The following is a 57,671-nucleotide window of genomic DNA, read 5'->3' on the forward strand; positions in this document are numbered from 1 at the left end:
GGTATCTTCGAATACATCGAGATCTTTTATAACCGCAAACGACGACACTCTGCTCTCGGCAATATCAGTCCAGCAGAGTTTGAGCGCAAATGCGCATAACAGTGTCTACTTTTTGTGGGTAGGACCACAACCTTCGTTTAGTAAGAGACTTCATCGAGAAAAGCTCAAACAACAGTGGTTCGCTTGTACAAACTATCATTTCTACCCATAACCCAACGATCATCAACAAGCTTAAGATCTCTAATGTATTGGCGTTTACTGGAGAGAAAGCAATTAGCCTCTCCGACACTCCAACTAAGTTGGTTGACTACCTAAGAAAGAGACCTAATTTCGACATTCTTAAGCTACTGTTCGCAAACAAGGTCATTCTCGTAGAGGGTCCAACTGAAGAAATGCTGATTAGCACTTATTTGTCTAAACAAGCAGCGCTTAACGACATTGATATTATTCCAATTGGTCAACGTGGTTACACTACATTCTTAGATATATGGCTCGTGCTAAACAAAGATAATCAGAATAAGAAAATCGGTGTTATTCGTGATTATGACGATTCAGATGCAGCTAAAGAAAAACACGACACTTATGACGAAGCCAGCGAAAATGTAACTGTAAGAACAACAAATAACTACACACTTGAGATTGATTTAGTAGAAGCAGAAAACAACCTAGCTTTGCTAAATGGCTTGTTCAACATGGCTGGTGACCTCGATGAAGTGTCCGGTCATATGATCAGTGGTAAAACAGCAAGAATGCTAGATGTATGTGATGCGATGGTGGATGAAGAAAACCCACTGGATATCCAGCTACCGGCCCACATCGCTGAGGTCATTGAGGCTCTGTCATGATAGAAGTACAGATTGCTGGAGCAGGTGCAGGTAAAACTTATGGCTTAGCAAAGACTTTGATAGAACACATCAAAGCTTGTACTAACCATAAAAAGACTTTTGCTTTGACTTACACAAACTCAGCAACAGCGAAGATAGAGCAAGAGATAATCAAACAACATGGCTTTATTCCCTCTAATCTCTGCATACAGACAGTCCATAGCTTTTTGTTGAACGAAATCATCTATCCGTTTTCATCATTCACTCTCGGTGATGTCTATAACGACACATCAATAATGATGCTACCTCCTCCTAAGTACAAAAATAGCCTTTTTGCACGACTTAGAAAGATAAATGTCATTCATACAGATAATGTGTACAACATCGCCAAACAAATTATTGATGAAACCATCAGCAAGCACAACAGCAAGGCTAAGAAAAAAAAGGTCCGCAGACTCTTGGCTATTCTAGGAAGTTGCTTTGACAAAATATTCATCGACGAAGTCCAAGACTTAGATGGAGATGCTCTCCGCTTTTTCGAGGTACTAGGCAGCAACAATATTGACGTATACATGATTGGAGACCCGAAGCAAGCAATCAAGTTCCCTCAAGCGCTTGATACGTTCATTAAAAATGTAACTCCAAAAGAATACGCAAATATCTTACCGATCAACAATCAAACCAGACGAGTACCCAAAGAGATACTGGTGATCTCAAATGGCTTCTGTTATGAAGGTCAGCAACAAGAGTCACTATCCGAGGTTGTCGGTGAACTCATGTACATAGAATCGACGGACGGACGATACGACGAGCTACTAACGGGTTACATAGATACAAAGCAACTTGTTTGTATCGACAAAAAGAATGGTCGCTATACAACTTCGTCTAAACACAAACACTCATTTCCACGAGATATTGAGGAAATGATTCGTGAGTCTAACCACAAAAAAGACAAGACTTTGTTTGTTAAAGCAGCTTTTGCTGACTTTATGGATGATGCAATCAAAGAAAGTAATGAGCGAGCCATAAGAAAACTCATTGCTCGGCATTCATTGAAAGTTAATAAAAAGCACTTCGCCCAACTACATGAACTATGCAATTCTTGCACAAAAAAAAACGTTCAATTCAGAGTCCAAAGTATCGACTCTATCAAGGGATTAGATGCCGACATCTGTGTAATCATACTGAGCTCTAGCACACTGAAATACTTAACCAAAAATGGTATTATTAAAGCGAATCAGTTTAATAAAGAATGGAAACGAGTCTATGTAGCTCTTACTCGTGCCAAGAAGAGGTTGGTCTTAGCATTAGATCACGATTTACTCGCTAAAGAAGACATGGCGGAAGTTAGGGATTCGATAGGTGCATTGGGGTTTGTTAACCACAACTAGTATATATCTGTTCACGAATACCAATTTTAGTAGAAATGGGGCAAAAGTATGTTTTGAGTTTTAGGAACAAGAGTCAGTACCGCTTACTCTGACTCGATATTGACGTAGCGTTACTTGGTCGAGGATTTGCTCGGCTTTAAGCCCGGACTGTTTCCTGGCGTTTTTTTATTGTCACGTCGACGCTGATCTGGCTTGCCAGTCGACTTGGCTATTGGTTTTGGTCCTGGTTTCAAACCCATGATTTAATCCTTTCTTTAATGAGGCCATTCCTCGTTGTATAATCTTTGGGCAGTGTTAATGGTTTTCAAGATGTGTATGAAAAACAATCTAAACATCCCCAAGGTTTCTTGCTGGTAACTCATGTTTTGATGCGCTATCTAAAATGTACAGCGACAAGTTGGAGACACAAGGTGGATAGAATTACATCGGGACCGCAAATGCTTACTGCTGAAGAAAAACAAGAGCTCCGTTGTGATATGCAAGGTTCCTCAGCCTGGGCCAAAGCCGGACTAAGACGTCGACGAGCAGCAAAAAATCAAAAAAATCCTGCGTATGGTATAAATGATGGTATCGAGAAAATCCACCTTTCTAACTAGTTGTTATGTAGATATATTTTCTTCTCATTTATATTCGAGTGGGAATAACGCGGTAAGTCACCATGGACGGTAGCTGGTATAGCTTGCTGCCGTCATTATTGGCGATCGTATTTGCCATCCTCACCAGGCGAGTCATTCTCGCCTTGTTGGGTGGCGTGCTACTGGCCAATGGACTTTTCTATGCACCCGACCTGCTGAGCGCGTTTCTTGGCAGTGTGGTGTCCTTAAGTAGTGCTCTGGTCGACCCGGGCAACATGCAAATCTGGGCTTTCACCCTGATTATCGGCGCCTTGTTTGGTGTGCTGGAAGGGGGCGGGACGTTTGGTCACTTTGTCGCTGCACTGGAGCGCCGTCGGTTGGGTAACTCGCCACGTAAAGCGCGCCTGTTTACCTGGTTTCTGGGTGTGGCGGTCTTTATTGAGTCGAATGTTTCGATTATGACCTCGGGTACCACTTCACGTCCGCTCTACGACCGTTTGGGCATGTCCCGCGAAAAGCTTGCTTACCTGATTGATTCGACCTGTGCGCCGATTTGTATTCTGATCCCACTGAACGCCTGGGGTGCTTTCAATCTGGGCTTAATCAGCGCGCAGGACATTGCCAACCCGCTGCTGACTTTTGCCCAATCGCTGCTATTTAACTTCTATGCCATTCTGGCTATTTTACTTGCGCTTTGGGTGGCCTGGAGCGGCTGGAGCATTGGCCCTATGCGTAAAGCAGACCGACGCGCGCTCAAGCAGGCTGAGCAGAACGCTGAGGCTACGACGCAGCCTCAGCTAGCTAGCGCGGATTACAACTCCGCTGCAGCACGCAGCGTGATGCTAAGCCTGCTGAGTATGATCGTGCTGGTTCCGCTGATGCTACTGATCACGGGCAACGGCAGTATCGTGCAGGGCGCTGGCACCACCAGTGTTCTGGTTGCGGTCAGTTGTGCTCTGGGGCTGGCGGTATTGGGCGCGCGGGTAAGTCTGAAAACGTCATGGCGCAGGCTCGGCTGGCATGCGTTGCAAGGGGCGCGTAAAATCTTACCGTTGGCTATTATCTTGTGGCTGGCGATGGTACTGGGCGACATGACACGGATGCTCGGCACCGCCAGTTTTATAACCAGCCTGATTGATGACAGTTTCCCGGTTTGGGTGCTGTTGCCGACCACCTTTATTCTGGCCGCGCTGACCGCGTTTGCCATCGGCTCGAGCTGGGGCACTTTTGCTATCATGCTGCCGCTGGCGATTCCGCTGGCGCTGTCACTGGGTTTACCCCCGGCGCCCTTTATTGCGGCGGCTATCTCAGGCGGAATTTTTGGTGACCATGCCTCGCCGATTAGTGATACTACAATTCTGGCATCACTGGCTGCGGGGACAGAACATATTGACCACGTACGTACCCAGTTACCCTACGCCTTGCTGGCGGCTTTTGGCACCATTCTGCTCTATCTCACCTATGGCCTCTGGGTGATGTAAAAAAAACGATATTGGCGTCAATTGACGTCAATATCGTCTGTTCGCAGTCCCTTGGGCATCGCTCAACCTCGCTACACCCCTTATCGTTCCTGTGATTTCAGTTTTTTGAAAAACTGGCGCGGCTCTTGCTATAGATATAGGCAGATAACTGTACTCTATGTGCATAGTCGACTTCAGCTAAGCAATTAGCAGATTAAAAAACCTTGGAACGGCTTACAGGGACGTAAGTACTGGACACCGCGTTAGGGAAGACGCAAGAGGACGCAGGGCTGGATGCCCACATGGAAGACACCTACAGGATGTAGCTACGCCAAAGGATTGGTGCCAATGGATGGCAGCTAAGGGACGCGCAGGAAAGATAAGGGACCAGCCCGCAGGATGCGGGCTTTTTTCTTTCTGTCAGATAAATCCGTATACTAGACCTACCTTTTCCAATCGATACCCATATCTCAATGCAAGACGACTATTACATGCAGCTGGCGCTGGAACTCGCTGATCAGGCCGAAGCTCAGGGCGAAGTCCCAGTTGGAGCGGTGATGGTGCATGACGGCAAGATAATCGGCCGTGGGTATAATCAGGTGATCACCCTGGCTGATCCGTCGGCCCACGCTGAAATGCAGGCGTTAAAAGAAGCCGCGCATTACCTGCAGAACTATCGGGTGCTAGACACAACGCTCTATGTAACGCTGGAACCTTGCCCAATGTGTGCTGGTGCTCTGGTACATGGGCGGGTAAAACGGCTGGTGTATGCTGCTGCGGATCTGAAGACAGGCGCCTGTGGGAGTGTGTTTAACTTAACTCAGGATCCGCGCCTCAACCATCAGCTGGAAGTCACTGCCGGGCTGATGGCCGAGCCCTGTGCGGAAAAGTTGTCGAACTTTTTCCGCCAGCGCAGAGCCGCTAAAAAAGCGTTAAAAAAAGCGGCACGCGCGTATCAGTCATCCTCTGATAGTGCCGGTTCGGATCCGTCCTCGTCCTGAGCTTTTCCTTTTTGCGTATCCTGATAAAACCATTTGGTACGGCGGTCCGTTAAATTCAGACGGTGCTTGCGCCAAAGCTGACGACGGCGTTCGTTGGGAATAATCCCCTTGCCACGAGGGGTATTGCGCATGCCTCGTTTCATTTACCTCACTCCTCTGACTCGTCAGCCTGATCCTCGTGCTGGACGAGGCGATTGTCTCCAGGGTAGGGGATACGGTTTTGCGAATCCAACCATTGCAGCGTGTCATAGTAGCGTCGGATATTGCCAACGTAGGTGACAGGTTCGTCGCCACGAGCGAATCCATAGCGGGTATCTTTGTAGTACTGCTTTTGCCGCAACAAGGGCAGACGCGCGCGAACGTCAACCCAATAGTCAGCGTCGCCTCCCTGGCGGGCGGTAATTTCACGGGCATCATTTAAATGGCCGAGGCCAACGTTATAGGCCGCCAGAGCAAACCAGGTCCGGTCCGGTTCGGTGATCCGATCCGGCAGGCGTTGGTGCAAGCGCTCAAGGTAGCGAGCGCCGCCGCGAATGGCCTGTTCAGCATCCAGTCGACTGCGCACGCCCATCGAGCGCGCGGTCGGCAGAGTTAGCATCATCATGCCACGCACCCCAGTGGGTGAACGCGCCCAGGGGTCCCACAGACTTTCCTGATAACTAATTGCAGCCAGCAGACGCCAATCCAGGTTGCCTGCATACTGTTGAAATAATTCAATATACTGTGGCAAGGTTTCGTCCACAGCCTGAATAAACAGTTGCGTATCGACGTAATTAAAATGCTGAACATGGCCCCAGTAGCGATCGACCAGTTTAGTGATTTCGCCGCGTTCGTGTTGTCGCCCGATGTATTCAATGGCGGCCGCATACAGCGAGTCGTCTTCGGCGAGCGGAAATGCCCAGGCCAGCGGCACATCAAAACGCACGGTAAAGGCTACACTCAGGTCAGGATACAGGCGACGCTTGATATCCAGGGTATTGGTATCGGCAATGGTGAAATCAATTTCTTCGGAAATGACCTTAGCTAGTAGTTCGTCGGCATCGTAGAGCCGGGTCGCACGCCACTGCAAGTCCGGATACTCGGCCTGGACATCCTGCAAATACTCTTCGTGGCTGCTGCCTGAGACTACCACCAGCTCACCCTCGAGGTCACTCCAGTCGCGTGGACGTTGACGGGTGCCCTGTTTAAAAATCAGCCGTTGGTCGACACGGTGGTAGTAAGGGGTGAAACGCATGTGCTTGCGGCGTTGGTCCGTCACATCGAGTCCGGCTGCCAGAAAATCGACGCGGCCGTGCTCTAAATGCTCGAATAAATGCTCAATCTGCACTTCGTCGAGTACTCTGAGTTCAACCCCTAATTCGTCCGCAAGGGATAGAGCCATTTCGTACTCAAAGCCCGTGGGACTCTCACCGTCCAGATGGTAGCTGGATGAGTTCATGATCGTGCCCACGGTCAGATAACCACGCTGCTGTACCTCTTGCAGGTAATTCTGTTTAACCGGATCTGAATTACAGGCCGTTAATAATGAGACCGAAACGACTAGCAGACTAAGAGCCGCTAAGCGCAGGGATTTTTTTATATTTGGTTTTTCCATGCAATCCTCTATGCGTTACTACCCTCTTTATACCATGCTAAAAGTTCCACTGCATCGTCATTTATGTCGCAAAATATGGCCACTTTCTTTATAATCGCAGCCACCAGACACCTGCTCAATTAACCTGCGGAGTCCAGACCAGTGCAAATTTTGCGTGGCGCGCCTGCCTTATCCGATTTTCGTCAACAAAAGCTGATCAACCGTATGCAACAAGCGGGCCTTGATGTCCGTTCTGTTAGCGCGGAGTTCATTCATTTATATACCGCTGAACCTGCGCTTAACGAGCAACAGCAACATGTATTGCAGCAACTGCTAACCTACGGCCCGGCCCGGGAAGAAAAAGCAGGCGGTGAGCAGCAAGTTTTTGTCACTCCACGGCAGGGAACCATTTCCCCGTGGTCGTCGAAAGCTACCGATATAGCTCATAATTGTGGGCTGGTAGCGGTTAAGCGAGTCGAACGGGGCATCTTATATCATCTGCAAGGTGACTTTACGGCTGAACAATGGGAACTCGCGAAAGGCTTTTTACACGACCGGATGACCGAAAGCACATTCGCTACTCTGGATGAGGCCGAAGTATTGTTTGCCCATGCGCAACCAGCGCCGCTGAGCACCGTCGATATTCTTGCAGATGGCCGTAACGCACTGGCAACGGCAAATATTAATTTGGGTCTGGCATTGGCAGAGGATGAAATCGACTACCTGGTTGATAATTTCCGTGCCCTTGGCCGTAATCCCAATGACATCGAACTTTATATGTTCGCGCAGGCAAACTCAGAGCACTGCCGGCATAAAATCTTCAATGCCGACTGGACGATTGATGGCGCAGAGCAGGCCAAATCGCTGTTTGGGATGATTAAAAACACCTTTAAAAGCACCCCGGACTACGTCCTGTCTGCCTACAAAGACAACGCCGCGGTGATGGAAGGCTCTGCAGCCGGACGTTTTTTCCCGGCACCATTTGGCAGCGCCGATCCGGGTGAGTACGGTTATAGCAACGAAAATATCCACATTCTGATGAAAGTGGAAACCCATAACCACCCGACTGCCATTTCACCGTATCCAGGTGCGGCCACCGGCTCGGGCGGTGAAATTCGGGACGAAGGTGCCACGGGTATTGGCGCCAAACCGAAAGCTGGGCTGGTTGGTTTCACCGTATCCAATTTACGCATTCCAGGTTTCGATCAGCCCTGGGAAGAAGATTTCGGTAAACCCGACCGTATTGTTACCGCGCTTGATATTATGTTGGAAGGCCCATTAGGGGGCGCCGCCTTTAATAATGAATTTGGCCGCCCGAACATTCTCGGCTATTTCCGTACCTACGAAGAAATGGTTGCAAGCCATAACGGCACCGAACTGCGTGGCTACCATAAACCCATTATGATCGCCGGTGGTCTTGGCAATATTCGTGAAGACCACGTTGAAAAAGACGAGATCCCGGTTGGGGCGCCGCTGGTCGTATTGGGCGGTCCAGCGATGAATATCGGTCTTGGTGGCGGTGCTGCGTCGTCAATGACCTCAGGTACCTCATCAGCTGAACTTGATTTCGCCTCCGTGCAGCGTGAAAACCCGGAAATCGAACGCCGCTGTCAGGAAGTGATTGATCGCTGCTGGCAGATGGGTGCCGATAACCCCATTGTCTTTATTCATGACGTTGGTGCAGGTGGCCTGTCCAATGCGATGCCGGAGCTGGTCAATGACGGGGAACGTGGCGGTCAGTTTAAGCTGCGTGCAATCCCGAACGATGAGCCTGGCATGAGCCCGTTGGCAATCTGGTGTAACGAGTCCCAGGAACGTTACGTGTTGGCCATCGACCCAGCCAAATTGGCTATATTCAGCGCCTTGTGTGAGCGCGAGCGTGCGCCGTTCGCGGTGGTAGGTGAAGCAACAGAAGAGCGTCACCTGAAACTGTACGATGAGGTTTTTGATAATTACCCGGTCGACATGCCGCTAAACGTACTACTGGGTAAAGCACCGAAAATGCATCGCGACGTGACCAGCCGCAAAGCCGAGGGTGACAACTTTGCGACTCAGGGTATTGCTGTCGACGACGCCGTAGGTCGTATTTTACGCTTGCCAACGGTGGCTGAAAAAACCTTTTTGATAACCATCGGCGACCGCTCTGTCACCGGCTTAGTGGCTCGTGACCAAATGGTAGGACCATGGCAGATCCCAGTCGCAAACTGTGGTGTAACCGCCGCGTCGTATGACAGCTATGCCGGTGAAGCCATGTCGATGGGCGAACGCACCCCGGTGGCATTGCTGGATTACGCTGCCTCGGCCCGTTTAGCGGTTGCCGAAGCGATTACCAATATTGCAGCGAATGCCATTGGTGATCTAAAACGCATTAAGTTGTCAGCAAACTGGATGGCCGCCGCTGGTCACCCCGGCGAAGATGCCGGTTTGTACGAAGCAGTGAAGGCAGTGGGTGAAGAACTTTGCCCGGCGCTTGGCTTAACCATCCCGGTTGGCAAAGATTCAATGTCGATGAAAACCCAGTGGCAACAGGACGGCAAAGACACCGCTGTGACCTCACCGCTGTCGTTGGTTATCACCGCCTTTGCCCGGGTCACTGATGTACGCAATGCGATTACCCCGCAGTTGCAGCCCAGCGCGAACGAAGATGACAACAAGCTGTTCCTGCTCGATTTAGGCCGTGGTCAGAACCGTTTAGGTGGTTCCGCCCTGGCGCAGGTCTACCGTTCAATCGGACAGCAGCCAGCAGACCTCGACAGCGCAGAGGATTTAAAAGGCTTCTTCCATGTTATTCAGACCCTGATCGCCGATGGCCAGCTCAGTGCTTACCACGACCGCTCAGACGGCGGACTCTTTACCACCTTGGCAGAAATGGCGTTTGCCGGTAACTGCGCCGTGGACGTTGAATTGCCAGCGAACACCGACGCTGTGGCTGCACTCTTCGCTGAAGAGCTGGGCGCAGTGGTTCAGGTCACCGCGGCCGGCGCTGCGCGGTTGCAGTCCCTGTGCCAAGAACACGGCCTCGACAACGTAGTGGTGGAACTTGGTGTTGTTAGCGCAGGCGATGAAATGCGTATTCGCCAGCAGGGCGAGACCGTCTTCAGCGCAAGCCGCTCCAGTTTGCGAGCAATCTGGGCCGAAACCACCGACCAGATGCAACGTCTGCGCGATAACCCGGAATGCGTCAGCGAAGAATGGGCGATAAAAACCGATACCAGCAACCCTGGTTTGCACGCCGACCTGACCTTCGATCTGAATGAAGACATCGCCAGCCCGTATATTAATAAAGGTGCAGCGCCGCAGGTTGCGATATTGCGCGAGCAAGGCGTTAACTCCCATTACGAAATGGCAGCGGCATTTGACCGCGCAGGCTTCAAAGCGATTGACGTACACATGAGCGACATTCTCAGTGGGCGGGTCAGCTTAGAGCAATTCCAGGCACTGGCAGCATGTGGCGGCTTCTCGTACGGCGACGTACTGGGCGCCGGTGAAGGCTGGGCAAAATCAATTCTGTTCAACCAGCAAGCAAGGGAGCAATTCGCCACCTTCTTCGAGCGCAACGACACCTTGTCACTGGGCGTCTGCAACGGCTGCCAGATGTTATCCAACCTGCACAGCCTGATCCCAGGCGCCGAAGGTTGGCCGCGCTTTGTAACCAACCGTTCCGAGCGTTTCGAAGCCCGCGTCAGCATGGTAGAAGTACAAAAATCACCATCCCTGTTGTTTGCCGGTATGGAAGGTTCACGCATGCCAATCGCCGTCTCACACGGCGAAGGCCGAGTCGAGTTTAAAGATACCAATGGCGCCGCCAGCCTAAGCCAGGCCGGCCAGGTGGCACTGCGTTACGTCGACAACTACGGCAAAGTCACCGAGCAATACCCCGCCAACCCGAACGGTTCAACCGGCGGTATGACAGGTATCACCAGCAACGACGGCCGCGTCACCTTAATGATGCCGCACCCTGAACGGGTCTTCCGCACCGTCGCCAACTCCTGGCACCCCAGCGAGTGGGGCGAAGACAGCCCATGGATGCGCATCTTCCGCAACGCCCGCAAAGCCATCGGCTAAGCAAAAAGGCCCGCATCGCTCGGGGAGGGTGACGCTGGCTGCTTTCCGGGCGGGGGCGTAGGATTGGCCGCTTTGCGGGCGGGCAGGGGTTCTGTTTTGGGGGACGCCGCAAGTACATCCCTGTAGGCTCGGTTCGCGCATCCATGCGCTCAACGCCCCCAAAAGCAGAATCCCCCACCCGCCCGCGCGACCACTCCTACGCCCCGCGCAGCAGATCATCTTATACCCAGCGTTAATCTTTAGCGGGCTTTCTACGGCCAGTAAATTACTCATCGCTTAGCCAGAATAGACCAGTAAAATAGCGTTCAGACATTGAATGGTGGGTGATGCTGGCTGCCCGGGTGGATGAGGAGTTCTGCTTTTGGGAGTGTCGGCCGCAGGGATGCGGCCGTCAAGCCCCCAGGGACGGGTTTACGGCGTCTCCCAAAACAGAACCCTCATCCGCCCGGAAAGCAGCCAGTGTCACCCACCAGGCACCACGAGGGCAGAAAAAAGCCCGCGGCGCGGGCTTTTTGTTTAGTGGGCTTTTATCCATTCGATGAATTGGTTGGCGATGTCGGTGTGGTCCTGACTGCCGCGGAAGCGGTCGGCCCATGGGCCTGCGGCGATAACGGGGACGTCTTCGCCAGTGTGGCCACTGGTGGTCCAGCCGGCGCGGGTGTGGTAGTTGAGAATGTCGCGCAGGACGTCGTTGATTTTGTTGCGGCGGTCATCGGCCTGGTATTCGGCGACGTCGACGATGGCTTGCTGTTGATCGGTGCTTAGTGGGTATGGCAGATGGGTTTCGATGTAGCCTTCCCAGTCGATCCAGGGCATGTCGTTGAGGTCAGTGGCCATGCTACGCAGGGCGCGGCCCTGGCGGCGTACTTCTGCGGCACGGAACTGATAAGCACCGTCGGCACCAAGGGTCAGGCCGCCGGTTGAATGGTCAGCGGTGACCACCAGGGCGGTGTCGCCTTGCTCTTCGACATATGGAATCAGGAATTCGAGCAGCTCGTCGAGTTCAGCCATTTCGTGCATGGCGCAACCGATGTCGTTGCCATGACCACACCAGTCGATCATTGAGGCTTCGATCATCAGTACATAAGGCTTGTCGGCATTGTTAAGCAGACGCAGGCTCTGTTCGGTCATGTTTTTCAGACGTGTCTGATCGTCGATGACGTTTGGCAGATTGCGCCCTGCAAAGAGGCCAATCAGGGGCAGGCGTTGTTGGGTCGCCAGTTCTTCGAAGCTGGTGACGACGCGCATGCCATTGTTGCGAAAGTGTTCGAGGTGATCAACGGCGTCATGCTCGTCGCTGGCAGGGCGAACAAAAAAGTCTTCACCGCCGCCGAGAAGTAAGTCAAAGCGCCAGTTGCCATTGTCATCAAGGCTGGCGAACTGGTCGGCAATGTCGTTTTCCAGACGGCGGCTTTCGCTATGGGTAAAGAAGGCGGCGGGCGTGGCGTGGGTTACCTGCACGGTGGCAATGGCCGCGGTTAACATATCGCGTTCGTTGGCGTAGGCCATCATGCTTTTAACGGGTTCCCGGTTAGGATCTACACCGATGGCGCCGTTGTAGGTTTTGACGCCTGAAGCAAGGGTGGTCGCACCGGCTGCGGAATCGGTCACCAGAGTCTCGTCAGCGGGATAGGTTGAGGCTGCGCCAACCAGATACTGATCGAAAATAGTCTGTTCAATGTCGGCACGGTCGGTCATGCCGCGGCCGTCTTTAAAGTAGCGATAGGCGCTAAGGTATGGGAAGCCCATGCCGTCACCGATAACCAGGATCATGTTGCGCGGGGTTTCGGCGCCAGATTCTGCTGTTTGCGCAAAACTGGTTACCGGGGTGGCGGTGGTGAGCGCCGCGAGGATAAAGAGGCTGCTGAGCAGCGGCTTGGTGATTACTTTATTAAACATCATTGATCCCATGTATCACAACTATAAAAACCGAGAGCGAGTGCTTGCTAGCGGCGCCGGTTACGTTCTTTGTTGGCTATCTTAGCCGCGTTATTTTTCCGTATCATGACATAAGTTGCACCTAATCCGCCATGTTCGGGGCGGGCGCTGTGTGCGGCCAGGACGGGCTCGAGTTGCGGCAACCACTGTCCGCAAAGACTTCTGAGCAAACCAGGCTTGGGTTGGCTGTGTCTGCTCATACCATGAATAATGAGTGCATTACGTACACCACGCTGGTAGCAGTCGTGAATAAAATTGGCCAGAGCATGGCGCGCCTGGGTCACGTTATGTTGCTGCAAACTAAGGCTGGCACTGGGCGTATAGTCGCCTCGTTTAAGGCTTCGGAAGACTCCATCCTGCACCCCATCGTGACGCCAGCTAATAGCTTCACCCGGTTCGAGCCAGTGTTGGATAATTTCGCTCAAGGCGTCAGCGGGTTGATCCTGTGCTTCGGCTGCGGCGGCCTTCTGGCGTTCAAGCTGGGCTAGCGTTGGGGTAAACGCCTGACGGATGTCACCTATCGTGTCATGTTTTAAAGGAACGACGTCATCGCCAAGTAAGCTGTCAAAGCTATCGTCCTGAGAACGGTTGTTGTCGTACATAGGCACCTCCATCCATAACGTATGGACCAGCGATTATATCAAAAGTGGCAGCAAGGAGGAAAAAAAAGCCGCCCTAAGAAGGGCGGCTAAACAGGTTTTGACCTATGTAAACTGTTTCAGCTTAGAACGAATACTGCGCTGAAAACTGCACCCGGTCCATGTTGCCGTCAGCACCGCTAAGCAATTCACGGTTGGCGCTGCTATATTCGCCGCCGACGACCAACCGTTCGTTGACCTGATACATCATGTTGATTGCGTAACGCTGAGTACTGTCGTTGGCTACCGGACCTGCCAGCTCCATCTGGTTATCAATGTCAGCACGTGAGTAAATCAGGTTGGTGCGCCATTTCTCGCTCCACACATGACGGTATGCAAACGAGAAACCAGTGACGTCAATCGCATCAAGATTGAGGTCTTCATTAATAATTGCACCGTTGGCGACATTAATACCGACGTAACGGCCTAACCCTGAGCCGTGCACCACACTGGTACGGATGTCGTGTGGACCAATGTCCCATTTCAGGGCTAAGCTGGCGCCGAACGCGTTCTCGGTGTCATCAACACCTTGTTGACGCAACTCGAGGCGACGATAGATACCGGCGATACTAAAATACACGTTATCCAGCTTGGTCGCCCAGCGCGCTGTCAGGTCGGGCATGGCGGTGTCGCCGGAGGTGATGCGGCCGGTACCACCCTGATAGGGTGTTACTGTGGTTTCCGGTGCTTCAACTGAGACTGATAAACCATTGTCAAAGGTGTAGCGGATTTGTGGCTGACGGTTAAACACGATGCCGTCGGCAACCCCAACGAAGTCTGGCGCTTCAGGAATGATTGCAGTCTCCTGGAAGTTACTCCAGAACTGACCAACCCGCCAGTTGCGATAGTCAATGAAAGCATGACGGACGCGAGGGCTGTAGGAGTTGGTGATACGTTTGTCACCCCCTGCGGTGCCAAGGAAATCGAACTCGACGTAGCCACTGATGGTCTCACCATTGGCAAGTGTTTGCTTGGCTTCGAAGAAGAAGCGCGATTCACGTGCATGGAAATCTGTAACCGTGTTGGAGTCCCCACCACCTACAGGGGTCAGGCCGGGAATATAGAAATCACGGCCGATACTACCACTGGGTAAAGTACCATCGTCAAAGTGGCTGGTCATAACGTCCAGCTTAATATACCCACCAACACGATAGTCTGTGTCTGCGGCGGCACTTGTCGAAACACCTAAGGTAGCTAGACTCAGAAGGGCGCCGGCTACAGCGCTCGAAACGAGGTTCTTGTTGCTCATTTTATTCATTCTGCTAACCCTTTTTTTTAAGTAGAGAGAGTGAGAGAGTGTGAAGGTAAATCATCGGGCAAGGCGCCATTATAGGTCAATCTAGACTATGGTCTAATAGGTTTTTGAGGGTCTTAGCGAGTACAACTAGTACCACATTTGAATGACGGAGGAGTAGTCATGGCACAAGCTCATTATCCAATGCCAGCTGCACTAAAAGATGAAGCTCGCCTGGATGCTGCCAGGTACCAGGAGATGTATAACCAGTCGGTTCAGGACCCAGAATCCTTTTGGGCTGAACACGGCAAGCGGATTACCTGGTTCACCCCATACACTGAGGTGAAGAATACGCACTTTGGCAAGAATGACGTACAAATTGAGTGGTTCCGCGATGGCACCCTGAATGCCTGCTACAACTGCGTTGACCGTCATCTGGCCGAGCGCGCTGATAAGACAGCCATCATCTGGGAAGGTGACGACGTCGACGAGCAGAAACATATCAGCTACCGGGAACTGCACGAGCAGGTCGCGAAGTTTGCCAATGGGTTGAAGAAGCTGGGCGTTAAAAAAGGCGATCGTGTGGCTATTTACATGCCGATGGTGCCGGAGGCGGCCTATGCAATGCTCGCCTGTGCTCGTCTCGGGGCTATTCATTCAGTTATCTTTGCTGGTTTTTCGCCCAACGCGATTGCCGATCGGGTTAATGACTGTGGCGCTAAGGTGGTTATTACTGCCAACGAAGGGCGTCGCGGTGGTAAAGGCGTGGCGCTGAAAACCAATGTTGATAAAGCAGTTGCCGACAATGCATGCCCCTCGGTTAGTAGTGTGGTGGTATTCCAACATACTGAAACAGAGGTGCCCTGGAACAGTGAACTCGACGTGTGGTGGCATGAGCTGATTGGTAATTGCGACAGCGACTGCCCGGCTGAAGTTATGCAGGCGGAAGATCCGTTGTTCATTCTTTATACTTCAGGCTCAACCGGCACACCAAAAGGTGTGCAGCATACGACCGGTGGTTACATGGTGTATGCCTCTATGACCCATGAGTATGTGTTTGACCTGCGTGAGGACGATGTTTACTGGTGTGCCGCCGATGTGGGCTGGATTACCGGGCACAGCTATATTGTGTACGGTCCGCTGGCCAATGGTGCGACGACACTGATGTTTGAAGGGGTGCCTACCTATCCTGATGAGACGCGGATTGCGAAGATCGTCGATAAACACCAGGTTAATATTCTCTACACTGCTCCCACCGCGATCCGCGCGTTGATGGCGAAAGGTGACGCAGCTGCGCGGGGCAGTAGTCGTGAAAGTTTGCGCATTCTTGGCTCGGTCGGGGAGCCTATTAATCCGGAAGCCTGGGATTGGTATTACAACTGCATCGGTAATGGCAAGTGCCCGATTATGGACACTTTCTGGCAGACGGAAACGGGCGGTATTATGATTACGCCATTGCCAGCGGTGAAGGATATGAAGCCGGGTGCGGCGATGATGCCATTCTTCGGCGTGCAGCCTGCACTGGTGGACAACGAGGGCAATAAGCTTGAAGGCGTGGCGGAAGGCAATCTGGTGATTGCCGATTCCTGGCCAGGCCAGGCGCGTACCCTGTGGGGCGACCATGAGCGCTTTGTACAGACCTATTTCAGCACCTATGAAGGGTACTATTTCACCGGGGACGGCGCCAAAGTCGATGAAGACGGTGATTATATGATTACCGGTCGGGTCGATGATGTGTTAAACGTATCCGGGCACCGTCTGGGAACCGCTGAAATTGAAAGTGCGCTGGTTGCTCACGAAGCGGTGGCGGAAGCGGCTGTGGTCGGTTTTCCGCATGACATCAAGGGTCAGGGTATTTATGTCTATGTCACTGTGGTGGAAGGAACCGAGCCGACTGATGAGCTGCGCAAAGAATTGATTCAATGGGTGCGCACGGATTTAAGCCCGATAGCGACCCCGGATCATATCCAGTTCTCACCAGGGTTGCCGAAAACACGTTCGGGTAAAATCATGCGCAGGATCCTGCGTAAGATAGCCGCTAACGAGCATGATAGTCTGGGTGATACATCTACGCTTGCTGATCCGAGTGTGGTAGAGTCATTAATCGAAAACAGACTAAATAAGTAAGGCCGTCAGTAGTTTGGACGGCGCAGGTTAGAGGCGTTATGACCAAACTATTAATAGCGGACGACCATCCTTTGTTTCGCGAGGCGCTGCAAGGCGCTCTCGCGACTCATTTAGATAACCTTTCTATTGTTGAAGCTGACAGTCTCGAAAGTACTCTCGAGGTGCTGAACGACGATGACGACATTGATCTGCTGCTACTCGATTTACATATGCCGGGCAGCGGTGACTTGTATGGTTTAATTCGGATCCGCGAAGACTTCCCCTTGCTTCCTGTGGCCATTATCAGCGGCACCGAAGACCCGGCGGTGATAGGCCGTTGTATTGGCTTTGGCGCGCTTGGCTTTATTCCTAAATCGATGTCTTCTCAGCAAATCGCTGAAGCCATTGGCACTATTCTGGAAGGTGATGAGTGGGTGCCGGAGAGCTTACGCTCGCAGATGCAGGCGTTGTCCCAGGAAGACATTGAGCTGGCCGACAAGGTGGCTGCGTTAACGCCACAGCAATACCGTGTGCTGTACCATGTGCATGAAGGCCTGCTGAATAAACAGATTGCCTATCAACTTGGCATTACCGAAGCCACTGTCAAAGCGCATATGACCGCAATATTCCGCAAGCTGGACGTTTACAGCCGCACTCAGGCGGTGCTCCTGGCCGAACGTCTGCAACTGGCGCCACCAGATGATAATACCCTTGTCTGATGTTTAGAGCGTTTAAAAAAACAGCAAAGAATTAACAAAGATTACAGTTTTAAGTGTTTATAATTGCGCCAATTTTAACCAGTTGGAAAAGTTTTTTTATGCGCTCCCTTTCTATTAAACACCGTTTAATCCTCAATACCGCCGTTTTAGTGGTTGGTTTGTTGATTATTCTTGGCCTGAACCAATACCAGGCATCACAACAAACGGAACTGGGCGAAGCGCAGCGACTCAATGAACGACTCGTGGCCGATATGCTGATGTTGCGTCGCAATGAAAAAGACTTTTTGATGCGCGCTGAAACGCGTTACCTGGCTACCTTTGATAGCAACGTCAGCACATTGCAGACACACTTGCAGCAGCTTGCAGATATTCTTGAAGCGCAGCAGATTGACCGTTCTCATTTAGAATCGTTTCGCCGCAATATCCGGCAGTACCAGCAGGGGTTTTCAAAGGTCGTTGCGGCCACAGAAACACTCGGTTTAACCAATGAAGACGGCAGGACTGCGGAGTTACTACAAAGCGCGAATCGACTCGATACCGCGGCATCCGCGGAAGCACGCGTTGCTATCATGCAATTGCATGCACTGCGTACCAGTTTCATAGTAAATCCGGATCCGGCTATACGTGCTGAATTTGAACAGCAGGCTGATGCCTTGAATTCACAATTATCATCGTCTGCACAGCCGTTACTGACTAACTACCAACAGGCATTTGCGCGCTACGCCAGGCAACGTGAGCTGCTTGGTGTGGATGAGCGCAGCGGGTTGATGGGCGAGATGCGAGCCGCGGTTCATCAAACTGAGGTCAATCTTGAGGAGTTGAGCGAGGTGGTCGAACAGGCGTTGGCCAGCAGCACGCAAAACTTGTCGCGGATGATCCTGTTGGTGTTTGCCCTGGTTCTTGGACTGGTTGTTTTATTTAACTTATTGATAAGCCGAAGTATTATTCGGCCTATTCTGAGCATGCAAAGCATCATTCAGCAGATTGCGGTGAACAAAGATCTGTCGATACGCCTTGATACAGCGGGCAACGATGAAGTGTCGTCGGTGGCAGTCAGCTTCAACCAGATGATGAAAGATTTTGAGAGAGTCATCGGCAATATGGCGACGGCATCTAATCAACTGGCAGCGGCGTCTCAGGAACTCAGTACCGTCAGTGATGAAGTCAGTGGTATTGCGCACAATCAGGAAGAGCAAACGGCAATGATCGCTACGGCAATCACCGAAATGGCGGCGGCTATTCAGGAAGTTGCCGGCAATGCGCTGGCGGCTTCAGAAGCGGCGGACAAAGGCGCGACCGAAGCAAATGCGGGGCAGCAAAGTATTACCCGCAATATCGACTCGATGGAGCAACTGCAGGGCGCGGTCACTGGCACCAGCGAACGGCTTCAGATACTCAATGAACGGACTCACGAAATCAGTAAAGTGGTCAATGTTATTCAGGATATTGCTGAGCAGACCAATTTGCTGGCACTGAACGCAGCCATTGAAGCGGCACGTGCCGGTGAGCAGGGCCGTGGTTTCGCGGTAGTTGCAGATGAAGTCCGTACCCTGGCGGCCAATACCAAGGCCTCCACGCAAACCATTCATGAAACGACCGAGCGCTTGTTACGTGGCGCCCGGGAGGCGATGGAAGCGATGCAAGTGTCGGCTGATCAGGCGAGTGAGAGTGGCAATCTGGCGGCGCAGGCCGGTGATTCGTTTGCCCGCGTGTACGACTCGATCCAACAGGTTACCGAAATGGGTATCCAGATTTCCACCGCGACTGAAGAACAGTCGTCAGTGGCTCATGATATTACTGAAAATGTGAATAAAGTTGCAGACAGTGTCCGTCAGGTTGTCACCGGTGCGCATCAGTGCGCCTCGTCTAGCCAGGAGCTGGCGCGCCTTGCTGCGGATTTGCAAGATGAGGTAGCGCAATTTAAAGTAAGCTAACAATAATAACACTAGGATGCAGATGAGCTGGATACTGATTGCCTCAGGGCTTGCTTATATAGGGCTGCTGTTTGTCATTGCAGTCTGGGGTGATCGACGCAAGACCAGAGGCTACCGCTGGAGTCTGCATCCGAGTGTATACGCGCTGTCACTGGCCATTTATTGCACCTCGTGGACCTATTACGGTGCCATCGATAACGCAGCTACCAATGGCTGGAGTTTTCTGCCGATTCTGCTTGGCCCTATGCTGCTTTATATATTTGCGCTGCCCATCGTGCGCAAGTTGGTGGCGGTCAGTAAGCAGCAGAATATCACCTCTATTGCGGACTTCATTGCCTCGCGGTATGGCAAGCGGCATAAAATGGCACTGGTGGTTACTATCATTGCCGCGTTGTCGATTATTCCCTATATCGCATTGCAGCTTAAAGCGGTGGGGATCAGTTTCACCACCATCCTGGGCACCGACGATCCGACCGCCGCCTATTCATTAAAAGAACTCGCCGTGGCTATCCTGATGGCCGCCTTCGCGATCATGTTTGGAACCCGCCATATTGATGTGACTCAGTACCGCAGCGGCATGATGCTGGCGATTGCATTTGAGTCCGCGGTCAAGCTGCTGGCACTGGTAGTGTCCGCCATCGTCGCCTGGTATCTGTTGCGGAGCGGGACTTCGTTGAGTCTGACTGCTCAGTTGCAAACCCTGAACCTGGGTGAAGGCTGGAGTTTTAGTCAGGCGCTGACGCCAATGTTCATGGCGCAGTTGTTCATGGCCGCTGGTGCTATTTTGTGTTTACCGCGTCAGTTTCATGTCACTGTGATTGATAATGTGCATTTGTCACACCTGAATACCGCGCGCTGGTTATTCCCACTCTATTTAATGCTGACCTCGCTGGCCATCGCAGTTATTGCGATTGCCGGGGTGACCCTGTTGCCGGATGCGAGCGGCAATTATTCCTTGCGCCTGCCGCTGTCGCAGGGCTTCGATGCGTTGACGGTGTTTGTCTATGTCGGTGGTATCTCAGCAGCCACGGCGATGGTGGTTATCGCCACGCTGACCCTGAGCACTATGGTCAGCAACGACGTGATTATGCCGCTGGTTCTGAAGCGTGACGTAACCAGAATGCCCCAGGCGCGGCGTTTTTACCGCAAGCTGTTGCTGGTCCGGCGGATTGCGATTACCAGTATCCTGCTGATGGGCTGGTTATGTTACCACCTGCTGTTGGCCCAGCTCGATCTGGTAAGTATGGGCTTACTGGCATTTTCGGTGGTGTTGCAGCTTCTTCCTGCCGTACTTGGTGGTTTGTACTGGCGACGCGGGCATGCTCAGGGGGTTTATGCCGGTCTGTTGGTTGGCTTTGTGGTGTGGCTGATGACCATTTTTCTACCCATCGTCAGCAGTGCAAATCTGAGTGAGACGCGGGTTGACGAAATTATTAGTTTTGGTGCCATGTATAGCTTCAGTGCCAATCTGATTGCGTATGTTGTCTTCAGCCTGATTGCGGTGCCGAGCCTGATTGACCGGATTCAGGCAATGGCGTACGTGCGTCCGCGAGAGTCAGCTCCACAAAGTGAGGGAACTCGTCACCACAGAGCACGTGGACGCGACATGAAGATGCTGATGCAGACGTTCCTCGGCCGTGAGCGTACGGAACAGCTGGTTACCGATTATACCCAGCGCCATGAACTGCAACTGAATGCGGTCGCTGATGAACAGTTTATCGACTTTACCGAACGCGCGATTTCCGGCGTATTAGGCGCGGCAACCGCACGTTCACTGGTGCGCGCTGCGTTAAATGACCGGCGTCTGAATATTGAGGAGGTGGTTCACTTCTTCGATGACACCACGCAGGCGTTGCAGAACCAGCAGTCAATTATGTTCAGTTCGCTGGAAAACCTGGCGCAGGGGATATCTGTGGTCGATGCGGAACTGCGTCTGGTGGTCTGGAACAAGCGCTACCTGGATCTGTTTGAGTACCCCGACGGGATGGTGCAACCGGGGCGTCCTATTGCGGATATGATCCGTTACAACGCCGAACGGGGCGAATGTGGACCGGGTGATATCGATGGACTGGTAGAGAAACGGCTGCGGCATATGCAGCAGGGCTCACCCCATCGCTTTATCCGTCGTCGCAGTGACGGGCGTATTATCGAGATGGTCGGTAACCCGTTGCCAAGCGGTGGCTTTGTTACCAGTTTCACCGATGTGACTGAACATATCGAAACCCAGCAGGCATTGGAAGATGCCAACATTGACCTGGAAGCGCGGATCGAAAGCCGGGCCCGCCAGGTGCGTGAGGTCAACCGTGAGTTGACCGAAGAAATCGAACGCCGGCGTGAAACGGAAGAAGCATTGAAAGGCGCGAAGGCAGAAGCTGAGGCGGCTAACGCCAGTAAAACCCGTTTCCTGGCGCTGGCCAGTCACGATATTTTGCAGCCGTTGAATGCGGCCCGGCTGTATCTGGAAGCGATCGATCACGGGCAGCTGAATAGCAGAAATAACCAGTTGCTGAATAAAGTCGATAACGCGCTGGATTCAACAGAGAACCTGCTGTCGACCCTGCTGGCGATCGCCAAGATGGAGCAGGGCGCCCTGCAACCGAAATTAAAACATGTCGATTTGGATACGGTTTTACAGCCATTAGTGGCCGAATACGCGGTGCTTGCGGAGCAGCGTAAACTCGACTTCCGTGCTTACACGCGTTCACAGGTGGTGGTGCATACCGACCCCACCTATCTGCGCCGTATCGTGCAAAACTTCTTATCCAATGCGATCAAATACACCGAGCGTGGGCGGGTTGTGCTGGGTGTTCGGTTACGTGGCCGGCTGGTGGAAATCAATGTATGGGACACCGGGCCAGGTATTCCGGAGCAGCAGCATGTACGAATTTTTGAAGCCTTTATTCGCTACCACAAAGGCTCAACCAGTGGTGTGGGCCTTGGTCTGTCGGTGGCGCAGCGGATGGCTAAACAGCTGGACTGTCCGATCCGGGTGAGTTCGGTGTTAGGTCAGGGAAGTTGTTTTTCGGTGCGCATACCAATGGGTGAAGCGGTGCATGTGGTGCGGCAGAAAGCACAGACGGTCAGCCGGGTGCAGACTTCTGCAATGCACTTTGTTTGTGTGGATGACGACCCGGAGAACCTCAATGCGTTGAGAGCCTTATTGGAGAAATGGGGCTCGACTTGCAGTCTGTTCACCCGTGCTGAGGATGCCATTGAGTATGCTAAGAGTCATCCGAAACCGGATGGTGTTTTATTGGACTATCAGCTGGGTCATGAAGGTGATGGCCTGACCCTGGCTGCCGAATTATTGCAGATATGGGGTAAACCCTTACAGGGCGCACTGGTGACGGCGGTGCGTGAACCTGAGGTGAAAAAAGAAGCGCGCAAACTGGGACTGCAGTTTGTCGCTAAACCAGTTAAGCCTGCGCAACTAAAAGCACTGATGCAGCATGTGCAGCGGGCTAACCGGCGCTGATGTTCTGATTCAATGGGGGCGAGCGCGGGGCTTGAACGTTGAATTGGTGGTTTGGTTGGGTTCAATGGGGGCGAGCGCGGGGCTTGAATATTGAATTGGTGGAGCTAATTCAATATTCAAGCCCCGCGCTCTTGCGGTGAAGATATAGTCGTAGAAAAGGGGGCAGTACGACCTTGGTCGTACTGCCCCCTTTTCTACGACTATAGTCCAATTCCCGTTTCTCCATTCACTGATAAAGTCGCTAATGACCCAATAAGTATAACTTTCACAACAACAACTAACTGGAGGGCGTTCATATGGCATTTGAATCTGCAGATCATGCCAAAGCCTACTGGAAAGAAAACCTGTCGCTGATGCTCAAACTACTGTTTGTGTGGGCGCTGGTTTCTTTCGGATTCGGCATATTCCTCGTTGACGTACTGAACCATGTGCAGTTTTTCGGTTTTAAACTGGGCTTCTGGTTCGCACAACAGGGTGCGATTTATACCTTTATCGTACTGATTTTTATCTATATTCGGCAGATGAACAAGCTGGATAAAAAATACCAGGTCGACGAGGAGTAATCGATGGATATTCAAACATTAACCTTTATCGTCGTTGGCCTGACGTTTGCCCTTTATATCGGAATTGCGATTTGGGCTCGCGCGGGTTCAACCAACGACTTTTACGTAGCAGGCGGTGGTGTTCCACCAGTAGCGAACGGTATGGCAACCGCTGCCGACTGGATGTCCGCAGCTTCCTTCATTTCGATGGCCGGCCTGATTTCATTCATGGGGTACGACGGAAGTGTCTACCTGATGGGCTGGACCGGGGGTTACGTACTGCTGGCGCTTTGTTTAGCTCCGTACTTACGTAAATTTGGTAAGTTCACAGTGCCAGACTTTATCGGCGACCGTTATTATTCACAAACGGCACGTACGGTAGCGGTATTCTGTGCCATCGTAGTGTCCTTTACTTACATCGCAGGTCAGATGCGTGGTGTTGGGGTAGTCTTTAGTCGCTTCCTTGAAGTTGATATCACCGCCGGTGTTCTTATCGGTATGGCGATGGTGTATTTCTACACCCTGCTCGGTGGTATGAAAGGCATTACTTACACCCAGGTTGCGCAGTACTGCATTCTGGCGTTTGCCTATACCGTACCTGCGGTCTTTATTACCTTCCAGATGACCGGGCATATCCTGCCGCAAACAGGTTTCGGTGCAACGCTGGCTGACGGCTCTGGCACTTACCTGCTTGAACGTCTTGATGGCTTGTCTCGTGAGTTAGGTTTTGCCGCATACACCGAAGGGTCACGGGCAACACTGGATGTGTTTGCAATTACCCTGGCTCTGATGGTGGGTACAGCTGGTTTACCACACGTTATCATTCGCTTTTTCACCGTACCTAAAGTAAGTGATGCCCGTCGTTCTGGCGGTTGGGCGCTGGTATTCATTGCTGTGGTTTACACCACTGCTCCGGCGATCGCATCGATTACTAAGGTGAATGTGCTGGATACTATCAACGGACCTGATCAGCAAGGTGTGATGTATGAAAATGCGCCTAGCTGGATTAATAACTGGGAACAGACAGGACTAATTCAGATCAGTGAGGAAGCTCGCGCAGGTGAAGAGCCAATGTTCTTCTCCAACGATGACCGTGCTAACACCAATGTCGATGCTGATATCATCGTTCTGGCCAGCCCGGAAATTGCGAACTTGCCTAACTGGGTGGTCGCATTGGTAGCAGCTGGTGGTGTAGCAGCCGCATTGTCTACCTCGGCAGGCTTACTGTTGGTTATTTCCAGCTCAGTCTCACACGACTTACTGAAACGAACCTTTAAACCAGATATTACTGATAAGCAGGAGCTATTGGCGGCACGGATTGCGGCAGGCTTTGCGGTTCTTATCGGTGCTTACTTTGGTATCAACCCTCCCGGATTCGTGGCGCAGGTGGTCGCCTTCGCGTTCGGTCTGGCAGCAGCATCCTTCTTCCCTGCGATTATTATGGGTATCTTCCATAAACGCATGAATAGTACAGGTGCTATTGCCGGTATGGTGACAGGTATCGTGTTTACCCTGGCATACATTATCTACTTTAAGTTCATGAACCCAACGGCGGGACCAGATGAATGGTTCATGCAAATTTCGCCGGAAGGAATTGGTACTGTAGGTATGCTTCTGAACTTCATCGTTGCTAATATTGTGCTGAAGTTCACGAAAGAATCGCCAGCGGAAATCCAGGAATTGGTCGAGTCTATCCGCTATCCAAAAGGATCGGGTGCGGCGACAGGCCACTAACTTCAGACAGCGTGATTAGTCATGCACTCTGATAACAATGGAACCCCCGGGCGTTAAGCTCGGGGGTTTATTTTTATGGCTCTTGATTTACAGGATATGGCGGATTTTCTAAAGCAAACGCCGCCTTTTGATGCACTGGATAACGCCCGGTTTGACTATGCCCTGGACCATGCTGAAGCGGTGTATGTCAACCAGCACAACCGCGATGAAATACTGCGCGAAGGGCACCCGACCTTATATGTGGTGCGTTCAGGTACCTATGACCTGAATGATAAGCATGGCAAGTTTATCGAGCGGTTGGAAACGGGCGACGTGTTTGGTTTTCCGGCCCTACTCAGTGGGCGGGCGATTACTAACCAAATCGAGGTGTTGGCTGATGGCATCCTATTTTGCTGGGATGCAGCTACCTTCGCGTACCTGCGCCGTTACTCTGAACCCTTTGAACGTTATTTCATGCAGGCGCAGGAGCGCCGATTACTGGTGGAGCATCGTGGTGAAGACTCGACCCCAGACTGGACTGAGCGCGATATAGGCAGTGTCATTTCGCGCCCTTTAATCAGTATTGGCAGTGACACCAGCATTCAGCAAGCAGCGATTTCGATGAGTGAGAATAAAGTGTCGAGTTTGCTGGTGGTGGATGAAGGCCAGCTTCGCGGGATTATCACCGACCGTGATATCCGTAACCGGGTTGTCGCCAAGGGCATGGATTACGGGGTTGCGGTGACCGCCGTGATGACCCAGATGCCGGAAGCTGTCTATACCCGGCAGAGTTTATTTGATGCACTGACAATGATGAACCAGGCCAATATTCATCACTTACCCGTGTTGGACGACGAAGAGCGGCCAGTCGGTATGATCACCACCACTGACCTAATGAAGCAGCAACGCAGTGAGCCGGTGTTTTTAATGAATGCGCTGTTTAAAGCGCAAAGCCGTGAAGCGTTGGTCGAGGAAGCACAGAACATCCCGCACTATTTGCGTACCTTCGCCACCCGGGTCAAAGACATTGGCATGGTCGGTCGGTTACTGGCCTCACTGACGGATGGCATGACACGCAAGCTGATTCGCTTGTATGAGCATGAACACGGTGCCGCCCCCGTTGCCTATGCGTGGATGGCTTTTGGCTCACAAGCACGCGAAGATCAAACTCTGAGTTCGGATCAGGACAACGGTCTGCTGTTAGCCGATGGGATCAAAGAGGGTCAGCGCGAGTACTTCCATAAACTCGCGGAGTTTGTCTGCACAGGTCTGGCGGACTGCGGGATTCGTTTGTGTCCGGGTGACGTCATGGCGATGAATCCAAAATGGAACAAAACCTCACTGGAATGGCAACAGCAGATTAAAAAGTGGGTTCAGTCACCGACGCCCGATGCAATAATGCACAGTATGATTTTCTTCGATAGTAGAATGATAGCCGGCAATCAGCAGCTCTATCGACGACACCGCGACGCCATTGGCAAAATTGCCCAACGGGATATTTTCCTGGGCAACATTGGCCGTCATATTGGTGAGCTAAATGTACCACTGGGGCTTTTTAACCGCTTGCGCACGAAAAGTGAAAAGGGCGGCGACTATATTGATATTAAAACCCAGGGCGTAGCCGTTATTAACGACATTGTGCGCCTTTACTCATTAATAGAAGGCTTAACCATGCCAGCGACTCCAGCGCGGTTGCAGGCTTTGCAGAGCCATAACCTGCTCACAGCTAAAGATAATCAGAACCTGCTTGAAGCCTGGCAATTTTTAACCCAGCTACGATTGTCACATCAGTTAAAATTGCAGGGCGATTCCACTGAACCGGTTAATTCCATTGACCCGGAAACCTTAAGCACACTGCAGCGACGCCAATTGAAGGCTGCTTTTAGTGTGATCAAAGATGCGCAGCAAGGGGTTGGTTTCAAAGTGGGGAGAGGGCTGTAAGATGGTGGCTGACCTATGCTAATTAGCCTGCTCGATAAACTTGGCCAGCTCGGCCAGGGGATGCAGTCGAATATCATTAACAGCGATGGCCGCGAGCGGCAAGCCAGCCTTCAGGGTAGGTGGCAACAAGCCCGCTATGTCGCCCTGGATCTGGAAACTGATGGTCTTGACCCTGAGCAGCATCGGATTCTGGCTATCGGCTGGGTGCCGCTAAGCGTGCCTCGGATTGCGCTGAATGCGGCGGATTACGGGGTGATTCAAAGCGATCAACCACTTAGCCAAAGCGCGGTTATTCATCAGTTGTCTGAACAGGACATTCAGGGCGGAGAAGCCCTGGCCAAGGTGCTTAAACGGCTGGCAAAAAGCCTCGATGGGGCGGTGTTAGTGGCGCACCATGCCGGGTTTGACTGGCAGTTTCTGCAGCGTGCTTTTAATCAGCAGGGGGTGGCATGTCAGCCACTGGCATTGATGGATACGTTAAAACTTGAACAGACCCGTCTGCAGCGTCAGAAAGACTGGCTGGAAAAGGGCGAACTGACACTGGCGGCTTGCCGGCAGCGCTATGGATTGCCGCCGGTGCGGCAACATCATGCCTTAAGTGACGCTGTGGCCTGTGCCGAGTTGTTTCTTGCTCAAGCCTATAAGATAGTAGGTGCGCAAAAGACCTCGCTGAAAGGGCTATTGCGCTACTCGAGGTAAGCAGTGTGGTGCTTAACGCACCACCACCCGGTCATTGACCTGAATGTTACTGCCGACTTCGTCATCGGCGACACGGGTCAGCGCGGAGGAGCGTTCAACCTGGGCTACAGTCAACCGATACGGGCTGAGCACCCACTGCTCACGGTAGATACCCTGATCATCAATGAAGTTGCCGCGATGGTAGATATGCAAGTTTTGTCCTTCGTCGACCCCATGATTAGCACCCAGGTTAACGGTGACCTGGTTACCGCTCACCGCGATGACCTGGCCCTGAGGCTCTTCGCAGGAAAGCCGTTCATCGACACCATAGACCAAATCCTGCATCCGTTCCTGAATCAGGTTGCCATAGGCACTGTTCCAGAAACGCTGGCCGAAGGGGTCAACTTGTTCGTTGTAATCAAAATCCCACACTGTCTGCCCGCGGACGTTAGCGCGGGTAATTAAGTCACCACTGGACGCTTCAAACACATACAAAGTCAGCGCCATATTGCGGTTCTGGTTGGCTGGCGTCCAAAAGGTGTAATTGGTTCCGCGTTGCTCGGTGCTAATATCATCAAACACCGCTGCCATCACATACTGAGCATCCGTTTCTTTGCCGATACGGCGGGCAAATCCAGCCATCGCCTGGTCGTTGTTGGCGGTACGCATCTCAGTCAGACCGACTTTGCGCTCAATCCGGTGTTCCAGGAATAGGGTATTGCTGTGTTGGGCCAGCATTTCTGCGAATCGTTGTGAAGCCGCACGTTCAAGCTCCCATAATGCGCCATGCCGCGCCTGCTCAGCCCGGGCCAGCTCAAATGGCACAATCGACACCCCTTTGCGGAAACTTGCTGCCGGGCAATGTTCTTCGTCCTGACGGATATTGGCGCGGATGGTGACTTCAATACGGTTATCACGTATCCGCTCGCGGACAATTTCTGCCTGCTCAATCGAGCCTTCAGCACTCCATTCAAAAAAGTCGCCGGTTAGCACACCATCCACGACCTGCTCGACACTGGCGACCCGACCGCCTGAGAAATCAAGGCTTTGCCGTAGCGCATTGGTAACGGCCTCAGAACGAGCTGCTTTGACGTCGTTGTTTACAATCGGCGCACTACCGGTACTCTCGTACCATTCTGCCTGCGTCGGTAGGGCAAGGCTAAGTAAAGTGAGCAGGGCACTGAATAAGAAAACTTTCTGCATGGGTCTTTCCTCACGAAATTTGTACTCAACTATGCAGCTTTTGTGCCGATAGAGAATAAACGCTAGTAACAATACACTAGATCAAGGAGTCGAGCATGTTACGTAACCTCATTATTGCCGCCAGTATTGGCTTATTGTCTGCCTGCAGCAGTATGGACCGGCATGTCGAATACACCACAGTAACCCCGGAGTCATTCCCGGAGCTAACCGCTGTTGGTTACGCCCCCATCGCCAAGCAAAATGGTGGTACGGAGCAGGAGCGAGTGCTGCAGGCAATGCGTGCATCACGCCTTGAAGCGTACCGTGAACTGGTTGAGCAAGTACAAGGCGTACGCATTAGCGGAACCAGCGAAGTCAGCGACATGATGCTTCGCGACGACCAGTTCCGCAGCCAAATCAGTGGCGTTATCCGCGGAGCCGAAGTAGTCCGCAGTTACCCAGTCGGCGACGACTACTACGCCACCGAACTGCGCCTCGACTTCGAACAGGTCCACAACCTCTACATCGCAACCGTACGCCCCACCAAAGTCGACCGGATACTCTACTACTAGTAACCACACACCACCAAAAAGCCCGCGCCGCGGGCTTTTTGCGTCGGCGCGCAGGGCGGGTCCCGCTGGCTGCTTCCCGGGCGGGTGGGGAGAGCCGGCAAAGGTTGGCTTTGCGGGGGACAAGGCATGTGTTTGCTGGGACGCCGTAAACCCGTCCCTGGGGGCTCGACTCGCGCATCCATGCGCGAGACGCCCAGCAAAGCACATCGCCTCATCCCCCGCGCCAACCTTTACCGGGCTTGCTTGTTTCGTTTACCCGCGCAGCCAGCGACACCCGCCTGGCCAATTATGTTTAACGTTTAAACTCGTCCGTTAAGTGATCGTTGGATTGGGCGTAGAGTTGGCCGCGCGGACGGGTGGGGGATTCTGCTTTTGGGGGCGTTGAGCGCATGGATGCGCGAACCGAGCCTACATGGATGTACTTGCGGCGTCCCCCAAAACAGAACCCCTGCCCGTACGTGAAGCGGGTAACTCTGCGCCCACGCGGGGTTTAGGCTTTGATGCTGGAGCCGGATGGGCCGGTCGAGGTTTTGCCTTTGTTGGTGTAGGTTACTGTGGTGCCGGTGTAGGCAGCCTGAATGCTTTGTTTTAGGTTTTGAATGCGACCGAGTGTCATGCGTACGATTTGGCCGTTGACTTCGTTATTGGTCTGGCAGGATTCCATCAGCTGGATGATTTGTTTGCGCTTGTCGCGCAGCTGCGGATGGGTGGAGATGATTTCTTTTTGCGGATGCTCGGCGATTTGCTCATCCAGGGTTTGGATCTGGTCGAGCAATGCCTCTTTTTGATCGGTCAAGGTTTCCAGCGCAGGGGCAGCGCGCTGGACTAGCAGTTGTTTCTCGCTCGCCTGTAGTTCCACCAGTTGCGTCAATTGCGCAATCTGCTGCTCTAATAAATCAGCAAGCAAGGCAGCCATGGGTAAGGGCCTTATTCTCCGTTGCCGAACATGTCAGCTTCAAAACTGGCAATGTTGGCAGCGAGACGCTCAGCGTCAATTGAATAGTCGCCATTGGCGAGCGCTTGTTTAATACGCTCGACTTTGGCTTCATCAACGCCAGAATTGTTTTCTGCACGGCGCTGCAATTGCGCGAGCTGTTGCGCTTGCGGTGTCAGCGAAACCGCGTCCTGACGAGGTGCAGACTGAGTAGTCTGAGCTTCTGCCGGACGTGATTGTTGTTCAAATTTAGTGTTCAGTTGAGTGTTGTTGACACTCGAGTTTACGTTATTGATAGCCATAATTTGCCCCTAGTAAAATCTAACCTACGCCAACCTTATCGGCGTTGCAGTAATAAACTTTAGTCGAATTTGCTTAAAAAACGACACGTACTTCATTGCTGCCTGAAACCACTGCCTGGACGTCCCGGTTTGAGCGGCTATTGCGTACGGTGATGCGGTCACCCATCAGGCCATCGCTTCGGGCAACCCCGGTCGCGCGAACTTCCAGCCCATTGGAACCGGATATGATTGTAACATTCTGGCCGCGGCAAACAAAGCAGGTATGACGCGCCTGAATTGCCTGGTTGGTGCCAATACGGCGTTTTATTTGCGCGCCGAGTAGCTCGTCGATATTGGTGTGCGCTGAGTCGCGTAACTGATGAATGTCGACGTGGTTAAATTTTACGTCACTACGGCCGATAACATCCCCAGGAGACAACGGACGCGCGGCTACTACGATGGCGCGCATTTGCTGAATACGTACTGGAATAAACAGCCGCCAACCTTCATAGTCATGGCATTGAATTAATACGGTGGTCTGGCGGTCGAGAGTTGCGTTGTTGGCCAGGTTGACGTCAATGGGTTGCTGGCAGGTGCGGAGCCCCATACGTGGGTCGAGTGAGCCAGCGCTGACTTCAATCCGGTCATCACTGGATTCACGGGCGATCAACGACTTGACGTGGTCTTCGGCCAGGGTGACCAGCTCGGCTGGGCCATACTGAAGGGCCTCGGTGCTGTGAGCACTGAGGGGTGCAGCGACTATGGTCAGGAATAGCGTCAGCATTGTGACTGCTTTCATGCAGAAGGCCTCATGTTTTGTTCAGGTTGCCTGTGTTACATCATGTGCATGTAATGGACAGCACTATGCGACACGGGCAAAAAAAGGTATAACTAGACTAGTGTACGTCAATCTTCCGACGTAACAGGAATTAGCTGGAAAAGCATGCAATACCTGTGCCTGGTAGAGGGTTAGACAAGAAAACACAGCAACACATCACGGAGAGCAACATGGCAGGTATTTTAGACTCGGTAAATCAACGCACTCAACTGGTCGGTCAGAACCGCCTTGAGTTATTGTTGTTCAAGTTGCACGGGCGTCAGCGGTTTGGCATCAACGTGTTTAAAGTTCGTGAAGTTTTGCAATGCCCGAGGCTTACGGCATTGCCTAAACGCAACGCATTTATTCGTGGTGTAGCTCATATTCGAGGCCAGGCTGTGTCGGTCATTGACCTTAGTATGGCCACTGGTGGCAAGCCAATCGACGATATCCATAATCGTTTTGTGATTATTGCCGAGTACAACCGCACGGTGCAGGGTTTCCTGGTGGAAGGTGTTGAACGCATTGTAAATATCAACTGGGAAGCGGTGATGCCACCACCGAAAGGGGCAGGGCGTTACAGTTACCTGACTGCTGTGACTGAGATTGACAACGAATTGGTTGAGATCTTAGATGTAGAAAAGATTCTTGATGAAATCAGCCCATTGAGTACCGATGTAAGCGAAAGCGTACGTGAGCAGAGTAATCCGCAAACACTCGAAGACGTGACTATTTTGGTCGCAGATGATTCGACAGTGGCACGGAACCAGGTTAAACGCGCGTTGAGTTCGCTGGGCGTGAAGATGGAAGTGGTAAAAAACGGCCGCGAAGCGCTGGACTGGTTAAAAGCGAAGGCTAAAGAAGTGGGTGGCGATATTTCGCCTCACGTGCCACTGATGGTGTCGGATATTGAAATGCCGGAGATGGATGGGTACACGCTAACGGCGGAAGTCAAAGCTAATCCGGATTTGAAAAAAATGCATGTCATTTTACATACGTCGCTCAGCGGTGTGTTTAATCAGGCGATGGTGAAAAAAGTCGGTGCTGATGACTTTATTGCTAAATTCCATCCGGATGAGCTGGCGGGTGCGGTGCAGAAATGGTTGAAAACCGATGAACCAGCAGCACAAGCACAAACGTCGACGTAGTACTGAGCCAACATGCAGAATTGGAAGAAAAGATATAAATAACGCATGAAAAATGACACGACCAATCATATGAATAACGTAGGGATAGCCATTGGTGAATGATCGCGAGCTTGATATAGCGGATTATAACCAGTTCAGACAGTTTCTCGAACACCAGTGCGGCATTGTACTGGGCGAGAACAAGATGTACCTGGTTAAAAGCCGGCTAGGTCCCCTGATGAACAAGTTTAATATCGATTCATTGTCAGAGCTGGTGCGTCGTTCGATGGCGATCAGTGAACGTGCATTGCGCAGTGCGGTGCTGGATGCGATGACCACGAACGAAACCTTGTGGTTTCGCGATGTGTACCCGTTTGAATTACTCAAAACGAAACTGTTTCCTGAGTTTGCAAATTTAAAACGGCCACTAAAAATATGGTCGGCTGCATCGTCCAGTGGTCAGGAAGCCTATTCTATTGCTATGAGTTTGCTGGAGTTTAAACAAAAGAACCCGGGTGCACTCAGCCATGGCATTCAGGTGGTGGGGACGGATATATCGAACAAAGTACTGGCTCAGTCAAAAGAGGCGGTCTACGACGGTTTATCGCTGGCACGTGGGTTAAGTGACGAACGCAAGAAGCGATTCTTCGAGCCTGCCGACGATAATAAAATGCATGTGAAAAAAGAAGTCAGTTCGATGGTCTCGTTTCGCCATTTGAATTTGCTGGATAGCTATTCATTGTTAGGTAAGTTCGACATCATATTTTGCCGTAACGTGCTGATTTATTTTTCACCGGATGTGAAAAAGAAAATTCTCGCTCAGTTTCGTGGCTCTCTGAACCCGGATGGGTACCTGATTCTGGGTGCATCTGAATCGATTTCAGGTCTTAGCGAAGACTACAGCATGATCCGCTGTAACCCCGGTATTATTTACCAGCGTAAAAACTAACCTTTCTAAGCGGCAGCCAATTGCCGCTTTTTTTATAACCGTCTTTCAACACACCCTGGCGCGGGGCTTGAACATTGAATTGGCTTGCCTTTGATTGCTCAATTCAATGTTCAAGCCCCGCGCTCGCCCTCGTTGAAAGGGGGATTTAGCAGATGTTTGTCTTTGCCGCCACCTTTGGCACAGTGCTTGCTTATGTATTTGCAGTAATGAATAAGCGAGGCTGTTATGGCAATTGGTATTGATAAAGGTTTAGGTATCCACCCGCATGCGCTGCTCGCCCGAGAAGCCCGTGCTACGGTGCTGGCGAGTAACATCGCGAATGCTGATACCCCCGGCTATAAAGCAAAGGATATTAATTTCCAGGATGCGCTGCAGCGGGTGCAAAGTCGTTCCGGTTACAGTATGTCCCGAACCCACAGCAAGCATTTTGAACTGGACTTGCAAGCCAATAATCGCGAGCAATATCGCGTTCCAGATCAACCAGATACAGGTGATGGCAACACTGTAGATGTACAAGTGGAACGGAATTTGTATATGAGAAACTCTATGGAATACCAGGCAAGTTTACAGTTTCTGAATGACCGTATATCAGGCATGAAGAAAGCCATTACCGGAGGCCGTTAAGATGAGTTTGTATAATGTTTTTGATGTAGCAGGCAGCGCGATGAGCGCCCAGAACCTGCGCCTGAATACCACAGCCAGTAACCTGGCAAACGCAAACTCAGTGAGCAGCTCGGCTGGCGAGACCTATCGTGCCCGTCATCCGGTTTTTGCGACTCAACTGCAGCAAGCTATGCAGGGTCGGCCTGGCCGGGAAAGTCTGATGCAGGAAGACTCAGCGGTTGGAGTTAAAGTCATGGGTATTGTGGAAGACGAGACACCTTTGATTGTGGAGTACTCGCCGAATCATCCGATGGCAGATGAAGAAGGCTATATTTACAAGCCGAATGTGAATGTAATGGAAGAGATGGCAAACATGATGTCGGCCTCTCGTTCGTACCAGACCAATGTGCAGATCGCGGACTCAACTAAGCAGTTGTTGAGTCGTACCTTGCGCATGGGCCAGAACCAGTAGGTGAGGTAACCAAGAATGGTTGACAATGTAAACAACAATAGCTCGCCGCTCAGAGACCTGTACTGGCAGCCTGAAGAAAGTGCTGAGGCGGCCAAACCGGAAGACTCGCGCTTAGGTCAGGAGGATTTCTTCAAGCTTCTGACCCAGCAGTTAAGTATGCAGGATCCGAGTAAGCCAGTAGAAAATGACCAGATGATCGCTCAGATGACCAGTTTCACTATGGCTGAAGGGATTACCGGGTTAAGTGAGCAATTTAAAGATTTTGCGGAAAGCATGACCTCAAACCAGGCACTGCAGGCATCAAGCCTGGTTGGTCGCCAGGTGCTGATCCCGTCGGATGTGGGTCATTTCGATGGCAGTAAGCCGATAGAGGGCATGGTTGCTACCGAACAAACAACTCAGAATACAACGTTGCGTATCGAGAATGAAGCCGGTCAGGTTGTTCGTACTATCGATATGGGAACCTTACCAGCGGGTCAACACCGTTATAGCTGGGATGGTTTAGACGATAGCGGCGAAGTTGTGCCGGCCGGCGATTACAAAATTGCCGCCAATGGTCGGGTCGGTGGTAGCAGTGAAGACCTGATGGCGCTGACCTATGCCAATGTTGAAAGTGTAAGTACAGGTGGTCAACGCGGAATCGTACTAAACCTGGAATCCATCGGACGCATCGACTTTAAAGATGTCATTCAGATTACAAACGGTAACGGCTAATTAGGCTGAGCCCATAAAAAATAATGAGGTGACTTATGTCATACTTTATCGCTCTAAGTGGTTTATCTGCATCGCAACGCGATTTGGATACAACTTCAAACAACGTTGCAAACGTAAATACAACTGGCTTTAAAGGATCACGGGCTGAGTTCGGTGATGTGTATGCATCATCAATCTTTACTAATAGCCGAACTAAAGTCGGTGACGGTGTACAAATTCAGCGCGTGGCTCAACAGTTCAGTCAGGGTACCCTGGACTTTACTGAAAACTCGTTGGACATGGCCATTAAAGGTGGCGGGTTCTTCGTGACCGCGCCAGAGCAAGGGTCTCAAGACTACAGCTACACCCGTGCGGGTGCCTTCAAAATGGACCGCGACAATTACATCGTGGATAACTCCGGCGACTATTTGCAAGCCTATCCGGTCAATCGTGAAACAGGCGCGAATTCTTCAACCGCGTTGAGTACCACAGGTCCAGTCGAAATTCCGACTACCGCTGGTTCTCCACAAGCCACTGACGAATTGTATCAGTCAGTCAACCTGGACTCGCGTGAGAACGCCATTCTGGATCCGTTCGATCCGACGGATGATGCAACCTACAGCCATTCGACGTCTGCTACTGTGTATGACTCGCTGGGTGAAGCGCACACTGTTACCACTTACTATGCACGTCGTGATGATGCAGCCACGGGCGAGACGCAGTGGGATGTGTATAAAACAGTGAATGGCGAGATGCAGGATTTTGATGCACCAGGCGGAACACTGGTTGCCGATGCAACCTCTGGTGGTAATACGGGTGTTCGCATCCAGTTTGATGCAAGTGGCCGTCCTACAGGACCTGATTTAACCGCAGACGGGTATTTCGAACCGGGTGAATTCACGTATACACCGACCAGTGGTGCGGATCCGTTAGACATCGTTTTCAATTTCCGTAGTGAAGGTGGTAATGCAACGCCAACTCAGTTCGCTTCAGCGTTTGAGCTACAGGCTTTGAAACAGAACGGGACCACCGTTGGTCGATTGACCAATGTCGAGATTAACGAGAATGGTCTTATCGCTGCTGAGTACTCCAATGGTTCAACTCAGTACCTCGGCCAGGTGGCATTGGTGCAGTTTAATAATGACCAAGGACTTGAGCAGGTTGGCGGTACCAAGTGGCGTCAAACCAATAATTCGGGTGAGGCCATCACCGGTACAGCGGGTATTGGTACCTTTGGTGCTATCGAGTCATCTGCGCTGGAGAACTCCAACGTAAACCTGACTGAAGAGCTGGTCGATATGATCGTTGCACAGCGTAACTACCAGGCGAACTCGCGTTCACTTGAAGTCAACAGCACCTTGCAACAGACTATTCTGCAGATCCGTTAATAACGGAAACAGACTGAAGAAACGGGCGCTCTGGCGCCCGTTTTTGTTTCTGCTGTACCTTTCTAAGCTCCAAATCAAAATTCCCCAGATTAACTTCCGTCCATTCCTCAAAGTTGGCACAGCTCGTGCATTAATCACTGCATAGACTGAACAAGTATTCGCAAAGCTGAGGCTTACAATGGATAACATGCTCTACATTGCCATGAGTGGCGCCAAAGAAGACATGAACGCGGTTGCGGTGCGGGCTAATAACCTGGCTAACGTGAATACCACCGCGTTTAAAGCCGATTTGGCTCAAGCCCGTGCCATGCAAGCGTATGGCGAAGGCCATCCGAGCCGGGTGTTTTCACTGACCGAACGTGCCGGGCAAAACTTTGCCGCAGGTGCACTAAGAACGACCGGTCGTGACCTGGATGTTGCCGTAGTAGGCCAGGGCTGGCTGCACATTCTCGATGAGAATGGTGAAGAAGCTATGACCCGCAACGGTAATCTGGAAATTAGCCAGGGTGGCATGTTGCAAACATCCAGCGGCCAGCCAGTCATGGGCAACGCAGGTCCAATTTTTATTCCATTGCCGATCACTGACATTACCATCGGCAAAGACGGCACGATTTCCGTGCAGCCTCAGGGTGCACCATCTCAGGTACGTGAAGAAATTGACCGTATCAGTGTGGTAAACCCGCCCAATGGAAATGTTGAAAAAGGCACTGATGGCCTGTTCAGAATGAAAAATGGCGAAGAATTGCCGTTGCCGGAATTTGATGCCCAGCTTGAAGTCGGTGCATTGGAAGGCAGTAACGTAAATGCCATCGAAGAAATGACTCAGATGATTGCGCTGCATCGTAACTACGAACTCAGCGTGAAAATGATGAAGGCTGCTGAAGAAAACGACGAGCGGCAAGAACAACTCTTACGTATTTATTAATATTTCCCCTTAGCGGAGGTGGATGATGCATCCAGCACTGTGGATTAGTAAAACTGGTTTAGACGCGCAACAACGCGATATTTCAATTACATCAAACAACCTGGCTAACGCCAGTACGATCGGCTTTAAGAAAGACCGGGCCGTCTTTGAAGATTTGTTGTACCAGAACATTAACCAGCCGGGTGGCCAGTCAACAGCTGACACTGAGTTGCCTTCAGGTTTAATGTTAGGTGCGGGTTCGAAAGTAGTCGCGACGCAGAAGAACTTCTCGCAAGGCAACATGCAGACCACTGACAACTCACTGGATATCATGATCAATGGTCCGGGCTTCTTCGAAATACTGATGCCGGATGGAAGTATTTCCTACACCCGTAATGGTCAGTTCACCCTCAATAACGAAGGTGACCTGGTAACGCCGGGAGCCGGTCATCCATTGCAACCGGGCATTAATATTCCGGATGATGCACAATCTGTGACCATTGCCCAGGACGGCGAAGTGTCAGTGAAACTTGCCGGTGAAGCGCAGAATCAGGTGGTTGGGCAAATTAACGTGGCCAACTTTATCAATCCAGCTGGTCTCGAGCCACGCGGTGAGAACCTCTACGTTGAGACTGCCGCCAGTGGTCAGCCACAGGTCAATGTTCCAGGTTTGGACGGTAGTGGTTCTTTGGTGCAAGGTTCACTTGAAACATCCAACGTCAATGTGACCGAAGAGTTGGTGAATCTGATTGAAAGCCAGCGTGTGTATGAAATGAACTCAAAAGTAATTTCGTCGGTTGACCAGATGCTTGGCTTCGCGACGCAACAAATGTAAATGTAGGGTGATGCTTATGTTCCTGCGTAATTTAAAACGGCTAACGGGCCTGATTGCCCTCTCTCTGGCGGCATGTACGTCGGTTCCCGAACCGACGCCTATGCCTGATGACCCTTACTATGCGCCGGTGATGCCTGAAGAACAGATTGACCCGGCGGTCGCGAACGGTTCACTGTTCCGCGGTCAGAATGTCAACGGGCTGTATTCGGACATTAAAGCGCGCAATTTAGGTGACATCATTACGGTGCGGCTGCAGGAACAAACTACAGCGTCGAAATCAGCGAGTACAGGTACATCGCGTAATACCAACGTGGATCTGCCAACACCAACCTTGTTTGGCCGCGATGTGACTGTATCTGGCAATCCGATCTCTGCTGGTATTAATGGTGGCTCCGAATTTAGCGGTGACTCATCCGCGGATCAGAGTAACCAGTTGCAAGGTGAAATTACCGTGGCGGTTATCCGCGTACTACCGAACGGCAATCTGATTGTACGTGGCGAAAAGTGGCTAACCCTGAATAACGGCGAGGAATACGTCCGCCTGACCGGGATTATCCGGCCCCAGGATGTGCGCTCAAATAACACCATTGAGTCCAATCGCGTTGCCAATGCACGCATTGAATACTCGGGCACTGGCAGCCTTGCCAGCGCTCAGCGTGAAGGCTGGTTAACCCGCTTCTTCAACGGCCCCATCTGGCCTTTTTAAAAGCTACCAGCCTGTTGCTAAGAGCCCGCTTTGCGGGCTTTTTTGTACCTGGCGGATAGTCAAAGGCAAGGGGCTTGGGCGAGGGCTTGGGCGTAGTAGCCCGCTTTCCGGCCGGATTGGGGTTCTGTTTTGAGGGACGCCGCAAGTACATCCCTGTAGGCTCGGTTCGCGCATCCATGCGCTCAACGCCCTCAAAAGCAGAATCCCCAACCCTACCGCGCGGGCTACTACGCCCAGCAGCACATACCGCCTTATCCCGCACAGGCAATCTTAACTGAGCCTGCCCTACCACCTTGGCACGGAATGTGTATGAATGGTTGGAGAATGAACGATCCGTTGGGGTTAGGGGATTAGATTATGTGGTATTTAAAAGCGAAATTTTGGCATGTAGTGGGGCTGTCGGCTTTGTTGCTGGCGACCAGTACGTTGTCGCAGGTAGCGCAGGCACAGCGTATTAAAGATGTGTCGCAGGTGGCGGGTGTGCGTTCGAACCAGCTGATGGGCTATGGCCTGGTAGTCGGTTTGCCGGGTACCGGTGAACGAACGCCGTTTACTGACCAGACGTTTCGCACCATGCTGGGCAATTTCGGCATTAACTTGCCGGAGGGGCAGCGTCCGCAGATCAATAACGTTGCCGCTGTTGCCGTGCATGCGGAAATTCCAGCCTTCGCCAAGCCAGGTCAACAAATCGATGTGACAGTGTCGTCGGTGGGAGATGCCGATAGTCTGGTCGGCGGTACTCTACTGCAGACTTTTCTAAAAGGCGCTGACGGTGAAGTATACGCGGTCGCGCAGGGCAATATGGTGGTAGGTGGTCTTGGTGCTGAAGGCCTTGATGGCTCCAGTGTGGTGATTAATACCCCGACGGTTGGCCGTATTCCTAATGGTGCTATGGTCGAGCGTGAGATCGACACCGGCTTTGCGCAAAGCGAATTTATTACCTTTAACCTGAATCGTGCTGATTTCACAACGGCGAAGCGCATGGCTGAGGCAATCAACGATTTGGTAGGTCCTGGCAGCGCGACACCAGTGGATGCTGCATCGGTACGTGTCATAGCACCGCAGGACATTAGCCAGCGAGTCAGTTACCTGTCGACGCTGGAAAATATTCAGATTACTCAGGGTGAAGCCCCGGCCCGTATTGTGGTTAACAGCAGAACCGGCACCATTGTAGTCGGTAACAATGTGCGCCTGCATCGCGCCGCTGTGGCTCACGGTAATATGCAGGTCAATATTATGGAGAACCTGAATGTGACTCAGCCAGGCGCGTTTGCGCAGGGCGAGACTGTAGTGACTCCGAATACGACCATCGAGATCCAGCAGGAAGACGCGCGTATGTTCCTGTTTGACCCGGGTGTTTCGCTGAATGATTTAATTAGTGCCATCAACCAGATCGGTGCTGCGCCAAGCGATGTTATCGCCGTGCTGGAAGCACTGAAACAGGCTGGCGCCATCGACGGAGAGCTGGTCGTCATCTAATTGGCCTTAAATTTGCATTAATCACAACATAATTGGTAATTCAATGATCAAGCCCCGCGCTCGATCATTGAATCTTCGGCAGAGAGCAGGGTTATGATGGACAGCTTCAGTAGTAATCATTTAGAGCAAGCTCGCAGCAATTCGGTTTACGATTTGCAGCAGTTAGATGATTTGCGTCAGCGCGGCCTGAACAACGACGAGAGTGCGTTGCGGGCGGCGGCTGAGCAGTTTGAAGCACTGTTCATGAACATGCTGATGAAAGGGATGCGTGCGGCTAACAAAGTATTTGAAGACGGCGAAAACCCGTTTAGTAGCCGCGACGTCGAGTTCTTTCAGGACATGCATGATAACCAGTTAACCAGTGAGCTTTCTAAGCAAGGTACATTAGGGCTGGCTGAACTGATGGTGCAGCAGCTGAGCCCTACTGGAACAGCGGATCATACTCCGTCCGATTTGCTTCCAGCGCAGCGTGTTAACGGTAGTGCACATCAAACAGCGCACAGCCAGAGTGATCAAGCAGTACCTTACCAGGATGCCCGCGGCACTCAGGACGAGCTGGCAGCGGCAAACAATCGCCGCAGTGACAACATGGTTCTCGCCGATCGCGCCGACTGGCGCCCTGGCAACCCAATTGAGTTTCTCGAAACGCTGGCGCCTTATGCTAAGCAAGTCAGTGAAGAAGCGGGTATTGCACCTGAATCTGTGCTGGCTCAGGCCGCACTGGAAACTGGCTGGGGCCGTCATGTGGTGGCCGATGACAACGGTAGCAGTAATAACTTATTTAATATTAAAGCGGACAACCGTTGGGATGGTGATCGGGCGCAAACCATGACCACCGAGTATTACAACGGTCAGCCACAACGAGAAAGCGCATTCTTCCGTTCTTACCAAAGTGTTGCGGACAGCTTTCATGACTATGTGGACTTCCTGCAAACCAACCCGCGTTATCAGCGTGCGTTGGAAGTAGGGAAGGACGCTGGTCAGTTTGTAGAAGAGCTGCAACAGGCGGGTTATGCAACCGATCCGTCTTACGCACGCAAGCTGCAAACCATCATGCAAAGTGATGTGATGCAAAATGTACGCGAGAAATTTGGTTTCTAGCCGATATAGAAAGCGCTCGGTATAAAAACTCTTGAAAGGAGAGAGTGAATGTCTTTTGACTTATTGAACCTGGGTAGGAATGCAACGCTGGCGCATCAGCGCTCGCTGCAGATTACCGGTAACAACATTGCTAATGTAAACACGGCCGGTTATATCCGTGAACGTCCTGTTTACAATGAGTCAGGCATTGGCTACGGCCTTGACCGCTTAGAAGTCGAGCGCATGGTTGATCAATTTACCCAGCGCCAGGTGCGGGTTGACACCTCGCGTGCTGCCTTTACCGATACCTATCTGGATCAGGCGACCCGTATCGATACGGTGCTTGGCCGGGATGAAGGATCTGTAGCCACGGCGATTGAGAAGTTCTTCGACCTGATGCAGGACACCAATAATGACCCTGGGTCGCTCACCTACCGTGAATTGCTATTGACTGAAGGCGAAGGGGTCGCCGCCCGGATGCGCGAGATGGGAGAATTTCTGCAGAACCAGTACGATCAGTTTAATGATCGCCTGGACCTGGAAGTTGACCGTGCAAATAATCTGATTGAGAGTATTTCCGAGCTGAACAAGGAAATCTCAAGTTATACCAGTACCAAGAAAGAAAAGCAGGGCGCGCTCAATACATTGCTTAATGACCGTGATGAGAAGCTGCGTGAGTTGTCTGAATATGCTGACATTCGCGTCACCGACTTTTCGAATGGCCGCCAGAATATCACCCTGGCCACTGGTCAAAGTCTGGTCATGGAAGATGGTACCTTTAATCTGATTGCCCTAAAGGGGGATCCGAATCCATTACGTCCGGAACTGACCACGCAAACCCGAAGTGACGGCAAGCTGGTCGATGTTCCGGTGGATGTGACCCGTATGGGTGGCACCATCGGTGGCATGGTGGCATACCGTGATGAGGTGCTGGAGCCGACTCAATTTAAACTAGGCCAGATGGCAATGGGCTTTGCCGATGCGCTAAACGAGCAGAATCGTTTAGGCATGGACCTGGACAATGAGCTGGGCGGGGTGTTCTTTGATTTGAGCAACACCGAAACGACCGCGTTGCCGCATACTGATACTAATACCGGCACCAATCAGCGGATTGATGTTCGCCTTGAGGCAGGCAAAGCTGCTGAGCTGACTGCTCACCGCTACGAAGTACGTATCCAGCCGTCCGGCACTGAGTTTCAGGTAGTCGCACTCGATACCAATGGTCGTATGATTGGTGACGAAACGGATTATCCGGTTGGCACTATAGGTGCGGCGGGCGACTGGGAAGGTGATCTGGGCATTGGCATGGAATTTAATTTCGCCGACGGCACCTTTGATCCAGGCGATCGCTTTGAAGTGAATTTCACGCAGAATGCCGCGTTGAATATCGGTGTGGGTATCACACGCCCGGAAGATATTGCACTGGCTGCTCCGGTTCGGGTTGGAGAAAATCCCGAGAACTCTGGCGGTGGTGAGATCAGCTTCGAAGGTATGGACTCTGTTGATAACTTTTTCGACGGCACCAATAACGAATTGCTGAACGATGCACCGGTGCAGATCCGCTATGAAGGTCGTGTCGGCAATACCCATCAGTTGAGTATTGTTGACAATGACGGCAATACGGTTGGTTACTTTGAGGGAACCAACATGGACAACATTCTGGATAATGCAGTGGAATGGAACGGCGTAGGTGCCTTCCCGGATATGACTACGACTCCGACATTGTATGATTTTACTCCAGACTATGATGTTAGTCTGAGCGGCAATCCGGATGCGGGTGACAGCTTTGATATTGAATACAATAGCAACGGCTTTGCAGATAACAGCAACAGCCTCGCGATGAGTGAGCTACAGCGGGAAAAAACCTTGCGCCGTAACCCCATCGTAGAGGGTGAAAAGAACATGATGAGCTTTAATGAAGGCTATGGCCGGATGGTCTCCGACGTGGGTAATAAAGTCTCCCAGGCGCGTACCTCCGATGAAGCCGCCAAGTCTTTGCTTGAGCAGTCGACCAGTTTCTTTGAATCGGTATCTGGGGTCAACCTGGATGAAGAAGCATCGAATTTGCTCAAATACGAACAATCGTACAACGCAGCAGCTCGCATTATTACGGTGTCACAAACGATATTCGACACCTTGCTAAGCTCAACGCGTTAACGGAAGGAGCTAAGATATGCGTATATCGACAAGCATGATGTACGACCGTGGCTTGAACTCGGTCACTGAACGCACATCGAAACTATTGAAAGTGCAGGATCAAATGGCGCGTGAAACTAAAATTCTGACGCCTGCCGATGACCCCGCCGGAAAAGCGCAGGCACTGTCGCTGACCGAGCGCATTGCACAGAACGATCAGTTTCGGAAAAATGCTGAATTGTTGCTAAATGATTTGCAGCGTCAGGAGTCGGTAATGTCGAATGTGACCGACTCACTGCACCGGGCTAAAGAACTGTTTGTACAGGCAGGTAATGGTGCATTGAGCCAGCAGGATCGCAAGTCGGTAGCGCTGGAACTTGAGGTTCTGCGCGACAATGTGCTGGATATGATGAACGCACAGAATGAAAACGGTGACTACCTGTTCTCCGGCAGTCAGTCTGAAGTGCGTCCTTTTACCTTAGATCCGGTCACTGGTACTTATGAGTACAATGGTGATTCAAGCAACCGCAAGGTTCAGGTCACGGCGAATCAGCAATTGCAGTCGACATCATCGGGGGCAGAAGTATTTCAGCAGTCGCCAATGGAATTGATGGCCAGGGTTGGTAATTATACCGGTGCTATTACTGGTGGTAATACCTTTATTGCTGATCGGGGGGCCTGGGATACGTTCCACCAGGCCAACTACGACAAAGACAATGCGGCCAATAACGTCTATCGGGTTGAGTTTAACGCTGGTAACTACGAAGTTCTGGATGCAGCGAATAACGTGCTGGATGCAGGGGCCTATACACCAGGCGATCCGGTTGTGTTTAATGGCATGGAAATGCGGGTGCAGGGCACTCCGGCGGCTGGTGATGAGATTGAATTTCGGTTAAGTCAGCCAAAACAGAGCGCCGCCACCATGCTCAATGACATGATCAATCTGTTGAATGACCCTAATGCGCTACAAGACGAACTGGGGCAGGGGATTGAGTTCTCGATTGCTAACCTTGATTCAGTCGAAACCTCGCTGGGTATAGCTCGGGCCAGAACCGGTAGCCGGATGAACAGTGCCGAGACCGCGGTTTTAACGAACACTGATTTTTCAATTGCAAATAAAGATACTCGGGCCAAAATCCAGGATGTGGATTACGCTGAAGCGATGACTGAACTGACCAAGCAGGATACAGCGCTGCAGGCAGCTCAGGCGACCTTTACCCGAATTACCCGCCTAAGCTTATTTGACTATCTACGTTAATTGACTGACTCAGTGAGCTGCCATTAACGCAGCTCATGCAAACGAAAAGCCTGATACCGGCACTTGGCCGTTATCAGGCTTTTTTTATGGCCGCAAAATGAAGAGAATTTAGCCGCTGACGAATAAATAGATGAATAAATAGTTAAAGTTTTGCCAAAGGTGACCGTTACATAAGTCAAGCAAGTCGACTTGCGTTTATTAACTAGATTGCCGAGGTTCGGCGAGGAGAAATACCATGTCACTATATGTAAACACTAACGTATCATCGTTGAATGCTCAGCGTCAGTTAATGACTTCAGGTAACGGTCTTGACACTGCATTTGAGCGTCTTTCATCTGGCTACCGTATCAACAGCGCTGCTGACGATGCTGCCGGTCTGCAAATCACCAACCGCATGACATCGCAAATCAACGGCCTGAACATGGCTGTGCGTAACGCCAATGACGGTATCTCTGTAGCACAAACTGCTGAAGGTGCATTGCAGGAAACTACCAACATGCTACAACGTATGCGTGAGCTGGTGGTTCAGGCTGATAACGGTATCAACAACGCGGAAGACCTGGCTGCAATCCAGCAGGAAATCGGTGAGTTGAATGACGAAATCGACCGTATCGCGGATACCACACAGTTTTCAGGTCGTAACATTCTGGACGGTACCTTTGCCGGGGTTGATTTCCTGGTTGGTTCACAAGGTCTGGCTGAAGAGAAAGTAACTATCGATATCCCGGCTCGTATGGGAGCGGCTGAATTAACATCAGCGACGGTCGATGTTGCGTTAAACGACTCAGACGTAGATTTAGCGTCTATTGACGCTGCGATTGAAAGCGTTGGCACACTTCGCTCTGAATTGGGTGCTAGCCAAAACCGTTTCCAGTCAACCATTTCTAACCTGAGCAACATCTCTGAGAACGTATCAGCAGCTCGCTCACGGATTATGGATACTGACTTCGCAGCAGAAACTGCACAGCTGACTAAGTTCCAGATCACTCAGCAAGCCAGTACCAGCATCCTGGGACAAGCGAACCAGCGTCCTCAGGCAGCGTTGTCACTGCTGGGTTAATTCACTCCGAACGCTTAAAAAAGCCGGGCTTGCCCGGCTTTTTTGTGTCCGTTACAAAAAAAACTTAAAACGCTATAGCCCTTGCATGTCAGTAGGTATAGCGATTTTCTAAATAAAAATAGCAAAGCCGGGTTAAAGTCTGCTGCCAAGTCGCCGTTAGCAGGGGTAAGCATGGTGCGATGCGCCATTTAAAAAAGCGACAGCAAGCAGGAGTTTGATTATGTCTTTATATGTAAATACCAATGTTTCGTCACTGAACGCTCAGCGTCAGTTAATGACATCAGGCAATGGCCTGGACACCGCGTTTGAGCGTCTGTCTTCTGGCTCTCGCATTAACAGCGCAGCTGACGATGCCGCCGGTCTGCAGATCACCAACCGGATGACTTCTCAGATCAATGGTCTGAACATGGCGGTACGTAACGCCAATGACGGTATCTCAGTAGCACAAACTGCTGAAGGTGCATTGCAAGAAACCACCAACATGCTGCAGCGTATGCGAGAGCTGGTGGTGCAGGCTGATAACGGAGTTAATAACGCGGAAGATCTGACAGCAATTCAGCAGGAAATTGGCGAGCTCAACGATGAGATTGACCGTATCGCTGATACCACTCAGTTCTCAGGCCGCAATATTCTTGATGGAACCTTTACCGACGTTGACTTTCTGGTCGGTAGCCAGGGGCTGGCTGACGAAAAAGTCACTATTGATATCGCAGCGCGAATGGGTGCAGCAGAACTTACCTCAGGTACAGTGGATGTAACCGTGAACGATTCTGAAACGGATCTGGGTGCAATTGATGCAGCGATTGAAACAGTGGGTACCACGCGTTCAGAACTGGGTGCTTCACAGAACCGTTTTCAGTCAACCATTTCTAACCTGAGCAACATCTCTGAAAACGTATCAGCAGCTCGTTCACGGATCATGGATACGGACTATGCTGCAGAAACTGCACAGCTGACCAAGTTCCAGATCACTCAGCAGGCCAGTACCAGCATTTTGGGTCAGGCAAACCAACGTCCTCAGGCCGCGTTGTCACTGCTGGGTTAAGTGCCCGCCTTCAACAACGGTTGGCCCGGAGGGGCGCTGGGCCAGCTGTTGTTACTCTGCAAAACCAGGCGAAAGCCTGGTTTTCTTGTATCTGGACGGCGTTATCAGGCGAAAGCAATAAAAATAGCAATTTCTGCTAAAGAAAAAAATCATCCCTCCGATAACTTAAGTAACCAAGGCGCACTGCAGACAAGGCATTGACGCTTTAACTAACAATGAAACAAGCGGCTAAAGAAAGTCGACTATAAAGGAGACGCCCCATGTCTTTATATGTAAATACCAACGTATCATCTTTGAATGCTCAACGTCAGTTAATGACTTCAGGTAACGGTCTTGACACTGCATTTGAGCGTCTTTCATCTGGCTACCGTATCAACAGCGCTGCTGACGATGCTGCCGGTCTGCAAATCACCAACCGCATGACGTCGCAAATCAACGGCCTGAACATGGCTGTGCGTAACGCCAATGACGGTATCTCAGTAGCACAAACTGCTGAAGGTGCGTTGCAGGAAAGCACTAATATGATGCAACGGATGCGAGAGCTGGTTATCCAGGCAGATAACGGGATTAACAATGATGAAGATCTCGCTGCTATTAACCAGGAATTGGTTGAGTTGCAGGATGAAATCGACCGTATCGCGGATACCACACAGTTCTCTGGCCGCAACATTCTTGATGGTTCTTTTACCGCAGTAGATTTCCTGGTTGGTAGCCAGGGCTTAGCGGAAGAAAAGGTTACTATCGATATTCCTGACCGCATGGGCTCAGCAGAGTTGTTTGGTGGCGCGGTAGGTGTTGCTGCAGGATTCGACGCTGAAACGGTATTAGGCCAAATTGATGCCGGTATTGAAAACGTGGGTGAATTGCGTTCAGAACTGGGTGCTAGCCAAAACCGTTTCCAGTCAACGATTTCTAACCTGAGCAATATCTCTGAAAACGTATCAGCCGCTCGCTCACGTATTATGGATACTGACTTTGCAGCGGAAACTGCTCAGCTGACTAAGTTCCAGATTACGCAGCAAGCCAGCACCAGTATTCTTGGACAGGCGAACCAGCGTCCTCAAGCGGCACTCTCGCTACTGGGCTAATCCAACTTCCAGCGCTCCTGGCTTTGCCAGCTGCGCGGGGGAAAGAGCCAGCCACTCAGGGAAAGGGGAATTTGGGGCACCCTGTTTGGCTGGCAGACCTCATCAAAAACCAGGCTTTTGCCTGGTTTTTTCTTATCCGGATTTCCATTTTTTCGTTATACCTGGCTTTATTTCACCTTTTTTTATGCCTCTGTAAGCCCCGTGCGCTATGGGGCTTTAAAGGAAAATACGTTTTTTTCAAAAAAAACGTAAAATAATCCTAAAGGTTCTTTCTCCAAGGCCGAAACCCTTGATGTAGGGGAAGGTTTTGTCACTTGTGGTTGGGTGGCATAACACAATAACTAGGCAACAGGTGAAAACCTGTAAAGGAGAATAGTATGTCACTATACGTGAATACGAACGTGTCGTCTTTGAACGCACAACGTCAACTTATGACTTCAGGCAGCGGCCTGGATACCGCTTTCGAGCGTCTTTCATCTGGCTTCCGTATCAACAGCGCTGCTGATGACGCGGCAGGTCTGCAAATCACTAACCGTATGACCTCGCAAATCAATGGCCTGAACATGGCTGTTCGTAACGCGAACGACGGTATCTCTGTTGCACAAACCGCTGAAGGCGCCATGCAGGAATCTTCAAACATGTTGCAACGTATGCGTGAACTGGTTGTTCAGGCAGACAACGGTATCAACAACGACGAAGATCTGGCGGCTATCAACCAAGAAATTGGTGAGCTGGTTGACGAAATCGATCGTATCGCTGGTACTACTCAGTTTTCTGGTCAGAACCTGTTAGACGGTAACTTTGACGCTGACTTCCTGGTTGGTTCACAAGGTTTAGCTGACGAGAAAGTAGGTATCGCGATTGGTAACATGGACGCGCTTACTCTGGGTGTTGACGCTGCAACTATCACCGTAGCAGCTGGCTTCGACTCAGAAGCTTTCTTAACTGCCATTGATGGCGCTATCGAAACTGTAGGTACAGCACGTTCTGAACTGGGTGCCACTCAGAACCGTTTCCAGTCTACTATTTCTAACTTAAGCAACATCTCTGAAAACGTTTCTGGTGCTCGTTCACGCATCATGGACACTGACTTTGCTGCAGAAACTGCGAACTTAACTAAGTTCCAGATCACTCAGCAAGCAAGTACTGCTATCTTGGGTCAAGCGAACGCTCGTCCTCAAGCGGCATTGTCACTGCTGTAATTCCATACCCCTACTTACAGCCAGTAACGCAGAAGCCAGGCATATGCCTGGCTTTTGTTATTTCTGCGGCTGAATAATTTGACTGAGCTGGAAGCCAATTAAGAGAAATTGGTGAACGCAGGGCAAAAAAAGAGTCGACTGAACTGGAAAAGGAGGTTGTAGGGGGGCATCCAGTTCAGCCGACAGACAGTCATTGTGAAAGAACCGGCCGAGTTGGAAAAGGAGGTTGTAGGGGGGCATCCAACTCAGCCGGCAGACAGTCGTTAAACCGTTTCACGATTAGGATAATGCAGAGCTTGTGCCAACTTTTTTAAAATCCTGATAAATAATGCAGATAGCTAAAAAAATGGCCGCTCAGCCGGTCTATTCACCAGCCTGACCCTGTTAGTGAACGCTTTAACGACTAAAAGACCCCTGATTATTTCGGCAAAGCACTGGCTCTGGAATCGCCCAAAGGAATGAATTCGCCTGAGGGCGGCCATTTCTCGCCAGAGCGGCGAACTTTGCCGCTTTACGGCAGAGCCATGCGCGTCAATTTGCATAGTTTAGAATAAATTAATGTAGAAAGCACAAAAATCACTCAAGCTTCATTTAGTTCAGCCGATAACTAACTGAGGTGGGGTAGTCCGTGTCATGTTTTGCGGGCTAAACAGGTTGTAGATCGGGCTTTGCCCGTTTATTGAGGTGTCGTATGGCACTCTATGTAAATACCAATATTGCGTCATTGACCGCGCAGCGTCAGCTAATGACGTCGTCGTTTGGGTTAAACCAGACGTTCCAGCGTTTGTCATCGGGTTTTCGGATCAATAGTGCGGCCGATGACGCAGCCGGATTGCAAATAAGCACCCGGATGACGTCGCAGATAACTGGTTTGAACCAGGCAGTTCGCAATGCCAATGACGGTATTTCGGTGGCGCAGGTAGCAGAAGGGGCGATGCAGGAAGTCGGCAACATGCTACAACGCATGCGCGAACTGGTTATTCAGTCAGACAACGGCATCAACGCCGCGGAAGACAAAGTGGCGATTCAGCGTGAGATTACCGCTTTACAGACAGAAGTGGATCGCATCGCAGAGACCACGGCGTTTTCCGGACGAAAACTGCTGGACGGCAGTCTTGCCACCGACGGACTGAATTTTTTAGTCGGTTCAACTGGGCATGCGGCTGAGCGGATTAGCCTGACTATTGCTGGCGCAAGCACCACGGATCTGGCTATTACCCAGACTGAAGTTGACGTGCGCGAAGGGTCAGGACTGTCGGCCGAGGATATGCTGCAGTCACTGGATAACGCCATTCGAGACCTTGGCCGCTCACGTTCTGGTCTTGGGGCGAAACAGAACCGGATGCAGTCAACGGTTGCGAACTTAAGCAATGTAGTAGAGAACGTCAGTGCTGCCCGGTCGCGGATTATGGATACGGATTTTGCCGCAGAAACGGCAAAACTTGTCCGCTTTCAGATCATGCAACAGGCAACTATTGCCATCCTCGGCCAGGCAAACCAGAGTCCATCGTTGGTTTTGTCACTTTTAGGGTAGTGTGGATAGCAGACCAGGCTGGTGAAAAAATAGACTTTAGGGTTAAAGTAAAACGGTGAACTGGCCGATAGTTATATAGGGGCATACCTGAATAAGCTGTACAGGTAGCAAAAAAAGGTAGGTTGGAGAGTAGGTTATGAGTATAGAATCGATGAATTCAGACTCACTGCCACGTATAGACAGCAGTGAGCAAAACCGGACTCAGGCGCAGCAGACACAGGCGCAGGAAGCGAACGAATTGAATCCGCGTACGATAGACAGCGTACGCGAGGCCATTCGGGAGCAGCGCACAGAAAATTCAGAGCAGCGTGAAATGAGTCAGGACGAATTGTTAAAAACAGCAGAACAATTTGTCGAAGTGGCGCAAACTTTGAATAGAGAACTGCAGTTTTCGGTGAACAAAGACATTGACGAAACCGTGATTACGGTGATTGACCGCAATACGGGTGAAACCGTAAGGCAGATTCCGTCTGAAGAAATTGTGCGCTTAGCAGAGCGGGTGCGGGAACTTAGTGCCAGTCAGGGGCAAAGTACCCAACCTGAAATTGACAGCGCGACAGGCTTTCTAGTCGATAGCCTGGTTTAATGTATTTGAAATATAAAAGGGAGATTTTCCCATGGCAATGACATCATTAGGTGTAGGTTCAGGGATTGACCTGGACGGCATGGTTCGTCAGTTAGTGCAGATAGAGCGTCAGAGCAAGGAATCGCGTCTGGTTGAACGTAGCAAAGCCGCAGATAGTAATATTTCTGCAGTGGGTAAGCTGAAAAGCTCAATGACCGAACTGGTTAACTCATTGGATAGCTTAAGTCGTGAACGCGACCTAACGGCACGCACGGCAACCATCAAGGGTCAGGATGAAGACAACCCGTTCTTTACCGCCAACGCGAACCAACGTGCTGCGACCAGTAATTACAATATCCAGATAAATCAGGTGGCGTCAGGGTCACGGATGCAATCAGCATCGTTTGCCAACTCGACGGATCCACAGGCAACGGGCGCGGGCTCGCTTACCTTCAGTGCCGGTGGCGATAATACCTTTGATGTCGATGTTGAAGACGGCGCCAGCCTGAGTGATATTGCGAATGCGATAAATCGCTCAGACAACAATTTTGGTGTCACTGCCAGTGTTATTAATACAGGTACCGAGAGCTTTCTGGTGTTTGATTCTACCGTTACTGGCGATGGTAATGATTTGTCGGTTACGGCCAACGGCGTCGGTGGCCTGGATGGTTTAACCGATGCCAACCTGACTGAGCGTAAGGCAGCGCAAGGCGCGATCATGACCGTTGACGGAATTGAAGTGCGCAGCGACTCGAATACTTTTGACAACGCCATTGAAGGGGTCTCTATTACCGCGGAGCGTGAAACAGGTGTGGATGACGCACCCAAGCTAACGGTAGAGGTGGACGAAGAAAGTATTCGCGAAATGGTGGATGATTTCGTATCGGCGTATAACGGTCTGGTCGATGAAATTGCCAAGCTGACTGAGTATGTGCCTGAGGGCAAGAGCGGTCCGTTAATCGGTGACTCTATGGTGCGCTCGATTCGTAGTCGTATGGCGTCGATTATCTCCACCCCAATCGAGGGCGGCGGTGATTTCAATAGCCTTTATCAAATGGGTATTGTAACTGACAACGATGGTAAGATTGAGTTTGACCCGCGTAATATTGGCGGTGGTACCGGTACTCAGCGTTTCGACCAAGCATTGTCGCAGAACTTTGACGGCATGGTTGAGTTGCTTTCCGGTGAGAACGGTATCGCTACTCAATTGCGTGAGGTTACCCGCGAGTATACCCAGTCGCAGGGGTTACTTGATGGTCGTACCAACGTCTACGAAAGTCAGAAGAAAATGGTCGACAACGAACGTGAGCAATTCGAGCGCTATATGGAGCAGTATGAATCCAACCTGCGCCAGCGTTTTGGCTCGCTTGATCAGAACATTGCACGGATGTCCTCTAGTCTGAACTTTCTGACCCAGTGGGGCGGCGGCGGCTAAATAGCGATAAAGTATCGGCGCCTGGCGCCGATACTTTGAGTAACAGATAGTAAAACCGAAAAGGTATTGTTATGTATAAGAAAGGTGTGAATGCGTATCAAAGCGTTGGTGGTCGCGATCAGGCGACAACAGCGGACCCGTATCAGCTGATTCAAATGTTGATGAATGGGGCGTTGCAAAAGCTCGCTATCAGCAAAGGCGCAATGGAGCGGAAAGACCTTGAGACCAAATCGGAAAACCTGACTAAGGCGCTGTCAATTGTAAGTGCACTGCAGGAAGGTCTGGATATGACCGTTGACAGTGAAGTGGTCAATAACATGTTTGATTTGTATGACTACATGAAGCGTCAGATCATCGAGGCCATGGGCGAGAACAAGCTTGAGGCCGTGGATAACTGTCTGTTAGTGATGCGCAACCTGAAAGAAGGCTGGGATGCTATTCCGGTTGAGGCCCGCAACCAGGCCTTTGCTCAGCGTGATCAGATGGCTGTAGGTGGATAACTTGAGCGAGAGTTTGCCGGAACCAACCGACTTACTGGCTCAGGCGGAAGCGTTGGAAGCTGAGTTAAAGCAACTTGCCGATGCCGAAGAGCTGGATGATGATGCGTTAAGTGCGGTACTGGAAAAGCGCGAGACGCTGCATCAGAAAATGGGGGCAGCATTAGACAATGACGAGGTTGCGCTGGATGTTTATCAACCGTATTTTCGTCAGGCTTACCAGAACACCAAGACGTTGTTACAGCGTTGTCAGGCTGAACAAAGTGACGTCAAAGAGCGTTTAATTACCCTGAATACATCAAAAAAAGCGCGCAAAGCTTACTAGCCTGCGCGCTTTTTGATCGAACCACTTCTAACACAGCCTGAAGACCCGTAAACAATCTGAAAACTGAAGCGGCTGGCTATGTACCTGGCCATTGCAAACAGGTAGTATTTCGTTACTAGTGTTTGCGCTAGCAAGCTACGTAAAACGATCAACGGATAAGGCCCAGCGCCAGGATTAGCGGATATCATGAGCACCTTATTAGGCTACCTTTCTCAGTTTACCGACTCTAAGCAACCGCGGGTCCACAATTACGGCCCCAACGTCCAAAGCACCCAGACTTTCAAGGCTGTGGCCAAACAGGCTAAAGCCTTGCGCAATCAGTATGCAGCCGTCGCAGGCTCGCGTCTGGCGCTCACCCTGACCGCGTCGGCTGACGCGTTAGTGCACATGGTGGCTCTGGATGGTTTCGTCGCTGAATTGATTTTGCTGCCAGTTGATCACGCAGTTCCGAAAGGCTGTCATTTCCATATTTCCGAGCGCGGGCAGCTGCGCGACCTGAACGACTATAGCAGCGACAATCTGCCAGTGGTGACCCAGTGGGGACTGCTGGACGAGCACGGTGACGTGATTAGCTATTCGCTGGATGAACTGGCGAACAATGACCTGGTACAGCAAGACTCCATGCAGCATCCACTGCGCTGGGGCGTCATGCAGGAACCGGCCGAGCTGGCCGGGCTTCTGGTGTGGTTACGGGCGCTAAGGCATGGTGAAGACATCGTGCTGGCACAAGCGGACACATTAAATGCGTTGGCTGATATGTTTATTCATGCTGAAGTCAACGCAATAGCGGCGCCGCCTCGCTTATGGCGTAACCTGACCGCGTCGGAAGAAATCACTCGACTGGCACTGCACTTTGCTTTAGTCAATGGTGGTATCGTTGATGCGGCGACGTTGCAGCGGTTGGAGAATTTATTCCCGGATGCCATGCTGGCGCACAGCTTCTCGAACACCGGGGCAGGGGTGAGCTGGCTGATTGATGACCGTGAACCAGGGCTGCCGGTCTCACTTTTTGCCGCCAACGACGATGGCCTGAAGCTCGAAATCAATGACGCCCAGCTGGATATTCGCTTTACCGGCAGCGGCGCCACAATCCATACCGGCTACCTCGCGGTTAAACAGGATCAACGGGTATTTTTACTGGGCCATCAAGACAACCAACTCATGGTAGGCGGCCGCGGCGTGCAGCCGGAAGTGGTTGAGCAAGCGTTGTTGCAGGTGGTTGGCGTGGCTGACGTACAGGCATCGAGTATGCCTAACCCGGTGCTTGGTGAACTGGTGCGGGTGGACGTACTGGCACCATCACAACGGACTGTCGCGGAACGTAAACTATTTAAACGGACGTTGCAGGAACATTGCCGGGAATGTCTGGAACCCTGGCAGCGGCCGGCACGTTACTATTTCCATTAAGTGTTAATTTTTCTTAAACTATCAGCTTTCCATTAATCCCGGAGTGTCCTTAATGTCCCACAGTACGGCGCAGCTGCTTGAGCGCTTTTCACAACTGGCAGAGCCGGATACTTTCGATAGTCATCAATTGCCCGATTATGAGCTTGGCTCTGAGGACATTGACGCAGCTGTGGAGCTGATCGGGACGGATTATTTTATCCAGCATCCCCTGGCCGCGACCCATGCACTGCTGGCGTTGCTGCAATGCCACGATGACAGTTTGTTCGCCCGGGCGTTAGGGGCTGCGGATGAAGGTTTATTGCATGCGCAACAAGAGTACATCGTCAGTTATGCGCTGCCATACTGTGACGCGCCGTTAATTGGCTTGCTTGATGCGCTGATGGGAAATAGCGAGCACAGCGATGAGCGGCGTGTCTTTGCTGCCTGGTTGTTGCAGCAGTATGCAGCGTTGCACCCGGAATACTATGGTCGCGTGGCCAAAGTGGTCGGTGCCCGGCTGCAGGACTTTACGGCTAATCCGGCAGAGGTAAATGGGGTACTGGTTGAAACCTGTGTCAGTATGCAGGCCGAAGAGCTGCTTCCACTTATTCAACGTGCTTATCAACAAGAGTTGGTGACAAGTGCTGAGTATGCCAGCGCCGCCGCCGTTGAAGAGGCGTTATTAACCCCGGAAACTGCATTTGAAGCTGGCCTTGAGCAGTTTATGCATACCAAAGAACTGGATGAGATCCGGCAGGCACTGGAAACGAAGTTTCAGCGACGCCAGGGGAGCGGATTACGTACCATGGCGGAGCTCGATGGCTTGCTCTATGCGCTGGCACTGAGCCCAACGCCAGTCGCCCGGTCGTTATGGCTGGCCCTGTTGCAGGACGAAACGCTGGCAGATATCAGCGAGGACATCTGCGAAGAGAGCGTTGATCAGCTGACCACCTACTACTCGGAAGTAAAAGACTCGCTGCTAGCCGGCGAAGCTGCCCCTTATTATGAATCCGTGGCGGTCGAGAACCTCAACAGTTTAGTGCCGTGGGCGGGTGGTTTCCTGTCTGGCTTTAGCTTGTGGACGGAAAGTGACCGCCTGAGCACGGAAAAGGCGGATGCGACTCAGGAACTGCTTGAGTTCCTGCATGCCATTGTCGCCGACAAGCCTCTGCCGGAGCAGTACCAGGCGCTGGCGCACAGTGACTACCATATGATTATGCAGCTAATGTTGCAGCGCGCCTTCGAGGAAACTCAGCAGAGCAGTGACGAGCTGACCCTGGATGACGATTCGTTGCAGGACTTTTTTGAGGGGTTTGACCGTTGACCTATTCAGAGTTAGAACTTGCCTACATGCTGGTGTCAGCGAAAGGCTCGGGGCTGGATGTGAATGCATTTATAGAACGTGCCAATGGCGCTATTCACATCGATAATATTGAGCTCAATGATGGCGACGAGATCCCTGCGGATCTGGATGATGCGACTAAGTACGTACGCGTGCCGGCACAGGATGACTTGCTCAATGAATTTGAGCTGATGGGCTTGCTGGTTGAACGTCAACTGAGTGAGCAGGAGCAGGCTGAATTCGCTCAGACTACGCAGGACTGTACAGCGCAAGCGGCGGTCCGGGCTGGTATTCACTACCTGAATTCAATTGGCAAACTGGCTGCCTGGCGACAGCTAGTGACGACAGCGCAGGAACGCGCATTGCGCAACTGGGCGGAGAAAGAAGGGCTTGGTTTGTAGGCTCGGCAAAATCCAGATACAAAAAAACCGGCGAGTAGCCGGTTTTTTGATCTGCGCGTGGCGCGATTCACTTAAACAACACGAATTAAGCTAATGCTTTAATTTGTGTGTTCAGGCGGCTCTTATGGCGAGACGCTTTGTTTTTGTGAATCAGGCCTTTGCTCGCGTAACGATCAAGGATTGGCGTCAATTCTGCGTATGCGTTTGATGCTTTTTCCTGGTCGCCAGCAGCGATAGCTGCGTTAACTTTTTTCATGTACGTGCGCATCATTGAACGACGGCTCGCGTTGTGCTGACGACGTTTCTCGGATTGTACCGCACGTTTCTTAGCAGACTTGATGTTAGCCAAGGTAAACTCCTAAATTCTGTAAGCTGTGTCTGACATTGCTGTCTTAACGTTTAAGGCCGCGGACTATACCCGAATTCGGACCTAAAAGTCAATCCATTGTGAATGACATTGATAAAATTTGTGCGCGTATTCTACCGACCTGCTGGCCTGAGGGCAACAGTTATTTGGTTAGTATCTGAACGTGGCTTTTGCGTTTTAGGGTCTATGCCTGCGTTTTGC

The 57,671-nt window shown here is 51.4% G+C and carries 50 protein-coding genes; 40 read left to right on the top strand and 10 right to left on the bottom strand.

What is annotated here, in order from left to right; genetic code table 11:
• From CWE14_RS12450 to tadA, 5 genes are all read left to right on the top strand, one after another.
• A partial coding sequence (locus CWE14_RS12450; protein WP_133306997.1) for an IS3 family transposase occupies positions 1–99 on the top strand: 99 nt, incomplete at its 5' end.
• A gap of 200 nt (positions 100–299) precedes the next feature.
• Positions 300–845 (top strand): ATP-dependent endonuclease, encoded by a 546-nt coding sequence (locus CWE14_RS14750; RefSeq protein WP_338022828.1) that lies wholly within the window; start codon positions 300–302, stop codon positions 843–845.
• A complete protein-coding gene (locus tag CWE14_RS12460) occupies positions 842–2,215 on the top strand; it encodes a UvrD-helicase domain-containing protein (protein WP_126799683.1) in 1,374 nt (457 codons plus the stop codon). Before CWE14_RS14750 ends, CWE14_RS12460 begins: the two co-directional genes overlap by 4 nt.
• A gap of 658 nt (positions 2,216–2,873) precedes the next feature.
• The gene (locus tag CWE14_RS12470) at positions 2,874–4,271 is read left to right on the top strand and encodes a Na+/H+ antiporter NhaC family protein (protein ID WP_126799685.1); all 1,398 of its coding nucleotides are present in this window, start codon (positions 2,874–2,876) and stop codon (positions 4,269–4,271) included.
• Between the two features lie 452 nt (positions 4,272–4,723).
• Entirely contained in the window at positions 4,724–5,251 is a 528-nt protein-coding gene (gene tadA, locus CWE14_RS12475) for a tRNA adenosine(34) deaminase TadA (protein WP_126799686.1), read from the top strand.
• On the opposite strand, the gene CWE14_RS12480 is transcribed toward tadA, so the two are convergent.
• Complete coding sequence (locus tag CWE14_RS12480) at positions 5,206–5,394, bottom strand: hypothetical protein (RefSeq protein ID WP_126799687.1); 189 nt, start codon at positions 5,392–5,394, stop codon at positions 5,206–5,208. The genes tadA and CWE14_RS12480 overlap by 46 nt on opposite strands.
• Positions 5,395–5,399: 5 nt before the next feature.
• Positions 5,400–6,845: a membrane-bound lytic murein transglycosylase MltF gene (gene mltF / locus CWE14_RS12485; protein ID WP_241972404.1), complete on the bottom strand. Its 1,446-nt coding sequence runs from the start codon at positions 6,843–6,845 to the stop codon at positions 5,400–5,402.
• 141 nt (positions 6,846–6,986) lie between these two features.
• Between mltF and purL the strand changes: the two genes are divergently transcribed.
• Complete coding sequence (gene purL, locus CWE14_RS12490; protein WP_126799688.1) at positions 6,987–10,889, top strand: phosphoribosylformylglycinamidine synthase; 3,903 nt, start codon at positions 6,987–6,989, stop codon at positions 10,887–10,889.
• Positions 10,890–11,405: 516 nt separating this feature from the next.
• Here the strand turns inward: purL and CWE14_RS12495 are convergent.
• The 3 genes from CWE14_RS12495 to CWE14_RS12505 form a co-directional block, all read right to left on the bottom strand.
• The gene (locus CWE14_RS12495; protein ID WP_157981825.1) at positions 11,406–12,788 is read right to left on the bottom strand and encodes an alkaline phosphatase; all 1,383 of its coding nucleotides are present in this window, start codon (positions 12,786–12,788) and stop codon (positions 11,406–11,408) included.
• A gap of 47 nt (positions 12,789–12,835) precedes the next feature.
• Positions 12,836–13,429, bottom strand: a complete 594-nt coding sequence (gene smrA / locus CWE14_RS12500) for a DNA endonuclease SmrA (RefSeq protein WP_157981826.1) — start codon at positions 13,427–13,429, stop codon at positions 12,836–12,838.
• 121 nt (positions 13,430–13,550) lie between these two features.
• Positions 13,551–14,714, bottom strand: a complete 1,164-nt coding sequence (locus CWE14_RS12505; RefSeq protein WP_241972405.1) for a DcaP family trimeric outer membrane transporter — start codon at positions 14,712–14,714, stop codon at positions 13,551–13,553.
• A gap of 168 nt (positions 14,715–14,882) precedes the next feature.
• Here CWE14_RS12505 and acs point away from each other — a divergent pair, with 168 nt between their 5' ends.
• The 8 genes from acs to CWE14_RS12545 all read left to right on the top strand — a co-directional run bounded on the left by acs (position 14,883) and on the right by CWE14_RS12545 (position 27,828).
• Positions 14,883–16,826, top strand: a complete 1,944-nt coding sequence (acs, locus tag CWE14_RS12510; RefSeq protein ID WP_126799692.1) for an acetate--CoA ligase — start codon at positions 14,883–14,885, stop codon at positions 16,824–16,826.
• A gap of 38 nt (positions 16,827–16,864) precedes the next feature.
• The gene (locus CWE14_RS12515) at positions 16,865–17,524 is read left to right on the top strand and encodes a response regulator transcription factor (protein WP_126799693.1); all 660 of its coding nucleotides are present in this window, start codon (positions 16,865–16,867) and stop codon (positions 17,522–17,524) included.
• A gap of 98 nt (positions 17,525–17,622) precedes the next feature.
• On the top strand, positions 17,623–19,458 hold the full coding sequence (locus CWE14_RS12520; protein WP_126799694.1) for a methyl-accepting chemotaxis protein: 1,836 nt from the start codon (positions 17,623–17,625) through the stop codon (positions 19,456–19,458).
• A 22-nt stretch (positions 19,459–19,480) separates the two neighbouring features.
• Positions 19,481–22,933 (top strand): PAS domain-containing hybrid sensor histidine kinase/response regulator, encoded by a 3,453-nt coding sequence (locus CWE14_RS12525; protein WP_126799695.1) that lies wholly within the window; start codon positions 19,481–19,483, stop codon positions 22,931–22,933.
• A gap of 296 nt (positions 22,934–23,229) precedes the next feature.
• On the top strand, positions 23,230–23,496 hold the full coding sequence (locus tag CWE14_RS12530; RefSeq protein WP_126799696.1) for a DUF4212 domain-containing protein: 267 nt from the start codon (positions 23,230–23,232) through the stop codon (positions 23,494–23,496).
• Positions 23,497–23,499: 3 nt separating this feature from the next.
• Positions 23,500–25,209 (top strand): sodium:solute symporter family protein, encoded by a 1,710-nt coding sequence (locus tag CWE14_RS12535; protein ID WP_126799697.1) that lies wholly within the window; start codon positions 23,500–23,502, stop codon positions 25,207–25,209.
• Positions 25,210–25,284: 75 nt separating this feature from the next.
• On the top strand, positions 25,285–27,129 hold the full coding sequence (locus tag CWE14_RS12540) for a DUF294 nucleotidyltransferase-like domain-containing protein (protein ID WP_126799698.1): 1,845 nt from the start codon (positions 25,285–25,287) through the stop codon (positions 27,127–27,129).
• Between the two features lie 15 nt (positions 27,130–27,144).
• Positions 27,145–27,828, top strand: a complete 684-nt coding sequence (locus CWE14_RS12545) for a 3'-5' exonuclease (protein ID WP_126799699.1) — start codon at positions 27,145–27,147, stop codon at positions 27,826–27,828.
• Positions 27,829–27,840: 12 nt separating this feature from the next.
• Here CWE14_RS12545 and CWE14_RS12550 read toward each other — a convergent pair whose 3' ends face one another.
• Positions 27,841–29,010 (bottom strand): flagella assembly protein FlgT, encoded by a 1,170-nt coding sequence (locus CWE14_RS12550; protein ID WP_126799700.1) that lies wholly within the window; start codon positions 29,008–29,010, stop codon positions 27,841–27,843.
• A 95-nt stretch (positions 29,011–29,105) separates the two neighbouring features.
• Between CWE14_RS12550 and CWE14_RS12555 the strand changes: the two genes are divergently transcribed.
• A complete protein-coding gene (locus CWE14_RS12555) occupies positions 29,106–29,561 on the top strand; it encodes an LPP20 family lipoprotein (RefSeq protein WP_126789148.1) in 456 nt (151 codons plus the stop codon).
• A gap of 490 nt (positions 29,562–30,051) precedes the next feature.
• Here the strand turns inward: CWE14_RS12555 and CWE14_RS12560 are convergent, their stop codons facing one another.
• From CWE14_RS12560 to flgA, 3 genes are all read right to left on the bottom strand, one after another.
• Positions 30,052–30,477 (bottom strand): flagella synthesis protein FlgN, encoded by a 426-nt coding sequence (locus CWE14_RS12560; protein WP_126789149.1) that lies wholly within the window; start codon positions 30,475–30,477, stop codon positions 30,052–30,054.
• Between the two features lie 11 nt (positions 30,478–30,488).
• The gene (flgM, locus tag CWE14_RS12565; RefSeq protein WP_126789150.1) at positions 30,489–30,797 is read right to left on the bottom strand and encodes a flagellar biosynthesis anti-sigma factor FlgM; all 309 of its coding nucleotides are present in this window, start codon (positions 30,795–30,797) and stop codon (positions 30,489–30,491) included.
• A 73-nt stretch (positions 30,798–30,870) separates the two neighbouring features.
• Complete coding sequence (gene flgA, locus CWE14_RS12570) at positions 30,871–31,575, bottom strand: flagellar basal body P-ring formation chaperone FlgA (protein WP_126799701.1); 705 nt, start codon at positions 31,573–31,575, stop codon at positions 30,871–30,873.
• Between the two features lie 209 nt (positions 31,576–31,784).
• On the opposite strand from flgA, the gene CWE14_RS12575 reads away from it, so the two are divergent.
• The 25 genes from CWE14_RS12575 (at position 31,785) to CWE14_RS12695 (ending at position 57,103) form a co-directional block, all read left to right on the top strand.
• Positions 31,785–32,741 (top strand): chemotaxis protein CheV, encoded by a 957-nt coding sequence (locus CWE14_RS12575; RefSeq protein WP_126799702.1) that lies wholly within the window; start codon positions 31,785–31,787, stop codon positions 32,739–32,741.
• 94 nt (positions 32,742–32,835) lie between these two features.
• Positions 32,836–33,669, top strand: coding sequence for a CheR family methyltransferase (locus tag CWE14_RS12580; protein ID WP_126799894.1), 834 nt, complete (start codon positions 32,836–32,838; stop codon positions 33,667–33,669).
• A gap of 225 nt (positions 33,670–33,894) precedes the next feature.
• On the top strand, positions 33,895–34,293 hold the full coding sequence (gene flgB / locus CWE14_RS12585) for a flagellar basal body rod protein FlgB (RefSeq protein ID WP_126789153.1): 399 nt from the start codon (positions 33,895–33,897) through the stop codon (positions 34,291–34,293).
• A 1-nt stretch (position 34,294) separates the two neighbouring features.
• Positions 34,295–34,744 carry a flagellar basal body rod protein FlgC gene (flgC, locus tag CWE14_RS12590; RefSeq protein ID WP_126789154.1) on the top strand — a complete coding sequence of 150 codons (450 nt, stop codon included), beginning with the start codon at positions 34,295–34,297 and terminating at the stop codon, positions 34,742–34,744.
• 15 nt (positions 34,745–34,759) lie between these two features.
• On the top strand, positions 34,760–35,458 hold the full coding sequence (locus tag CWE14_RS12595) for a flagellar hook assembly protein FlgD (RefSeq protein ID WP_126799703.1): 699 nt from the start codon (positions 34,760–34,762) through the stop codon (positions 35,456–35,458).
• A 35-nt stretch (positions 35,459–35,493) separates the two neighbouring features.
• Positions 35,494–36,825, top strand: a complete 1,332-nt coding sequence (flgE, locus tag CWE14_RS12600) for a flagellar hook protein FlgE (protein ID WP_126799704.1) — start codon at positions 35,494–35,496, stop codon at positions 36,823–36,825.
• A gap of 178 nt (positions 36,826–37,003) precedes the next feature.
• On the top strand, positions 37,004–37,750 hold the full coding sequence (flgF, locus tag CWE14_RS12605; RefSeq protein ID WP_126799705.1) for a flagellar basal-body rod protein FlgF: 747 nt from the start codon (positions 37,004–37,006) through the stop codon (positions 37,748–37,750).
• A 25-nt stretch (positions 37,751–37,775) separates the two neighbouring features.
• A complete protein-coding gene (gene flgG, locus CWE14_RS12610; protein WP_126799895.1) occupies positions 37,776–38,564 on the top strand; it encodes a flagellar basal-body rod protein FlgG in 789 nt (262 codons plus the stop codon).
• A gap of 22 nt (positions 38,565–38,586) precedes the next feature.
• Positions 38,587–39,270 carry a flagellar basal body L-ring protein FlgH gene (gene flgH / locus CWE14_RS12615; RefSeq protein WP_126799896.1) on the top strand — a complete coding sequence of 228 codons (684 nt, stop codon included), beginning with the start codon at positions 38,587–38,589 and terminating at the stop codon, positions 39,268–39,270.
• A 357-nt stretch (positions 39,271–39,627) separates the two neighbouring features.
• Complete coding sequence (locus tag CWE14_RS12620) at positions 39,628–40,749, top strand: flagellar basal body P-ring protein FlgI (protein ID WP_126799706.1); 1,122 nt, start codon at positions 39,628–39,630, stop codon at positions 40,747–40,749.
• A 93-nt stretch (positions 40,750–40,842) separates the two neighbouring features.
• On the top strand, positions 40,843–41,850 hold the full coding sequence (gene flgJ / locus CWE14_RS12625) for a flagellar assembly peptidoglycan hydrolase FlgJ (protein WP_241972406.1): 1,008 nt from the start codon (positions 40,843–40,845) through the stop codon (positions 41,848–41,850).
• Between the two features lie 48 nt (positions 41,851–41,898).
• Positions 41,899–43,986, top strand: coding sequence for a flagellar hook-associated protein FlgK (flgK, locus tag CWE14_RS12630; RefSeq protein ID WP_126799707.1), 2,088 nt, complete (start codon positions 41,899–41,901; stop codon positions 43,984–43,986).
• Positions 43,987–44,002: 16 nt separating this feature from the next.
• On the top strand, positions 44,003–45,223 hold the full coding sequence (flgL, locus tag CWE14_RS12635) for a flagellar hook-associated protein FlgL (protein ID WP_126799708.1): 1,221 nt from the start codon (positions 44,003–44,005) through the stop codon (positions 45,221–45,223).
• A gap of 235 nt (positions 45,224–45,458) precedes the next feature.
• The gene (locus tag CWE14_RS12640; protein WP_126799709.1) at positions 45,459–46,283 is read left to right on the top strand and encodes a flagellin N-terminal helical domain-containing protein; all 825 of its coding nucleotides are present in this window, start codon (positions 45,459–45,461) and stop codon (positions 46,281–46,283) included.
• 220 nt (positions 46,284–46,503) lie between these two features.
• On the top strand, positions 46,504–47,328 hold the full coding sequence (locus CWE14_RS12645; protein WP_126799710.1) for a flagellin N-terminal helical domain-containing protein: 825 nt from the start codon (positions 46,504–46,506) through the stop codon (positions 47,326–47,328).
• A 260-nt stretch (positions 47,329–47,588) separates the two neighbouring features.
• Complete coding sequence (locus CWE14_RS12650; RefSeq protein ID WP_126799711.1) at positions 47,589–48,416, top strand: flagellin N-terminal helical domain-containing protein; 828 nt, start codon at positions 47,589–47,591, stop codon at positions 48,414–48,416.
• Positions 48,417–48,793: 377 nt separating this feature from the next.
• Positions 48,794–49,618, top strand: coding sequence for a flagellin N-terminal helical domain-containing protein (locus CWE14_RS12655; RefSeq protein WP_126799712.1), 825 nt, complete (start codon positions 48,794–48,796; stop codon positions 49,616–49,618).
• A 691-nt stretch (positions 49,619–50,309) separates the two neighbouring features.
• The gene (locus CWE14_RS12660) at positions 50,310–51,152 is read left to right on the top strand and encodes a flagellin N-terminal helical domain-containing protein (RefSeq protein WP_126799713.1); all 843 of its coding nucleotides are present in this window, start codon (positions 50,310–50,312) and stop codon (positions 51,150–51,152) included.
• Between the two features lie 136 nt (positions 51,153–51,288).
• Positions 51,289–51,738: a flagellar protein FlaG gene (locus CWE14_RS12665; protein ID WP_126799714.1), complete on the top strand. Its 450-nt coding sequence runs from the start codon at positions 51,289–51,291 to the stop codon at positions 51,736–51,738.
• 31 nt (positions 51,739–51,769) lie between these two features.
• Complete coding sequence (gene fliD, locus CWE14_RS12670) at positions 51,770–53,152, top strand: flagellar filament capping protein FliD (RefSeq protein ID WP_126799715.1); 1,383 nt, start codon at positions 51,770–51,772, stop codon at positions 53,150–53,152.
• Between the two features lie 71 nt (positions 53,153–53,223).
• The gene (gene fliS, locus CWE14_RS12675) at positions 53,224–53,652 is read left to right on the top strand and encodes a flagellar export chaperone FliS (RefSeq protein WP_126799716.1); all 429 of its coding nucleotides are present in this window, start codon (positions 53,224–53,226) and stop codon (positions 53,650–53,652) included.
• Position 53,653: 1 nt separating this feature from the next.
• Positions 53,654–53,974 (top strand): hypothetical protein, encoded by a 321-nt coding sequence (locus CWE14_RS12680; protein ID WP_126799717.1) that lies wholly within the window; start codon positions 53,654–53,656, stop codon positions 53,972–53,974.
• Between the two features lie 186 nt (positions 53,975–54,160).
• Complete coding sequence (locus tag CWE14_RS12685; RefSeq protein WP_126799718.1) at positions 54,161–55,381, top strand: acyl-CoA synthetase family protein; 1,221 nt, start codon at positions 54,161–54,163, stop codon at positions 55,379–55,381.
• A gap of 52 nt (positions 55,382–55,433) precedes the next feature.
• A complete protein-coding gene (locus tag CWE14_RS12690) occupies positions 55,434–56,684 on the top strand; it encodes a UPF0149 family protein (RefSeq protein WP_126799719.1) in 1,251 nt (416 codons plus the stop codon).
• A complete protein-coding gene (locus CWE14_RS12695) occupies positions 56,681–57,103 on the top strand; it encodes a hypothetical protein (RefSeq protein WP_126799720.1) in 423 nt (140 codons plus the stop codon). Before CWE14_RS12690 ends, CWE14_RS12695 begins: the two co-directional genes overlap by 4 nt.
• A gap of 85 nt (positions 57,104–57,188) precedes the next feature.
• Here CWE14_RS12695 and rpsT read toward each other — a convergent pair whose 3' ends face one another.
• The gene (gene rpsT / locus CWE14_RS12700; RefSeq protein WP_126789173.1) at positions 57,189–57,452 is read right to left on the bottom strand and encodes a 30S ribosomal protein S20; all 264 of its coding nucleotides are present in this window, start codon (positions 57,450–57,452) and stop codon (positions 57,189–57,191) included.
• Positions 57,453–57,671 lie beyond the last annotated feature (219 nt).

The sequence above is a fragment of the Aliidiomarina soli genome, assembly GCF_003986975.1.
Classification (GTDB): domain Bacteria; phylum Pseudomonadota; class Gammaproteobacteria; order Enterobacterales; family Alteromonadaceae; genus Aliidiomarina; species Aliidiomarina soli.

Bases quoted from the DNA above. Each gene is read 5' to 3' on its own strand.
- CWE14_RS12460 (WP_126799683.1), top strand. From the start codon at position 842: ATGATAGAAGTACAGATTGCTGGAGCAGGTGCAGGTAAAACTTATGGC.
- CWE14_RS12470 (WP_126799685.1), top strand. From the start codon at position 2,874: ATGGACGGTAGCTGGTATAGCTTGCTGCCGTCATTATTGGCGATCGTA.
- tadA (WP_126799686.1), top strand. From the start codon at position 4,724: ATGCAAGACGACTATTACATGCAGCTGGCGCTGGAACTCGCTGATCAG.
- CWE14_RS12480 (WP_126799687.1), bottom strand. From the start codon at position 5,394: ATGAAACGAGGCATGCGCAATACCCCTCGTGGCAAGGGGATTATTCCC.
- mltF (WP_241972404.1), bottom strand. From the start codon at position 6,845: ATGGAAAAACCAAATATAAAAAAATCCCTGCGCTTAGCGGCTCTTAGT.
- CWE14_RS12495 (WP_157981825.1), bottom strand. From the start codon at position 12,788: ATGTTTAATAAAGTAATCACCAAGCCGCTGCTCAGCAGCCTCTTTATC.
- smrA (WP_157981826.1), bottom strand. From the start codon at position 13,429: ATGTACGACAACAACCGTTCTCAGGACGATAGCTTTGACAGCTTACTT.
- CWE14_RS12505 (WP_241972405.1), bottom strand. From the start codon at position 14,714: ATGAGCAACAAGAACCTCGTTTCGAGCGCTGTAGCCGGCGCCCTTCTG.
- acs (WP_126799692.1), top strand. From the start codon at position 14,883: ATGGCACAAGCTCATTATCCAATGCCAGCTGCACTAAAAGATGAAGCT.
- CWE14_RS12515 (WP_126799693.1), top strand. From the start codon at position 16,865: ATGACCAAACTATTAATAGCGGACGACCATCCTTTGTTTCGCGAGGCG.
- CWE14_RS12520 (WP_126799694.1), top strand. From the start codon at position 17,623: ATGCGCTCCCTTTCTATTAAACACCGTTTAATCCTCAATACCGCCGTT.
- CWE14_RS12525 (WP_126799695.1), top strand. From the start codon at position 19,481: ATGAGCTGGATACTGATTGCCTCAGGGCTTGCTTATATAGGGCTGCTG.
- CWE14_RS12530 (WP_126799696.1), top strand. From the start codon at position 23,230: ATGGCATTTGAATCTGCAGATCATGCCAAAGCCTACTGGAAAGAAAAC.
- CWE14_RS12535 (WP_126799697.1), top strand. From the start codon at position 23,500: ATGGATATTCAAACATTAACCTTTATCGTCGTTGGCCTGACGTTTGCC.
- CWE14_RS12540 (WP_126799698.1), top strand. From the start codon at position 25,285: ATGGCTCTTGATTTACAGGATATGGCGGATTTTCTAAAGCAAACGCCG.
- CWE14_RS12545 (WP_126799699.1), top strand. From the start codon at position 27,145: ATGCTAATTAGCCTGCTCGATAAACTTGGCCAGCTCGGCCAGGGGATG.
- CWE14_RS12550 (WP_126799700.1), bottom strand. From the start codon at position 29,010: ATGCAGAAAGTTTTCTTATTCAGTGCCCTGCTCACTTTACTTAGCCTT.
- CWE14_RS12555 (WP_126789148.1), top strand. From the start codon at position 29,106: ATGTTACGTAACCTCATTATTGCCGCCAGTATTGGCTTATTGTCTGCC.
- CWE14_RS12560 (WP_126789149.1), bottom strand. From the start codon at position 30,477: ATGGCTGCCTTGCTTGCTGATTTATTAGAGCAGCAGATTGCGCAATTG.
- flgM (WP_126789150.1), bottom strand. From the start codon at position 30,797: ATGGCTATCAATAACGTAAACTCGAGTGTCAACAACACTCAACTGAAC.
- flgA (WP_126799701.1), bottom strand. From the start codon at position 31,575: ATGAAAGCAGTCACAATGCTGACGCTATTCCTGACCATAGTCGCTGCA.
- CWE14_RS12575 (WP_126799702.1), top strand. From the start codon at position 31,785: ATGGCAGGTATTTTAGACTCGGTAAATCAACGCACTCAACTGGTCGGT.
- flgB (WP_126789153.1), top strand. From the start codon at position 33,895: ATGGCAATTGGTATTGATAAAGGTTTAGGTATCCACCCGCATGCGCTG.
- flgC (WP_126789154.1), top strand. From the start codon at position 34,295: ATGAGTTTGTATAATGTTTTTGATGTAGCAGGCAGCGCGATGAGCGCC.
- CWE14_RS12595 (WP_126799703.1), top strand. From the start codon at position 34,760: ATGGTTGACAATGTAAACAACAATAGCTCGCCGCTCAGAGACCTGTAC.
- flgE (WP_126799704.1), top strand. From the start codon at position 35,494: ATGTCATACTTTATCGCTCTAAGTGGTTTATCTGCATCGCAACGCGAT.
- flgF (WP_126799705.1), top strand. From the start codon at position 37,004: ATGGATAACATGCTCTACATTGCCATGAGTGGCGCCAAAGAAGACATG.
- flgG (WP_126799895.1), top strand. From the start codon at position 37,776: ATGCATCCAGCACTGTGGATTAGTAAAACTGGTTTAGACGCGCAACAA.
- CWE14_RS12620 (WP_126799706.1), top strand. From the start codon at position 39,628: ATGTGGTATTTAAAAGCGAAATTTTGGCATGTAGTGGGGCTGTCGGCT.
- flgJ (WP_241972406.1), top strand. From the start codon at position 40,843: ATGATGGACAGCTTCAGTAGTAATCATTTAGAGCAAGCTCGCAGCAAT.
- flgK (WP_126799707.1), top strand. From the start codon at position 41,899: ATGTCTTTTGACTTATTGAACCTGGGTAGGAATGCAACGCTGGCGCAT.
- flgL (WP_126799708.1), top strand. From the start codon at position 44,003: ATGCGTATATCGACAAGCATGATGTACGACCGTGGCTTGAACTCGGTC.
- CWE14_RS12640 (WP_126799709.1), top strand. From the start codon at position 45,459: ATGTCACTATATGTAAACACTAACGTATCATCGTTGAATGCTCAGCGT.
- CWE14_RS12645 (WP_126799710.1), top strand. From the start codon at position 46,504: ATGTCTTTATATGTAAATACCAATGTTTCGTCACTGAACGCTCAGCGT.
- CWE14_RS12650 (WP_126799711.1), top strand. From the start codon at position 47,589: ATGTCTTTATATGTAAATACCAACGTATCATCTTTGAATGCTCAACGT.
- CWE14_RS12655 (WP_126799712.1), top strand. From the start codon at position 48,794: ATGTCACTATACGTGAATACGAACGTGTCGTCTTTGAACGCACAACGT.
- CWE14_RS12660 (WP_126799713.1), top strand. From the start codon at position 50,310: ATGGCACTCTATGTAAATACCAATATTGCGTCATTGACCGCGCAGCGT.
- CWE14_RS12665 (WP_126799714.1), top strand. From the start codon at position 51,289: ATGAGTATAGAATCGATGAATTCAGACTCACTGCCACGTATAGACAGC.
- fliD (WP_126799715.1), top strand. From the start codon at position 51,770: ATGGCAATGACATCATTAGGTGTAGGTTCAGGGATTGACCTGGACGGC.
- fliS (WP_126799716.1), top strand. From the start codon at position 53,224: ATGTATAAGAAAGGTGTGAATGCGTATCAAAGCGTTGGTGGTCGCGAT.
- CWE14_RS12685 (WP_126799718.1), top strand. From the start codon at position 54,161: ATGAGCACCTTATTAGGCTACCTTTCTCAGTTTACCGACTCTAAGCAA.
- CWE14_RS12690 (WP_126799719.1), top strand. From the start codon at position 55,434: ATGTCCCACAGTACGGCGCAGCTGCTTGAGCGCTTTTCACAACTGGCA.